This is a genomic window from Caulobacter sp. GW821-FHT10E02, assembly GCF_059415225.1.
Genome location: NZ_JBWKMV010000002.1, coordinates 887,072 through 941,379, shown reverse-complemented (window position 1 = coordinate 941,379; position 54,308 = coordinate 887,072). Strand labels below are relative to the sequence as shown.

The 54,308-nt window shown below is 68.5% G+C and carries 59 protein-coding genes (2 of these 59 running past the window's edge); 31 read left to right on the top strand and 28 right to left on the bottom strand.

Annotated elements, in window-relative coordinates:
* Window positions 1-419 carry the 5' portion of an enoyl-CoA hydratase gene (locus AC07NI_RS14310; RefSeq protein WP_494620130.1) on the bottom strand. 370 nt of this gene lie to the left of the window's left edge, so the window shows 419 of its 789 coding nt (coding positions 1-419); its start codon is at window positions 417-419; its stop codon lies beyond the left edge, outside the window.
* Between the two features lie 136 nt (window positions 420-555).
* On the opposite strand from AC07NI_RS14310, the gene AC07NI_RS14305 reads away from it, so the two are divergent.
* Together AC07NI_RS14305 and AC07NI_RS14300 are read left to right on the top strand one after the other, a co-directional pair.
* Entirely contained in the window at window positions 556-1,725 is a 1,170-nt protein-coding gene (locus tag AC07NI_RS14305; protein WP_494620128.1) for a putative hexosyltransferase, read from the top strand.
* Window positions 1,722-2,261, top strand: coding sequence for a hypothetical protein (locus tag AC07NI_RS14300; RefSeq protein ID WP_494620126.1), 540 nt, complete (start codon window positions 1,722-1,724; stop codon window positions 2,259-2,261). Before AC07NI_RS14305 ends, AC07NI_RS14300 begins: the two co-directional genes overlap by 4 nt.
* Here AC07NI_RS14300 and mutM read toward each other — a convergent pair.
* Complete coding sequence (gene mutM, locus AC07NI_RS14295; protein WP_494620124.1) at window positions 2,258-3,121, bottom strand: bifunctional DNA-formamidopyrimidine glycosylase/DNA-(apurinic or apyrimidinic site) lyase; 864 nt, start codon at window positions 3,119-3,121, stop codon at window positions 2,258-2,260. The genes AC07NI_RS14300 and mutM overlap by 4 nt on opposite strands.
* Before the next feature lie 70 nt (window positions 3,122-3,191).
* Between mutM and AC07NI_RS14290 the strand changes: the two genes are divergently transcribed.
* The 3 genes from AC07NI_RS14290 (at window position 3,192) to AC07NI_RS14280 (ending at window position 6,108) form a co-directional block, all read left to right on the top strand.
* Complete coding sequence (locus tag AC07NI_RS14290; protein ID WP_494620122.1) at window positions 3,192-3,950, top strand: class I SAM-dependent methyltransferase; 759 nt, start codon at window positions 3,192-3,194, stop codon at window positions 3,948-3,950.
* A gap of 4 nt (window positions 3,951-3,954) precedes the next feature.
* Complete coding sequence (gene ubiB, locus AC07NI_RS14285; RefSeq protein WP_494620120.1) at window positions 3,955-5,463, top strand: 2-polyprenylphenol 6-hydroxylase; 1,509 nt, start codon at window positions 3,955-3,957, stop codon at window positions 5,461-5,463.
* A 114-nt stretch (window positions 5,464-5,577) separates the two neighbouring features.
* Window positions 5,578-6,108 carry a hypothetical protein gene (locus AC07NI_RS14280; RefSeq protein ID WP_494620118.1) on the top strand — a complete coding sequence of 177 codons (531 nt, stop codon included), beginning with the start codon at window positions 5,578-5,580 and terminating at the stop codon, window positions 6,106-6,108.
* Window positions 6,109-6,112: 4 nt separating this feature from the next.
* On the opposite strand, the gene AC07NI_RS14275 is transcribed toward AC07NI_RS14280, so the two are convergent.
* Entirely contained in the window at window positions 6,113-6,673 is a 561-nt protein-coding gene (locus AC07NI_RS14275) for a hypothetical protein (protein WP_494620116.1), read from the bottom strand.
* Between the two features lie 142 nt (window positions 6,674-6,815).
* Here AC07NI_RS14275 and coaBC point away from each other — a divergent pair, with 142 nt between their 5' ends.
* Both coaBC and dut read left to right on the top strand, forming a co-directional pair.
* The gene (coaBC, locus tag AC07NI_RS14270) at window positions 6,816-8,012 is read left to right on the top strand and encodes a bifunctional phosphopantothenoylcysteine decarboxylase/phosphopantothenate--cysteine ligase CoaBC (protein WP_494620114.1); all 1,197 of its coding nucleotides are present in this window, start codon (window positions 6,816-6,818) and stop codon (window positions 8,010-8,012) included.
* Window positions 8,013-8,060: 48 nt separating this feature from the next.
* Window positions 8,061-8,528: a dUTP diphosphatase gene (gene dut, locus AC07NI_RS14265; RefSeq protein ID WP_494620112.1), complete on the top strand. Its 468-nt coding sequence runs from the start codon at window positions 8,061-8,063 to the stop codon at window positions 8,526-8,528.
* On the opposite strand, the gene AC07NI_RS14260 is transcribed toward dut, so the two are convergent.
* Window positions 8,525-8,662 (bottom strand): hypothetical protein, encoded by a 138-nt coding sequence (locus tag AC07NI_RS14260; protein WP_143324451.1) that lies wholly within the window; start codon window positions 8,660-8,662, stop codon window positions 8,525-8,527. The two genes, dut and AC07NI_RS14260, sit on opposite strands and share 4 nt — an antisense overlap.
* A gap of 393 nt (window positions 8,663-9,055) precedes the next feature.
* Here AC07NI_RS14260 and AC07NI_RS14255 point away from each other — a divergent pair, with 393 nt between their 5' ends.
* The 4 genes from AC07NI_RS14255 to AC07NI_RS14240 all read left to right on the top strand — a co-directional run bounded on the left by AC07NI_RS14255 (window position 9,056) and on the right by AC07NI_RS14240 (window position 14,279).
* Window positions 9,056-10,846 (top strand): methyl-accepting chemotaxis protein, encoded by a 1,791-nt coding sequence (locus tag AC07NI_RS14255; RefSeq protein ID WP_494620110.1) that lies wholly within the window; start codon window positions 9,056-9,058, stop codon window positions 10,844-10,846.
* 116 nt (window positions 10,847-10,962) lie between these two features.
* Window positions 10,963-12,078 (top strand): HlyD family secretion protein, encoded by a 1,116-nt coding sequence (locus AC07NI_RS14250; protein WP_494620108.1) that lies wholly within the window; start codon window positions 10,963-10,965, stop codon window positions 12,076-12,078.
* A 15-nt stretch (window positions 12,079-12,093) separates the two neighbouring features.
* Window positions 12,094-13,671: a DHA2 family efflux MFS transporter permease subunit gene (locus AC07NI_RS14245; protein WP_494620106.1), complete on the top strand. Its 1,578-nt coding sequence runs from the start codon at window positions 12,094-12,096 to the stop codon at window positions 13,669-13,671.
* On the top strand, window positions 13,671-14,279 hold the full coding sequence (locus AC07NI_RS14240) for a TetR/AcrR family transcriptional regulator (RefSeq protein ID WP_494620104.1): 609 nt from the start codon (window positions 13,671-13,673) through the stop codon (window positions 14,277-14,279). The genes AC07NI_RS14245 and AC07NI_RS14240 overlap by 1 nt, the downstream gene beginning before the upstream one ends.
* A 3-nt stretch (window positions 14,280-14,282) precedes the next feature.
* On the opposite strand, the gene AC07NI_RS14235 is transcribed toward AC07NI_RS14240, so the two are convergent.
* The 5 genes from AC07NI_RS14235 to AC07NI_RS14215 form a co-directional block, all read right to left on the bottom strand.
* Window positions 14,283-15,098 (bottom strand): enoyl-ACP reductase FabI, encoded by an 816-nt coding sequence (locus tag AC07NI_RS14235; protein ID WP_492816078.1) that lies wholly within the window; start codon window positions 15,096-15,098, stop codon window positions 14,283-14,285.
* Between the two features lie 64 nt (window positions 15,099-15,162).
* Window positions 15,163-16,941 (bottom strand): O-linked N-acetylglucosamine transferase, SPINDLY family protein, encoded by a 1,779-nt coding sequence (locus AC07NI_RS14230; RefSeq protein ID WP_494620101.1) that lies wholly within the window; start codon window positions 16,939-16,941, stop codon window positions 15,163-15,165.
* Between the two features lie 9 nt (window positions 16,942-16,950).
* Window positions 16,951-18,165, bottom strand: coding sequence for a beta-ketoacyl-ACP synthase I (gene fabB / locus AC07NI_RS14225; RefSeq protein ID WP_494620099.1), 1,215 nt, complete (start codon window positions 18,163-18,165; stop codon window positions 16,951-16,953).
* 71 nt (window positions 18,166-18,236) lie between these two features.
* Window positions 18,237-18,752 (bottom strand): 3-hydroxyacyl-[acyl-carrier-protein] dehydratase FabA, encoded by a 516-nt coding sequence (fabA, locus tag AC07NI_RS14220; RefSeq protein WP_494620097.1) that lies wholly within the window; start codon window positions 18,750-18,752, stop codon window positions 18,237-18,239.
* 70 nt (window positions 18,753-18,822) lie between these two features.
* Window positions 18,823-19,362 (bottom strand): SH3 domain-containing protein, encoded by a 540-nt coding sequence (locus AC07NI_RS14215; protein WP_494620095.1) that lies wholly within the window; start codon window positions 19,360-19,362, stop codon window positions 18,823-18,825.
* Window positions 19,363-19,434: 72 nt separating this feature from the next.
* On the opposite strand from AC07NI_RS14215, the gene AC07NI_RS14210 reads away from it, so the two are divergent.
* Entirely contained in the window at window positions 19,435-20,421 is a 987-nt protein-coding gene (locus tag AC07NI_RS14210; protein WP_494620093.1) for a 2-hydroxyacid dehydrogenase, read from the top strand.
* Here the strand turns inward: AC07NI_RS14210 and scpC are convergent.
* The 3 genes from scpC to AC07NI_RS14195 form a co-directional block, all read right to left on the bottom strand.
* Window positions 20,418-21,926: a succinyl-CoA:acetate CoA-transferase ScpC gene (gene scpC / locus AC07NI_RS14205; protein WP_494620091.1), complete on the bottom strand. Its 1,509-nt coding sequence runs from the start codon at window positions 21,924-21,926 to the stop codon at window positions 20,418-20,420. The genes AC07NI_RS14210 and scpC overlap by 4 nt on opposite strands.
* Window positions 21,927-21,990: 64 nt before the next feature.
* Window positions 21,991-22,953 carry an alpha/beta fold hydrolase gene (locus tag AC07NI_RS14200; RefSeq protein ID WP_494620089.1) on the bottom strand — a complete coding sequence of 321 codons (963 nt, stop codon included), beginning with the start codon at window positions 22,951-22,953 and terminating at the stop codon, window positions 21,991-21,993.
* A 58-nt stretch (window positions 22,954-23,011) separates the two neighbouring features.
* Window positions 23,012-23,749, bottom strand: a complete 738-nt coding sequence (locus AC07NI_RS14195) for a HesA/MoeB/ThiF family protein (protein ID WP_494620087.1) — start codon at window positions 23,747-23,749, stop codon at window positions 23,012-23,014.
* Between the two features lie 5 nt (window positions 23,750-23,754).
* Here AC07NI_RS14195 and hslV point away from each other — a divergent pair, with 5 nt between their 5' ends.
* The 3 genes from hslV (at window position 23,755) to hslU (ending at window position 26,514) form a co-directional block, all read left to right on the top strand.
* Window positions 23,755-24,354 (top strand): ATP-dependent protease subunit HslV, encoded by a 600-nt coding sequence (gene hslV, locus AC07NI_RS14190; protein ID WP_494620085.1) that lies wholly within the window; start codon window positions 23,755-23,757, stop codon window positions 24,352-24,354.
* 67 nt (window positions 24,355-24,421) lie between these two features.
* The gene (locus tag AC07NI_RS14185) at window positions 24,422-25,222 is read left to right on the top strand and encodes a DUF4440 domain-containing protein (protein WP_494620083.1); all 801 of its coding nucleotides are present in this window, start codon (window positions 24,422-24,424) and stop codon (window positions 25,220-25,222) included.
* Window positions 25,219-26,514, top strand: a complete 1,296-nt coding sequence (hslU, locus tag AC07NI_RS14180; RefSeq protein WP_494620081.1) for an ATP-dependent protease ATPase subunit HslU — start codon at window positions 25,219-25,221, stop codon at window positions 26,512-26,514. Before AC07NI_RS14185 ends, hslU begins: the two co-directional genes overlap by 4 nt.
* A gap of 6 nt (window positions 26,515-26,520) precedes the next feature.
* Here hslU and AC07NI_RS14175 read toward each other — a convergent pair whose 3' ends face one another.
* The gene (locus AC07NI_RS14175) at window positions 26,521-27,426 is read right to left on the bottom strand and encodes a methylated-DNA--[protein]-cysteine S-methyltransferase (RefSeq protein WP_494620079.1); all 906 of its coding nucleotides are present in this window, start codon (window positions 27,424-27,426) and stop codon (window positions 26,521-26,523) included.
* A gap of 98 nt (window positions 27,427-27,524) precedes the next feature.
* Between AC07NI_RS14175 and nth the strand changes: the two genes are divergently transcribed.
* Window positions 27,525-28,232, top strand: coding sequence for an endonuclease III (gene nth / locus AC07NI_RS14170; protein WP_494620544.1), 708 nt, complete (start codon window positions 27,525-27,527; stop codon window positions 28,230-28,232).
* On the opposite strand, the gene AC07NI_RS14165 is transcribed toward nth, so the two are convergent.
* Window positions 28,229-29,089 (bottom strand): ATP-grasp domain-containing protein, encoded by an 861-nt coding sequence (locus AC07NI_RS14165; protein ID WP_494620076.1) that lies wholly within the window; start codon window positions 29,087-29,089, stop codon window positions 28,229-28,231. The genes nth and AC07NI_RS14165 overlap by 4 nt on opposite strands.
* 146 nt (window positions 29,090-29,235) lie before the next feature.
* On the opposite strand from AC07NI_RS14165, the gene AC07NI_RS14160 reads away from it, so the two are divergent.
* From AC07NI_RS14160 to AC07NI_RS14135, 6 genes are read left to right on the top strand one after another with little or no spacing between them, the layout of a single operon-like run.
* On the top strand, window positions 29,236-30,225 hold the full coding sequence (locus AC07NI_RS14160; RefSeq protein WP_494620074.1) for an adenosine kinase: 990 nt from the start codon (window positions 29,236-29,238) through the stop codon (window positions 30,223-30,225).
* A gap of 8 nt (window positions 30,226-30,233) precedes the next feature.
* Window positions 30,234-30,824, top strand: coding sequence for an imidazoleglycerol-phosphate dehydratase HisB (gene hisB, locus AC07NI_RS14155; protein WP_494620072.1), 591 nt, complete (start codon window positions 30,234-30,236; stop codon window positions 30,822-30,824).
* Between the two features lie 9 nt (window positions 30,825-30,833).
* The gene (gene hisH / locus AC07NI_RS14150; protein ID WP_494620069.1) at window positions 30,834-31,475 is read left to right on the top strand and encodes an imidazole glycerol phosphate synthase subunit HisH; all 642 of its coding nucleotides are present in this window, start codon (window positions 30,834-30,836) and stop codon (window positions 31,473-31,475) included.
* The gene (gene hisA / locus AC07NI_RS14145; RefSeq protein ID WP_494620067.1) at window positions 31,463-32,197 is read left to right on the top strand and encodes a 1-(5-phosphoribosyl)-5-[(5-phosphoribosylamino)methylideneamino]imidazole-4-carboxamide isomerase; all 735 of its coding nucleotides are present in this window, start codon (window positions 31,463-31,465) and stop codon (window positions 32,195-32,197) included. Before hisH ends, hisA begins: the two co-directional genes overlap by 13 nt.
* The gene (hisF, locus tag AC07NI_RS14140; RefSeq protein WP_494620065.1) at window positions 32,197-32,973 is read left to right on the top strand and encodes an imidazole glycerol phosphate synthase subunit HisF; all 777 of its coding nucleotides are present in this window, start codon (window positions 32,197-32,199) and stop codon (window positions 32,971-32,973) included. Before hisA ends, hisF begins: the two co-directional genes overlap by 1 nt.
* Entirely contained in the window at window positions 32,970-33,293 is a 324-nt protein-coding gene (locus tag AC07NI_RS14135; protein ID WP_494620063.1) for a phosphoribosyl-ATP diphosphatase, read from the top strand. Before hisF ends, AC07NI_RS14135 begins: the two co-directional genes overlap by 4 nt.
* Before the next feature lie 10 nt (window positions 33,294-33,303).
* On the opposite strand, the gene AC07NI_RS14130 is transcribed toward AC07NI_RS14135, so the two are convergent.
* The 4 genes from AC07NI_RS14130 to timA are packed head-to-tail and all read right to left on the bottom strand — an operon-like array spanning window position 33,304 to window position 36,262.
* Window positions 33,304-33,864, bottom strand: coding sequence for a DUF4337 domain-containing protein (locus AC07NI_RS14130; RefSeq protein ID WP_494620061.1), 561 nt, complete (start codon window positions 33,862-33,864; stop codon window positions 33,304-33,306).
* Window positions 33,865-33,912: 48 nt separating this feature from the next.
* Window positions 33,913-34,479, bottom strand: coding sequence for a Smr/MutS family protein (locus AC07NI_RS14125; protein WP_494620059.1), 567 nt, complete (start codon window positions 34,477-34,479; stop codon window positions 33,913-33,915).
* Window position 34,480: 1 nt separating this feature from the next.
* Window positions 34,481-35,647 (bottom strand): murein transglycosylase A, encoded by a 1,167-nt coding sequence (gene mltA / locus AC07NI_RS14120; protein WP_494620542.1) that lies wholly within the window; start codon window positions 35,645-35,647, stop codon window positions 34,481-34,483.
* Between the two features lie 9 nt (window positions 35,648-35,656).
* A complete protein-coding gene (timA, locus tag AC07NI_RS14115) occupies window positions 35,657-36,262 on the bottom strand; it encodes a TIM44-related membrane protein TimA (RefSeq protein ID WP_494620055.1) in 606 nt (201 codons plus the stop codon).
* Between the two features lie 145 nt (window positions 36,263-36,407).
* On the opposite strand from timA, the gene secB reads away from it, so the two are divergent.
* Complete coding sequence (gene secB / locus AC07NI_RS14110) at window positions 36,408-36,911, top strand: protein-export chaperone SecB (protein ID WP_494620052.1); 504 nt, start codon at window positions 36,408-36,410, stop codon at window positions 36,909-36,911.
* A gap of 60 nt (window positions 36,912-36,971) precedes the next feature.
* Here the strand turns inward: secB and AC07NI_RS14105 are convergent, their stop codons facing one another.
* Entirely contained in the window at window positions 36,972-37,658 is a 687-nt protein-coding gene (locus tag AC07NI_RS14105) for a response regulator transcription factor (RefSeq protein ID WP_494620540.1), read from the bottom strand.
* Between the two features lie 75 nt (window positions 37,659-37,733).
* Between AC07NI_RS14105 and AC07NI_RS14100 the strand changes: the two genes are divergently transcribed.
* The gene (locus AC07NI_RS14100; RefSeq protein WP_494620049.1) at window positions 37,734-38,243 is read left to right on the top strand and encodes a L,D-transpeptidase family protein; all 510 of its coding nucleotides are present in this window, start codon (window positions 37,734-37,736) and stop codon (window positions 38,241-38,243) included.
* Here AC07NI_RS14100 and AC07NI_RS14095 read toward each other — a convergent pair.
* Window positions 38,240-38,893: a YggS family pyridoxal phosphate-dependent enzyme gene (locus AC07NI_RS14095; RefSeq protein ID WP_494620047.1), complete on the bottom strand. Its 654-nt coding sequence runs from the start codon at window positions 38,891-38,893 to the stop codon at window positions 38,240-38,242. The genes AC07NI_RS14100 and AC07NI_RS14095 overlap by 4 nt on opposite strands.
* A 32-nt stretch (window positions 38,894-38,925) precedes the next feature.
* Between AC07NI_RS14095 and AC07NI_RS14090 the strand changes: the two genes are divergently transcribed.
* Entirely contained in the window at window positions 38,926-39,531 is a 606-nt protein-coding gene (locus tag AC07NI_RS14090) for a thiamine phosphate synthase (protein WP_494620538.1), read from the top strand.
* Here AC07NI_RS14090 and AC07NI_RS14085 read toward each other — a convergent pair.
* Window positions 39,528-39,938, bottom strand: coding sequence for an NtrZ family periplasmic regulatory protein (locus AC07NI_RS14085; protein WP_199743570.1), 411 nt, complete (start codon window positions 39,936-39,938; stop codon window positions 39,528-39,530). The two genes, AC07NI_RS14090 and AC07NI_RS14085, sit on opposite strands and share 4 nt — an antisense overlap.
* 253 nt (window positions 39,939-40,191) lie before the next feature.
* Between AC07NI_RS14085 and AC07NI_RS14080 the strand changes: the two genes are divergently transcribed.
* The 4 genes from AC07NI_RS14080 to holA all read left to right on the top strand — a co-directional run bounded on the left by AC07NI_RS14080 (window position 40,192) and on the right by holA (window position 45,009).
* Window positions 40,192-40,719, top strand: a complete 528-nt coding sequence (locus AC07NI_RS14080) for a DUF3576 domain-containing protein (RefSeq protein ID WP_494620044.1) — start codon at window positions 40,192-40,194, stop codon at window positions 40,717-40,719.
* 138 nt (window positions 40,720-40,857) lie between these two features.
* On the top strand, window positions 40,858-43,443 hold the full coding sequence (gene leuS, locus AC07NI_RS14075; protein ID WP_494620042.1) for a leucine--tRNA ligase: 2,586 nt from the start codon (window positions 40,858-40,860) through the stop codon (window positions 43,441-43,443).
* 5 nt (window positions 43,444-43,448) lie between these two features.
* The gene (gene lptE / locus AC07NI_RS14070) at window positions 43,449-43,952 is read left to right on the top strand and encodes an LPS assembly lipoprotein LptE (protein WP_494620040.1); all 504 of its coding nucleotides are present in this window, start codon (window positions 43,449-43,451) and stop codon (window positions 43,950-43,952) included.
* A gap of 4 nt (window positions 43,953-43,956) precedes the next feature.
* Window positions 43,957-45,009, top strand: coding sequence for a DNA polymerase III subunit delta (gene holA / locus AC07NI_RS14065; protein ID WP_494620038.1), 1,053 nt, complete (start codon window positions 43,957-43,959; stop codon window positions 45,007-45,009).
* Window positions 45,010-45,227: 218 nt separating this feature from the next.
* Here the strand turns inward: holA and AC07NI_RS14060 are convergent, their stop codons facing one another.
* The 6 genes from AC07NI_RS14060 to AC07NI_RS14035 form a co-directional block, all read right to left on the bottom strand.
* Window positions 45,228-46,139, bottom strand: a complete 912-nt coding sequence (locus tag AC07NI_RS14060) for a ParB/RepB/Spo0J family partition protein (protein WP_494620036.1) — start codon at window positions 46,137-46,139, stop codon at window positions 45,228-45,230.
* 40 nt (window positions 46,140-46,179) lie between these two features.
* The gene (locus tag AC07NI_RS14055; protein WP_494620034.1) at window positions 46,180-46,983 is read right to left on the bottom strand and encodes a ParA family protein; all 804 of its coding nucleotides are present in this window, start codon (window positions 46,981-46,983) and stop codon (window positions 46,180-46,182) included.
* Window positions 46,973-47,539, bottom strand: coding sequence for a 16S rRNA (guanine(527)-N(7))-methyltransferase RsmG (gene rsmG, locus AC07NI_RS14050; protein WP_494620032.1), 567 nt, complete (start codon window positions 47,537-47,539; stop codon window positions 46,973-46,975). The genes AC07NI_RS14055 and rsmG overlap by 11 nt, the downstream gene beginning before the upstream one ends.
* Window positions 47,540-47,612: 73 nt before the next feature.
* Window positions 47,613-49,469, bottom strand: coding sequence for a tRNA uridine-5-carboxymethylaminomethyl(34) synthesis enzyme MnmG (gene mnmG / locus AC07NI_RS14045; RefSeq protein WP_494620030.1), 1,857 nt, complete (start codon window positions 49,467-49,469; stop codon window positions 47,613-47,615).
* 171 nt (window positions 49,470-49,640) lie between these two features.
* Complete coding sequence (gene mnmE, locus AC07NI_RS14040) at window positions 49,641-50,981, bottom strand: tRNA uridine-5-carboxymethylaminomethyl(34) synthesis GTPase MnmE (RefSeq protein WP_494620028.1); 1,341 nt, start codon at window positions 50,979-50,981, stop codon at window positions 49,641-49,643.
* A gap of 4 nt (window positions 50,982-50,985) precedes the next feature.
* The gene (locus AC07NI_RS14035) at window positions 50,986-51,231 is read right to left on the bottom strand and encodes a DUF6489 family protein (protein ID WP_494620026.1); all 246 of its coding nucleotides are present in this window, start codon (window positions 51,229-51,231) and stop codon (window positions 50,986-50,988) included.
* A 126-nt stretch (window positions 51,232-51,357) separates the two neighbouring features.
* Here AC07NI_RS14035 and AC07NI_RS14030 point away from each other — a divergent pair, with 126 nt between their 5' ends.
* Together AC07NI_RS14030 and AC07NI_RS14025 are read left to right on the top strand one after the other, a co-directional pair.
* On the top strand, window positions 51,358-52,053 hold the full coding sequence (locus AC07NI_RS14030; RefSeq protein WP_494620024.1) for a dienelactone hydrolase family protein: 696 nt from the start codon (window positions 51,358-51,360) through the stop codon (window positions 52,051-52,053).
* The gene (locus AC07NI_RS14025) at window positions 52,053-53,018 is read left to right on the top strand and encodes a quinone oxidoreductase family protein (protein WP_494620022.1); all 966 of its coding nucleotides are present in this window, start codon (window positions 52,053-52,055) and stop codon (window positions 53,016-53,018) included. Before AC07NI_RS14030 ends, AC07NI_RS14025 begins: the two co-directional genes overlap by 1 nt.
* An 87-nt stretch (window positions 53,019-53,105) precedes the next feature.
* Here the strand turns inward: AC07NI_RS14025 and rho are convergent, their stop codons facing one another.
* Window positions 53,106-54,308 carry the 3' portion of a transcription termination factor Rho gene (gene rho / locus AC07NI_RS14020; protein ID WP_494620020.1) on the bottom strand. Its footprint extends 231 nt past the window's final position, so 1,203 of the gene's 1,434 nt are visible here — the last part of the coding sequence; the start codon falls outside the window, past its right edge; it ends in the stop codon at window positions 53,106-53,108.

Below are 54,308 nucleotides of genomic sequence, written 5' to 3'. Positions count from 1 at the left end.
CCGAGGTTGATCTCGGGCTGGCCGAACTTGGCGGTGTCGGCGGCCAGGATGAAGTCGCACATCATGGCCAGCTCGCAGCCGCCGCCCAGGGCGTAGCCGGCGACGGCGGCGATGATCGGCTTGCGGCACTGCTCGACCGCCCGCGCGCCGGCGGTGAAGAAGTCGGCCTTGAACATCTGGGCATAGGTCTTGTCCGACATCTCCTTGATGTCGGCGCCGGCCGCGAAGGCCTTGGCCGAACCGGTCAGCACGATGCAGCCCACGCTGTCGTCGGCTTCAGCCGCCGCCAGCGCCCGGGCCAGGTCCGCCAGCAGGGCGGTGTTCAGCGCGTTCAGCGCCTCGGGCCGGTTCAGGCGGATCAGGGCGACGCCGGGCGCGGCTTCGGGCGTTTCGACGATCAGGGTCTGGTACTCGGCCATCACGGTCTCCTGCTTGAACGCAGCCGTTATAAAGAGGCGCGCGAGGTTGGGGAGTCTCGGAAGGCCGTTTGGCGATATCGTCTTGCGCTGGGGTCGGGGCCAGGCGACACGAGCTCCATCCAAGGTGGAGCCACTGGTGACCGGACTTCAAGCGCGCGCGCTGATCACGACCGCGAGGCGGATGCTGAGCGACCACGCCGTCGTCCTCTACGCCTATGTCGCCAGCCGCCTGGCGCTGCTGGCCGTCGGCCTGCTGACCATGATCCACATCCGGCCGCTCACCACCGTCGGCAACCCGGTTCGCCTCAGCGACCATCAAGTTCTGAACATCTGGGGAGCCTGGGATGTCGGCTGGTACACGGACCTGGCTGTGTACGGCTATCAACGCGCGCCGGGCCTGGACGGCGGAGCCAACTGGGCCTTCTTCCCGGCCTTTCCCGCCCTGGCGGTCGCCCTGTCCCACCTGCCCGGCCTGACCCTGTTCCAGGCCATGCTCGTGGTCAGCAACCTGGCCTTCCTGGCGGCGCTGGTCCTGATCCACCGCTTCGCGCGGGACGAGTTCGACGGCAAGACCGCCGACCTGACCGTGCTGCTGCTGTGCGCCGCGCCGGGCAGCTACATCTTCTCGTCGGCCTATACGGAGTCGCTGTTCCTGGCCGCCATGGTCGGCAGCCTGATCCTCATGCGCGATCGGCGCTGGCTGGCGGCCGGAGCCGTTGCGGCCCTGGCGGTGATGACCCGCAATCTCGGCGTCGGCCTGCTGCTGCCCTATGCCTGGGCCGGGCTGGAACGTCTGCGCTCCGATCCGCGTCCCCGGGTCGCCGAGTTCGCCCGCTTCGTCCTGGGCGGCCTGATCCCGGTCGCCGCCGTGCAGGGCTTCATGGCCTATATGAAAGCCCGCACCGGAGACGCCCTGGCCTTCGTCCACATCCAGAAGGCCTGGAATCGCACCCTGGGCGATCCGTTCACGCCGCTGCTCAACGGGATACTTCATCCTTCGGCGGTCCATGACGCCAACCTGCTGGGCCTGGCCGCGGGCTGGCTGGCGGTGGGCTTGCTGATCGCCCTGGTCGTCATGCGCCGCTGGTCGCTGCTGCCGCTGGCGGCCTTCCTGACGCTGGTCCCGTTGGCGGCCGGCGTGGCGTCCTACGCTCGCTACGCCCTGGTCATCCTGCCGCTGTGGCTCGTGGCGGCCAAGCTGCTGGCCGACCGGCCCAAGGTCGCTGTCGCCGTCGTCACGGCCTTGGCGATCCTGAACGGCTTCATGATGGTGACCTGGACCCTGATGCTGAGGATTTCCGCATGAGGATCCTTCGTCTCGCCGGCCTGGCGGGCCTGGTCGCCCTGGGCGTCTTCCTGTTCGTCCAGCTGGCCAAGCGCGCCGATAGCGCGGCCGACGCCGCGACGCCGATCCGCAACGACATCCGCGCCGTCACGGTGCTGTTCGATCGCGCCGAAGGAAGCGGAGCCGCGCGCGAGGGCTGGGGCAACCAGATCCCCGGCCAGGGCGTCTGGTCGATCACGGCCGCGCCGACCGTCCTGCTGCCGACCTCGACCGCGCGTGGAGACGTCGAATTGACCCTGGTCCTGGCCTCGGGCGCCCCGGGCGTCCGCGCCCGGCCGGTCGTCATCATGGCCGGCGACACGCCGGTGGGCGTCCACCGGATCGGGACCTGGACACCGAAGGGCGACAGCGACGAGACCGTGCGGCTGATCGCGCCGCAGGCGCTGCGCGCCCTGTCCTATCAGCTGCTGGTCACCTTCGACCTGACCCAGCCAGATGGCCAGCCGCAGGCGGTCAGGATCGCCAGCGCCAAGGCCCGGATCCTGCGCGTCCCCTAGACCTGGCAGACCGGGCAGAAGAAGGTCGACCGCCCCGCCTGGACCTCGCGGGCGATGACGCCCTTGCAGCCGGGGGTCGGGCACGGCTCATCCTCGCGGTCATAGACGCGGAAGCGGTGCTGGAAATAGCCCAGCGCCCCGTCGGCGGCGGCGAAGTCCTTCAGGGTCGAGCCCCCGACCTCGACGGCCTCGCCCAGGACCTCCTTGATCGCGGTGGTCAGCGGACCCAGGCGCTTCTTCGCGATCCCGCCCGACGGCTTGAACGGCGAGATGTGCGCGCGGTGCAGGGCCTCGCACACATAGATATTGCCCAGGCCCGCCACGGTCTTCTGGTCCAGCAGCAGGGTCTTGGGGCCCTGCTTGCGGTTGGCGAAGGCCTTTTCCAGGGTCTTGGCGTCGAAGCCGTCGCCCAACGGCTCGGGGCCCATGGTCGCGAACCACGGGTGGCGGCTGACGGCGTCTGTCGGGATCAGGTCCATGAAACCGAACCGGCGCGGGTCGTAGTAGGTGACCACCGCCCCATCCTCGGTCTCGAAGACCACGTGGGCGTGCTTGTCGTCGGGCGTGACCTCGCGGGCGAAGTCGCCAGGGCGCACCGTCCCCTTTGGTGCGGCGATCTCGAAGCGGCCGGTCATGCCGAGGTGCATCACCAGGGTGTCGCCCCGGTCCAGCGGGGCCAGGATGTACTTGGCCCGGCGGTCCAGCCGCAGGATCTTCGCCCCCGTCAGCCGCTGGACGAAGCCGTCCGGCAGCGGGAAGCGCAGGTCGGGCCGGTTGGCGCGGACGCGGGTCAGGCGCGCCCCGGACAGCACGGGCTCCAGGCCCCTGCGGACGGTCTCGACTTCGGGCAATTCGGGCAAGGGTGTTCCTTCGGCGGAAGACGCGGGCTAAGAGCGGTTTGTCATATAGAGAGCGCGGCCCAAAGACGTCATGAGCAACACCTCCGCCAGCTTCGGTTTCAAGGATGTCGACGCCTCGTTGAAGGCCGGGATGGTGCGCGGCGTGTTCGACCGCGTCGCCAAGAACTACGACATCATGAACGACCTGATGAGCGGTGGCGTCCACCGGCTCTGGAAGGACGCCGTGGCCGCGCGCCTCAACCCGCAGCCGGGCGAGGTGATCGTCGACTGCGCCGGCGGCACCGGCGACATGGCCCGCCGCTTCGCCAAGATGGCCCGTAGCGCGCAGGAGCGCCGAGGCGGCCCGGACGCGACGATCAACATCGTCGACTACAATGCCGAAATGATCATGGCCGGCATCGAGCGCGGCGGCGAGCCGGAGATCACCTGGACCGTCGGCGACGCCCAACGCCTGCCGCTGCCGGACAACTACGCCAACGCCTATGTGATCAGCTTCGGCATCCGCAACGTCACCGACATCGACGCGGCCCTGCGCGAGGCGCGCCGCGTGCTGAAGCCCGGCGGCCGCTTCCTGTGCCTGGAGTTCTCACGTCCGGTGACCGAGGCCCTGGCCAAGGCGTACGACGCCTACAGCTTCAAGGTCATCCCGCAGGTCGGCGAGTGGGTCGCCAAGGACCGCGAGGCCTATCAGTACCTGGTCGAGAGCATCCGCCGCTTCCCCGACCAGCGCACCTTCGCCGGGATGATGGAGAACGCCGGCTTCAAGCGGGTGACCTTCACCAACTTCACCGGTGGCGTCGCGGCTCTGCACCAGGGCTGGGCGCTCTAGAGACGTGGCCAACCTGTCCGCCTTCTGGCGCCTGACCGGCGCGGGCTGGGCCCTGGTCCGGGCCGACGCCCTGATCCCGCGCGAGGTCGAGCCGCAGCTGCCGCCGTCCGCCAAGCTGGCCGGCCGGGTGCTGCGCCTGTTCGCCGGCGGCGCGGCCCGGCGTGGCCGGCCAGGCGAACGCCTGGCGCGGGTGCTGGAGAAACAGGGCCCCGCCGCGATCAAGATGGGCCAGTTCCTGTCGACGCGGGCCGACATCTTCGGGACCGCCTTCGCCGAGGACCTGTCGCACCTGAAGGACCGGCTGGCTCCGTTCCCGCTGTCGGTCGCCGAGGCCGAAATCCAGCGCAACCTCGGCAAGCCGCTGGGCGAGATCTATCTGGACATCGGCGAGCCGGTCGCCGCCGCCTCCCTGGCCCAGGCCCATCCGGCCACGCTGGTCGATGGCCGCAAGGTGGCTGTGAAGGTGCTGCGTCCCGGCGTCGAGCGCCAGGTCGCCCAGGACAGCGCCGTGCTGCGCCTGGCCGCGCGTCTGGCCGAGAAACTGGCCCCGGCCGCGCGCCGCCTGCGGCCCACCGAGTTCGTCGAGGTCGTCATCCGGTCGCTGGACCTGGAGATGGACCTGCGCTTCGAGGCCGCCGGCTGCGCCGAGCTGGGCGAGGCCATGGCGGTCGACCCGTACATGCGCGCGCCGCTGGTCTGCTGGGAGGGCGTCGGCAAGCGGGTCCTGACCCTGACCTGGGCCGAGGGCGCGCCGCTGTCCGAAGCCGCCGCGCTGGACCTGCCGGGCCTGGACCGCAAGGCCCTGGCCGAGAACGTCACGCGCGGGTTCCTGGCCCAGGCCCTGGACCACGGCCTGTTCCACGCCGACCTGCACGAGGGCAACCTGTTCGTCGCCGCCCCGGCCGAGGTGGTCGCCGTCGACTACGGCATCATCGGCCGCCTGGGTCCGGGCGAGCGCCGCTACCTGGCCGAGATCCTCTACGGCTTCCTGAACCGCGACTACGCGCGGGTGGCCAAGATCCATTTCGACGCCGGCTATGTGCCCGCCCACCAGGACATGGACGCCTTCGCCCAGGCCCTGCGCGCCGTCGGCGAGCCGGTGTTCGGCCGCGACGCCCGCGAGGTCTCGATGGGCCGCCTCTTGGCGCAGCTGTTCGAGATCACCGCCCTGTTCGACATGGCCCTGCGGCCGGAGCTGGTGCTCCTGCAGAAGACCATGGTCACCGTCGAGGGCGTCGCCCGCCGCATCGATCCCAAGCACGACCTGTGGGCCGCCGCCGACCCGGTGGTCCGCCGCTGGATCGGCCGCGAGCTCTCCCCCGCCGCCAAGGCTCGCGACTTCGCCGAGGAAGCCATTCGCGCCATCCGCGCCTTGGCCCGCCTGGCCGAGACCCCGCCGGCGGCGCCGGCCGTGGTGGTCGAACGCTCCCAGAGCTGGCCGCTGCTGTGGTTCCTGGTCGGCGCGGCGACGGCGGGCGCGGCGTTCGTGACGGGGCTGCTGCTGGCGCGGTAGGATCAGGCCAGGTTAGGCTGGCGGCGACATCAACCGAGCGCTCGCGTCATGCACGGAACGTCGTCACCCACTTCCATCGCCCCGGCCCCGCGCCGCAGGTGGAGCGCCCTGCGCTTGGCCATCATCTTCACGATCGGCGGCCTTATGCTGTGGACCCTGCAGGTCAGCGAATTCGTCTCCAGCCCCTTCGGCCAAGCCGTCGCCCTGGTGGTTGCGGCGGGCGTCGGCCTGCTGACCGCCTTCGGGACCTGGTTCGACCCCGTCGCGGACGACGCGCCATATCAGGCGGGCATGATCGCCCGCTTCCCGGTCATGAAGGATCGACGCGCGCGCACCGCCTCCTTTGCCATCCTCGCGACCCTGCTCACCTTCCTGGCCGTCAACGGGGCCGGCCTGGAGTTCTGGACCCTGGCCATGGGCCATCCCGGCGAGCGATCTCTTCACCTCGGCGCCTACAGGAGCGCCTATCGCAACACCTGCGCCGGCTTCGCGCTGCAGGAAGCGCCCTTCATGACCCACAGCATGATCTGCGCCCGCTATCCGGACGGTGCGACCCCGGCGCCGACGGGGACGCGCATCGCCGTCTGGGGCCCGACCTCGGATGTCGGCATCCGGATCGAGCGCTTCCAGATCGAGCCCTCCTGATGCTCTAGCCCTCCGCCGCCTCCCTCCGCTTGGCGGCAGACGCCCGGCGCGCCTCGCGGGTCTTCTGCTCTTCCCAGTAGTCGGCGCCCTCATCCGGCTTGAACATCGTGCGCGGCGCGCCTTCGCGAGAGACCACCGCGAAGACATTGCCCTTGGGGTCGTAGATCAGCAGGTCGCCGTTCGCGCGCTTCAGCGTCTCGGCGCCCTTGGGCGGGTCGCTGACGAAGGCGTGGACCTTGGCGACATAGTCTTCGGTCGATTTGGCCTCGAAGGTTTGGCCGTTGCTGCGGAACGAGCGCTCGGCGTTCTCCTCGGCGCTGCGGGTGCGGTTGGCGGCCCAGTAGGGCTTGCCGGCCACCAGCTTGACCGGAGCGTCGCGCGGATCGGCGCGGCGACCGCCGTCCTCGGTGGAACCGCCCGTCTCCGCCGCCGGCGAGGTTTCGGTCTGGGCCCGATCGCCGCCCTTGGGCGCCTTCACCGCCGAGGCGCCGCTGTCACAGCCCGCCAAGGCCGCCAGGGCCAGGACCGTCGCCACACCGTACGCAACTTGTCGTGCAAACTTCATGATCGTATCCGCCCTTTCATTCTACTTTTACGATTACTGAACGAAAGCGGAACGCGAGTCGAGTCCCTATCTTTACGGCTGGCGCTTTGCCGTCGGCATGGGCATGTGCAGGAGCGAGATGGACGTGAACGTGGAGCGTAGCGTGAGCGGCAAGCGGGTTCTTCTGATCGTCGGCGGCGGCGTGGCGGCCTACAAGGCGCTGCTGCTGACGCGCCTGCTGCGCAAGGCCGGGATCGGCGTGCGGCCGATCCTGACCAAGTCCGGGGCCGAGTTCGTGACGCCGCTGTCCCTGGCGGCGCTCGCCGAGGACAAGGTCTATCAGGAACTGTTCTCGCTGACCGACGAGCACGAGATGGGTCACATCGAGCTGTCGCGCTCGGCCGACCTGATCGTGGTCGCGCCGGCGACGGCCGACCTAATCGCCAAGGCCGCCAATGGCCTCGCGGGGGACCTGGCCTCCACCACCTTGCTAGCCACCGACAAGCCGGTGCTGATGGCCCCGGCCATGAACGTGCGGATGTGGCTGCACCCGGCCACCCAGCGCAACATCGCCACCCTGAAGGCCGACGGCGTCAGCTTCGTCGGCCCCGACGAGGGGGCCATGGCCTGTGGCGAGTTCGGCCCGGGTCGCCTGGCCGAGCCGGAAGAGATCTTCGCCGCCATCATCGCGCAGCTGGAAGGCCCCGCCGCCCGGCCGCTGCAAGGCAAACGCGCCCTGGTCACCGCCGGCCCGACCTTCGAGCCGATCGATCCGGTGCGCGGCATCACCAACCGCTCCAGCGGCAAGCAGGGCTTCGCGATCGCCGAGGCGCTGGCCAAGCTGGGGGCCGAGGTCACCCTGATCGCCGGCCCGGTCGCCCTGCCCACCCCGGTCGGGGTCAAGCGGGTCGATATCGAGACCGCCCGCCAGATGCTGGCCGCCAGCCAGGCCGCCCTGCCCGCCGACGTCGGCGTGTTCGTCGCCGCCGTCGCCGACTGGCGCGTGGACGAGGCGTTCGGAACCAAGCTGAAGAAGGAGAAGGGCGGCCCGCCGGCCCTGACCTTCGTCGAGAACCCCGACATCCTGGCCACCCTGTCGGCCAGCGGCCCGCAGCGTCCGAAGCTGGTTGTCGGCTTCGCGGCCGAGACGGACCATGTCGAGGAACACGCCCGCGCCAAGCTGGCCCGCAAGGGCTGCGACTGGATCATCGCCAACGACGTCACCGAGCCGGGCGTGATGGGCGGGGGCGAGAACGCCGTGCTGCTGATCACCCAGGGCGGCGTAGAGCGCTGGGACCGGGCGGCCAAGGACCAGGTGGCGGCGCAGATCGCTCAAAGGATCGCCCAGGCGCTGGCCTGAGGCCCGGCAAATCAGCTACAGGCGGGCGGTCTTTCAGGAGCACCGCCCATGTCCGCCATCCCCGCCGGTCTCGCCATCCGCTTCAAGCGCTGGGAAGGCCAAGCCGACCTGCCGGTTCCGGCCTACGCCACGGCGGGCGCGGCAGGCTTCGACCTGCGGGCCCACGTGCCGGAAGACGCGCCGATCGTGCTGAAGCCGGGCTCGCGCTGCATGGCCCCCACGGGGTTCTCCGTGGCGGTGCCGGACGGCTATGAGATGCAGGTGCGCCCGCGCTCTGGCCTGGCCTTCAAGAACGGCGTCACGGTGGTCAACGCGCCGGGCACGGTCGACAGCGACTATCGCGGCCAGGTCTGCGTGCTGCTGATCAATCTGGGCGAAGAGGACTTCACCATCCGCCGGGGCGACCGCATCGCCCAGGGCGTCATCGCGGCCGCGCCGCAATGGCAACTGGTGGAAGTCGAGGACCTGGACGCCACGGATCGCGGCGCCGGCGGTTTCGGCTCTACAGGCGTCTAAGCAGCCGGGTGGATCGCCCGCAGGCCCAGCATCAGGTAGCCGCCGAAGCCGGCCGCGAAAGCGGCCGCGGCCATCCAGAGCACCGGACGGATCATGTCGAGCGGCGTCTGGCCGATCGGGGGATGGGACTTCAAAGGAACCTCCTGGACCTTGAGCGGGGCCCGGCGGGAACTGGCGCCGGAGGAGATACGCACTCCCGAGGCTTTGGTTGCGCTTGGGGAGCGGCTTTTAGTCTGTCGTGATTCCGACGCAAGTGAAATCGCGGCGTGTCGTCGCATGGTCAAGCTTGCGTGGCATCTTGGCCACTCAGGCATTGATCGGCACAGAGACAGTAATCCTGTCCAGTATTGATGCGCGCGACGTGCGTCAAAACGTCGCGAATTTGCGCCACGCAAGGCGTATAAAGGCCGAGAAATCGATTTCTCGACCTCGCATTTGACCTAACATTGATCTTGATCAAGTCCCTTCGGGTTTATTAACCCTATCGCGGCAACTTCCCCTCGACTTCGGGTCCGGGGACGCTGCTCATGTCTAATCTCAAGGTTGCGCACAAGCTCTTGCTTGCCTTTGCCGTGCTGGTGGCCGGCGTCATTGCAGCAGGCGCCCTAGTCGCCGGCAGCCTGTCGTCGATCCAGAAGATCACGGCGCTGAACGAGCACAGCTACGCCTATATCGACGCGATCGCCGACACGACCGGGGCCCTGGTCGAGGAGCAGAACGCCGTGCGCGGCTATGTCGCCAGCCTGGACGGCTCGTTCCTGGCGAAGCGCGACAAGTACCAGGCCGAGTACGCGCAGGCCTACAAGCGCATCGCCGCCGGCGTCGAAGGCCCCGAGGAGCAGGCCCGCGCCGACGCCCTCACCGCTGCCGTCAACGCGTTCCAGGCCGAGGTCGGCAAGCAGATCGCCGAGGCCAAGGATCCGGCCACGCTGGAGATCGCCCGCAGCCAGATCGCCTCCACCGGCCGCCTGACCGACACCCGCAAGGTGCTGGAGACCATGGCCAAGGTCGAGGAGGACCAGCTCACGGAGCGTCGCGCCGACCAGGCCAAGGCCTTCCGCACCGGCCTCTTCACTCTGGCCGCCGGCGGCGCGCTGGCGATCAGCGTCGCGGTGCTGATGGGCTGGCTGCTGTCGAACGCCATCGCCGCCCCGGTCACCGCCATGACCGCCGCCATGCGCCGCCTGGCCGGCGGCGACAACGCCGTCGCGGTGCCGGCCGTGGGCCGCAAGGACGAGATCGGCGGCATGGCCGCCGCGGTTCTGACCTTCAAGGAAGCCGCGCTGGAGAAGATCCGCCTGGAAGGCGTCGCCGCCGACCAGCGCGCCGACGCCGAGCGCGCCCGCGAGGCGGGCGAGGTCGAGCGCCAGGGTAACGCCCGCGAACAGGCCCAGGTGGTCGCCGGCGTCGGCAAGGGGCTGGAAGCCCTGGCCGGCGGCGACCTGACCTTCCGCCTGACCGAGATCTTCCCGCCCGCCTATCGCAAGCTGCAGGCCGACTTCAACGCCGCCATGGACCAGCTGGCCGACACCATGACCGTGATCAACGGCGCGGTCGGCGGCATCCAGGCCGGCTCGGGCGAGATCAGCCACGCCGCCGACGACCTGTCGCGCCGCACCGAACAACAGGCCGCCAGCCTGGAAGAGACGGCTGCCGCGCTGGACGAGATCACCGCCACGGTGCGCCGCACGGCCGAGGGCGCGGGCAGCGCCCGCCGCACCGTCGACAGCGCCCGCAACGACGCGGAGAAGGGCGGCGACGTCGTCGACCGCGCCGTGGCCGCCATGGGCCAGATCGAAAGCAGCTCGCGCGAGATCGGCGCCATCATCGGCGTGATCGACGAGATCGCCTTCCAGACCAATCTGCTGGCCTTGAACGCCGGCGTCGAAGCCGCCCGGGCGGGCGAAGCCGGCCGTGGCTTCGCCGTGGTCGCCCAGGAAGTCCGGGCCCTCGCCCAGCGCTCGGCCGAGGCCGCCAAGGAGATCAAGACCCTGATCAACGCCTCGACCCAGCAGGTCGAGACCGGCGTGGATCTGGTCGGCGAAACCGGCGAGGCCCTGCGCCGGATCATCGCCGGCGTCCAGGACATCAACCGCATCGTCGTCGAGATCGCCGCCTCGGCCACGGAACAGGCCACCGGCCTGCACCAGGTCAATGCGGCCGTGAACCAGATGGACCAGGCCACCCAGCAGAACGCCGCCATGGTCGAGCAGTCGACCGCCGCCAGCCACGCCCTCTCCAACGAGGCGCGCGAACTGGGCCGGCTGGTGCAGCGCTTCCGCCTGGCCGAGGGTGCGACGACCCGTCGCGCCGCCTAAAGGCGGGGAACCTTCCCGTATCATTGATTTTTGGACGGGTGCGTCCATTTATCCCTTGAAGCGCGCGCCGGGTCCCAGTATCCGGCGCGCTCGAACTCATTCGATCGGAACAGGTCATGGCCTCGCCAGAGAAGACTTCGGGTAACAAGAAGCTGGTCCCGATGATCGTCGGCGGGGCGGTCGTCATCGCCGTGGTCGTCGGCGGGACCTTCTGGTTCCTCGACAAGCAGCACTTCGAAAGCACCGACAACGCCTTCGTCCAGGCCGACACCGTGCAGGTCAGCCCGCAGGTCAGCGGCTATGTCGCCGAGGTGCTGGTGGCCGACAACCAGCGGGTAGAGGCCGGCCAGGTGCTGGCCAAGATCGATCCCTCGACCTTCCAGGCCCGCCTGGACCAGGCGATCGCCAACGCCAGCGCCGCCGACGCGGCCATCAAGGCGGTCGACGACAAGAACAGCTTGGAACAGGCGATGATCGCCCAGAAGGCCGCCGGCGTGACCAGCGCTCAGGCCGACGCCGGCCGCGCCAAGGCCGATCTCGAGCGCTATGACGCCCTGGCCAAGCAGGGCTGGGTCAGCCAGCAGAAGGTCCAGACCGAACGCGCCGGCGCCACCCAGACCGCCGCCGGCGTCGCCAGCGCCCAGGCCGCCCTGGAAGCCGAGAAGCGCGCCGCTCAGTCGCTGGGCTCGGCCAAGGCCCAGACCATCGCCCAGGCCGCCGCCGCCCACGCCGCCGTCGAACAGGCCAAGCTGGACCTGGAACGCACCGTGATCCGCGCCCCTGCTGGCGGCGTGGTCGGCGCCCGCTCGGTCCGTCCGGGCCAGCTGGTCCAGCCGGGTGTGGCCCTGATGTCGGTCGTGCCGCTCGGCCAAGCCTACATCGTCGCCAACTTCAAGGAGACCCAGGTCTCGCGCATCCGCGTCGGCCAGCCGGTCGAGATCAAGGCTGACGCCTTCGGCAAGCAGAAGATCGTCGGCAAGGTCGACAGCTTCGCGCCCGCCACCGGCCAGGAGTTCGCCCTGATCCCGGTCGAGAACGCCGTCGGCAACTTCACCAAGATCACCCAGCGCCTGCCGGTCAAGATCGTGGTCGACCGCAGCCAGCTGGGCCAGGCCCTGCGTCCGGGCCTGTCGGTCGAGATCAAGGTCGATGTCCGCGACCGCTCGGGCCCCTCGTTCGCCGAGGCCGGCCAGGCCACGCCGCAGGTCGCCCGCCAGGGCGTGGACCGCTAGTCGAGGCGTCCGGTCATGACCGACGCCGTCGCACCCGCTCCTGCCGCTCCTGCCCAAGTCGACTGGACCAAGCTGTTCCTCGGCTTCGGGGCGATGGTCATCGGCCAGTTCATGGCCATTCTCGACATCCAGATCGTGGCGGCGTCGCTGCCGCAGATCCAGGCCGGGGTCGGGGCCAGCACCGACCAGATCAGCTGGATCCAGACCGCCTACCTGATCCCCGAGGTCGTGATGATCCCGCTCTCGGGATACCTGTCGCGCCTGTGGGGCACCCAGCGTCTCTACCTGATCTCGTGCACCGGCTTCATCGTCATGAGCGTGCTGACGGGCCTGTCCTCGTCCATCGACATGATGATCCTGACGCGGGCCCTGCAGGGCTTCATCGGCGGGGCGATGATCCCGACGGTGTTCGCCGTGGCCTTCACCGCCTTCCCGCCCGAGCGCCGCATCACCGCCAGCGTGATCATGGGCCTGATCGTCACCCTGGCCCCGACGGTCGGTCCCACGCTGGGCGGCCACCTGACCGAAGCGCTGAGCTGGCGCTGGCTGTTCTTCATCAACGTCCCGACGGGCCTGATCGTGCTGTTCGGCGTCTATCGCTGGGCCGATTTCGACAAGGGCGATCCCAGCCTCTCCAAGGGCTTCGACTGGTTTGGGCTGATCGTCATGGCGATCTTCCTGATGAGCATGCAGTTCGTGCTGGAAGAGGGCGCCAAGGACGACTGGTTCGACGACAGCGGCATCCTGTGGCTGACCGTGACCGCCGTGATCGGCGGCGGGCTCTTCATCTGGCGGCAGCTGACCTACAAGAACCCGATCGTCGAGCTGCGGGCCTTCGCCAATCGCAACTTCTCGGTGGGCGTACTGATGACCGCCGTGTCGGGCGCCAGTCTGTTCGGCGGCACCTTCCTGCTGCCGCAGTTCCTGGGCCGGGTGCGCCACTATTCGGCGTCAGAGGTCGGCACGACGATGATCGTCTCGGGCCTGTCGATGTTCCTCACGGGGCCGATCGCCGGCCGCCTGGTGCGCAAGACCGACCCACGCGTGCCGATGTTCATCGGCTTCCTTCTGGCCGGTTGGGGCATGTACATGGCTCACGGCGTGACCAAGGACTGGGGTTTCTGGGAATTCGCCGGCGTTCAGGCTTGCCGAGGCGTCGGGGTCATGATCGCCATGATCGCCACCCAGCAGATCACGATGAGCACCCTGCCCCCGCACATGGTCAAGAACGCCTCCGGCCTCGTGAACCTATCGCGCAACACCGGCGGGGCCATCGGTCTCGCCCTGCTCGCCACCTCGATCACCCAGCAGACGGCGCTCTACTACGACGACCTCTCCTCAAAGGTGACCCAGGGCGGCGCGACGGCCGGGATGATGAACGGGATCATGGCGCTGATGCAGCAGCAGGGCGTCGCCGACCCCGGCGGCGCGGCGCGCAAGGCCATTGGCGGCATGCTGCAGCAGCAGGCCACAGTGCTGGCCTTCGGCGACAGCTTCACCCTGTTGGCCATCGGCTGCTTCGTCGCCGCTGGCGTGTCGCTGCTGGCCGCGCCGGTCAAGAACGCTCCCCCGCCGCCATCGGACGCTCACTGATGCCCAGAGTCGCCGGACAGATCGACGTCGCCAAGACCGAAGCCATCCTCGACGCCGCCGTCGAGGTGATCGGCGAACGCGGCCTCTCGGCACCGATGGAGGAGATCGCCCGCCGCGCGGGGGTCTCCAAGCAGACGGTCTATAACCACTACGGCTCCAAGGCCGAGCTGATGCGGGCCCTGATGAACCGCCGGGTCGAGGCCATCACCGCCTCGCTGCGCGAGCCGGGCGCCATCGAGAACCCGACCGAGGCGCTGGAGGCCTATGCCCGCTCGGTGCTGGAGACGGTGATCACCTCCAAGAGCTACTCGATGATGCGGGTGATCATGCTGGGCTCGGGCGAGATGCCCGACGTGGCCAAGGAGGTCTTCGAGGCCGGCCCCTTGAGCGCCCGCAAGCAGTTGGCGGCCTTCCTGCAGACCGAGACCGAGCTGGGCCGGATGAAGGTCGAGGATTTCGACCAGGCGGCGGAGTTCTTCTCCGGCATGGTCATGGGCCACAGCCAGCTGCGCTCGCTGCTGCGCCTGCCGTCGGACAAGACCCCAGACGAATACGGCCGCCTCGCGAGGGAGGCGGCCGTCCGTTTCATGAGAGCATATGCTCCCTAAGCCTTAGGCTTCTTCTTGGTCCGGCATGCCCATCATGTGGAAGCCGGCGTCGACGTGGACGACTTCGCCCGTGGTCGACAGGCCAAGGTCGGAGACCAGCCACAGGGCCGCGCCCGCGACGCCTTCCATCGAGGTGTCTTCCTTCATCGCCGAGAACGCGCGGCCTTGGGCGATCATGCCGCGGCCGCCGGCGATGCCGGCCAGGGCCAGGGTGCGCATAGCGCCGGCCGAGATGGCGTTGCAGCGGATGCCCTTGGGGCCCAGGTCACGAGCGATGTAGCGGGTCGCCGCTTCCAGGGCGGCCTTGGCCACGCCCATGGTGTTGTAGTTCGGGATGGTCCGCTCCGACCCCAGATAGGTCATGGTGATCAGCGAACCGCCGTTCGGCATCAGCTTGGAGGCGCGCTTGGCGACGTCCACGAAGCTGAAGGCCGAGATGTTCATGGCCGTCAGGAAGCCTTCGCGGGTGGTGTTGTCCACGAACGAGCCCTTCAGCTCGTCCTTGTTGGCGAAGGCCACCGAGTGGACGACGAAGTCGATCGTGCCGAACTTCTCCTCGATGGCGGCGAAGGCCGCGTCCATCGAGGCGTCGTCGGTGACGTCGGCCGGGACCAGGGTGGTGACGCCGATGCTCTCGGCCAGCGGCCGGACGCGGCGCTCCAGGGCTTCACCTTGGTAGGTGAAGATCATCTCGGCGCCCTGGGCGGCCAGCTGCGAGGCGATGCCCCAGGCGATGGAGTTGTGGTTGGCCACGCCCATGACGAGGCCCTTCTTGCCCCGCATCAGCTCGCCCTTGGGGAACGCGTAATCGTCGGCCATGTGTCGGGCCCCTTCTGAAGTCGTTGTTCGCTGGTTAGCAGGGGCGAAGGCCGCGCGGAACCCTTCAGCGACGCAGGAGGTCCGCGTACGCCGCTTCCAGCGACCGCGCGAAGGCCACGGGATCGAACAGGGTCGAGCGCTGAACGGCGTCGGCGACGCGGGTTTTCAGGGTCGGATCAGCTATCAGGGCGGCAGCCTTGGCGACGTAATCGGCCTCGGACGCAGCGATCAGCTCGGGCATGCCGATCGCGGTCAGAAGGCTGGCCCCGACGCGGCTGGCGAAGCTCTTGCCCGGCAGGGTCAGCACCGGAACGCCCATCCGCAGGGCGTCGCTGGCGGTAGTGTGGGCGCCGTAGGGCCAAGTGTCGAGGACGAGGTCGGCCAGGACATGACGCGCCAGATGCTGGTCGTGCTGGACCGGCTCGGCGAAGACCAGACGCTCGGGCGCGACCCCGGCCGCGACGGCGTGGACCCGCAGGTTGTCGGCTGCTCCCGGCGCGCCGGCATAGAGCCACAGCACCGCCTCCGGCGCGGCCTTCAGGATCGCCATCCAGGCCGCGAACACTTCCGGGGTGATCTTGGCCGGGTTGTTGAAGCAGCAAAACACCGGCGCGCCCTCCGGCAGGCCGGCTTCAGCGCGGCTGGGCGGCGGTAGTACCAGTCCGAGGGCGTCATTGGGCTGGTAGTGCGGCAGGCGCACCACCGCCTCGGACCAGTCGGACTCCGCGCCCGGCGGGAGGGTCACGGCGTCGGCCAGGACCACGTCGGCATGGGCTCCAAGCGTGCCCGGGTAACCCAGCCAGCTGACCTGAACCGGGGCGGCGCGATGAGCCAGGACGCCCGGCCGGCCATCCTGGGTGTAGCCCTTCAAGTCCACCGCGATATCAATGCCTTGCTCGCGACACTTCAGAGCGATCGCGGCATCCGACAGGCCTCGCGCCGCGATCCAACGCTCACAGGCGGCCTTCAGTCGAGCCTGCATCGGACCACCGGTCTCGGGGCCATACGACACCGCGAAGACCTCGAACCGCGACCGGTCATGCGCCTCCAGAACCCCGGCCAGAAGCCGCGCCGTGGCGTGCTCATGAAGGTCGGAGGAGAGGTAGGCGATGCGGATCCGCTCGCCCGCCGGTCTGGCCGGCCATACCGGCGTCGGACCGGGTTTTGGCACGGTCAGTTGGGCGCAGCGGCGGTGCAGGACCGGGATGTCGAAGATCGCCAGGGCCGCGAACGGCGCGATGGCGGGGCGGCCCAGCTTCAGGTCGGCCTTGACCAGCATGTCCAGCGCCGCATCCTCGCTCCAGTCGCAGACCTGGCGGCGCGCCCACATCAGGTCGCCGGCGAGGCCTGGATGCAGCGGGTCCAGCTCCAGCAGCGCCTCCAGGTCCCGCGCCGCCTCGCCCGGGCGGTTCAGCAGCGACTTCAGCGCCGCGCGCTGGGCCAGGACACTCGGCTCACGCGGCGCTCGATCCAGCACCGCCAGCGCTTCCTCGAAGCCGCCGAGCCGTTGGAGCGACACCGCCAAGGCCTTGAAAACAGGTGGGTTATCAGGATCGGCTGTGAGCGCCGCCCGCGCAGCGACCACCGCCGCCTCGTCGCGCCTCAGGGCGGTCAGGGCCAGGGCCCGCGCCGACAACAGGCCTGGACGCCGGCCATCCAGCGCCAGGCCGGCGTCAAGCGCCGTCAAGGCGGCCTCGGCCTGGTTCAAACCCAGCCGCGAAACGCCCAGGATGTGCCAAGCCTCGACGCTGGGCGCCTCGACAACCAGCCGCTCGCACAGCGCGACGGCCTCGGCCAGACGGCCGGCCTGATAGAGGGCGAAGGCGTCGCGGGCGGTCGCCACCCGCGCGCCTTAGTCGGCGCGGCTGAAGATCAGCGTGCCGTTGGTGCCGCCGAAGCCGAAGCTGTTGGACATCACCGTTTCCAGCTGTTTGTCGACCCGCTTTTGCAGGATCGGCAGGTCAGCGAACTCGGGGTCCAACTCCTCGATGTGGGCGCTCTCGGCCGCGAAGCCGTTGTTGAGCATCAGGATCGAGTAGATGGCTTCCTGCGCGCCGGCCGCGCCCAGGCTGTGGCCCGTCAGCGACTTGGTCGACGAGATCATCGGGGCCTTGTCGCCGAACACGTCGCGCACCGCGCCCATCTCACGGCTGTCGCCGACCGGGGTCGAGGTGCCGTGCGGGTTCAGATAGTCGATGGCGCGGTTGCCGGCCTCGGCCATGGCCAGGCGCATGCAGCGCGCCGCGCCCTCGCCCGACGGGGCGACCATGTCGTAGCCGTCCGAATTGGCCGCATAGCCCACGACTTCGCCGTAGATCTTGGCCCCGCGCGCCTTGGCGTGCTCGTACTCTTCCAGCACCACGACGCCGGCGCCGCCGGCGATCACGAAGCCGTCGCGGGCCTTGTCATAGGCGCGGCTGGCCACGGCCGGGGTGTCGTTGAAGTTGCTGCTCATGGCGCCCATGGCGTCGAACAGGTTCGACAGGGTCCAGTCCAGCTCCTCGCAGCCGCCGGCGAAGATCACGTCCTGCTTGCCCAGCTGGATCTGCTCGGCGCCCGCGCCGATGCAGTGGGCGCTGGTCGCGCAGGCCGAGCTGATCGAATAGTTGATGCCCTTGATCTTGAACCAGGTCGACAGCACGGCCGACGGGCCCGAGCTCATGGCCTTGGGCACCGCGAACGGACCGATCCGCTTGGGACCCTTCTCGATCGTCGTGGCCGCGGCCTGGACGATGATGCTGGTCGAAGGACCGCCCGAACCGACGATCAGGCCGGTGCGCTCGTTGGAGATCTCGCCCTCTTCCAGCCCGGAGTCGGCGATGGCCTGCTCCATGGCGATGTGGGCATAGGCCAGGCCGGGCGACAGGAAGCGGGCAGCGCGACGGTCGACCAGCGACTCCCAGTCGATCTGGGGCGCGGCATGGACCTGGCAGCGGAAACCGCGCTCGGCATACTCCGGCGCGGCCACGATGCCGGACTTGGCTTCCCGCAGGGACGCCAACACCTCATTGGCGTTGTTGCCGATGGACGAGACGATCCCCAGTCCGGTGACGACGACGCGACGCATATCGTAAATCCTCTTCTCCCCCAGGAGACCCGATAGGGGCCGGCTCTCGAGGGCCAGTCTCGTCTAACGGATCAGGACGCCATCTGTTCGGGCGTGAACAGCCCGACCTTCAGGTCCTTGGTTTCGTAGATGGGCTTGCCGTCGGCTTCCAGGACACCATCGGCGATTCCCATGACCAACTTACGCATGATCACCCGCTTCAGGTCGATCTTGTAGAGGACTTTCTTGACGTCCGGGGTCACCTGGCCGGTGAACTTCACCTCGCCGACGCCCAGGGCGCGGCCACGGCCGGGACCGCCCGACCAGCCCAGGAAGAAGCCGACCAGCTGCCACATGGCGTCCAGGCCCAGGCAGCCTGGCATGACGGGGTCGCCGATGAAGTGGCAGCCGAAGAACCACAGGTCCGGATTGATGTCGAACTCGGCTTCGACATAGCCCTTGCCGTACTTGCCGCCGTCGGATTCGATCCGGACGATGCGGTCGAACATGAGCATCGGCGGGGCCGGCAGCTGGGCGTTGCCGGGGCCGAACAGGTCGCCGCGGCCGCAAGCCAGGAGTTCTTCGAAGGTATAGGCGTTCTTCTGCATGGAGACGCCCCTAGCACGGCGTTGGGTCAGGTCTCAACGTTTCCCTGTCGCGGGGTGTTCCAGGGTCGCGCTAACCCTTGCGGCACTGAACGGCCGGGTCGGCGCCCCAGATGTCGCTTTCCTTGGCCCATCCCGAGGATCCGTCGGCGCGCAGCTTGCACCAGCCCTTCTCGCACTTGTCGAGCTGGGCGACCGAGCGGCCCTTCAGATAGGCGCTGACCTTGGCCCCGTCCTTGGGGGCGTTCAGCAGGGCCAGGTTGCTGGGCTGCACCCGCATGGCCGAGCGGCGGCCGTCGGTGGTGCGCTTGTGCACCCAGGCCAGCCCGCCTTCGGGATCGCAGATCCGCCGCCACTCGCGCGTCTCGGCCACCACCTGCACCGGCAGGCCCTTGGCGTGGTAGATCCACAGCAGCTGGTGGGCCTCGTCCGGGCCGTTGCGCGCGTTCACCTCGGCATATTTCAGCGAGACGTAGCGCGGCACCTCCAGCCCCGACGGCGTGATCTTCGGACCTTCGGCCAAGGCCGGTCCGGCCGTCAGCACGCTGATCGCCCCAAGGAGGCTTGCTCCAGGAACGGCAAGAAGCGAACGATGTTCTGTTTTCGACGGCATGTTGCTTGGCCCCCTCGGGCCCCTTTGCTACAGCTTTCAAACGCCCGTCAGTGAGAGCTTTTCAAACCGCCCATGGCCGCCCGCAAGCTCAAAGTCATCGTCACCCGCAAACTCCCCGATCCGGTGGAGACGCGGATGTGCGAACTGTTCGATACCGAACTGAACGTCTCCGACAAACCGTTGACGGCGGATGAACTCGTCGACGCCATGGGCCGCGCCGACGTGCTGGTGCCGACGATCACCGATCGTATCGACTCCCGCCTTCTGTCGCGATCCGGCGATCGGCTCAAGCTGATCGCCAATTTCGGGGCCGGTGTCGACAATATCGACGTCGCCACGGCCAATGCGCGCGGCATCATCGTCACCAATACCCCGGGTGTCCTCACCGAAGACACCGCCGATCTGACCATGACCCTGATCATGGCCGCCTCGCGCCGGATCGTCGAAGGCGCCGAAGTGGTCAAGTCCGGCGGCTTCCACGGCTGGTCACCGACCTGGATGCTGGGCCGCCGCCTGTGGGGCAAGCGCCTGGGGATCATCGGCATGGGCCGCATCGGCCAGGCCGTGGCCCGGCGCGCCAAGGCCTTCGGCATGCAGGTGCACTATCACAACAGGAAGCCCGTCAGCCCGCGCATCGCCGAGGAGGTCGGGGCCACCTACTGGGAGAGCCTGGACCAGATGCTGGCCCGGATGGACTTCGTCTCGGTCAACTGCCCGCACACCCCGGCCACCTATCACCTCCTTTCGGCCCGCCGGCTGAAGCTGCTGCGGCCGCATTCGGTGATCGTCAACACCGCCCGGGGCGAGGTGATCGACGAAGGCGCCCTGGCCAACATGCTGGCCAAGGGCGAGATCGCCGGCGCGGGCCTCGACGTCTACGAGCACGAGCCCGCGATCAATCCCAAGCTCCTGAAGCTGCCCAATGTCGTGCTGCTGCCCCACATGGGCTCGGCCACGGTCGAGGGCCGCATCGACATGGGTGAGAAGGTCATCGTCAACGTGAAGACCTTCATGGACGGCCACCGGCCACCGGACCGTGTCATTCCGTCGATGCTCTAGGGCTTCATCGAGCCGGTCTCGATGAACCGCTGGTGCCAGGCGAAGGCCTCGGCCAGCAGCGTCGGCGACTGCTGGCCGTACGAGTCTCGTCGCGCTCTGGCCAAGTAGTCCTTCAGCGCCGGGCGGTAGTCCGGGTGCGAGCAGTTCTCGATGATGACCTCGGCCCGCTGGCGGGGCGAGAGGCCGCGCAGGTCTGCCAGGCCCTGTTCGGTGACCAGGATCTGGACGTCCTGGTTGATGTGGTCGACGTGCGGGGCCTTGGGGACGATGGTCGAGATCTTGCCGCCCTTGGCCGTCGAGGGAGCCATGAAGATCGAGACATAGGCGTTGCGGGCGAAGTCGCCGCTGCCGCCGATGCCGTTCTGGATACGCGAGCCCATCAGATGGGTCGAGTTCACCGCCCCGTGGATATCGGCCTCGATCATGCCGTTCATGGCGATACAGCCCAAGCGCCGGATCAATTCGGGGTGGTTGCTGATCTCCTGCGGCCGCAGCACCAGCCGGTCGCGGAAGCGGGCCATGTCGGCGTTCAGGGTCGCAGCAGCTTCCGGGCTCAGCGAGAAGGCGGTGGCCGAGGCGGTCAAGAGCTTGCCGGACTCCATCAGCTCCAGCATCCCGTCCTGCAGCACCTCGGTATAGGCGGTCAGGTTGTCGAACGGCCCGTCGACCAGGCCCGACATCACCGCATTGGCGATATTGCCCACGCCCGACTGCAGCGGCAGCAGCGACGCCGGCAGCCGGCCGCGCGCGACCTCGTGACGGAAGAATTCCAGCAGATGGCCGGCGATGGCCCGGTGATCCTCGGCCGGCGCGTCGAACGGCAGGTTGCGGTCGGGGGCGTCGGTCTCGACCACCGCGACGATCTTCGCCGGATCGCAGCGGAAATAGGCCTCGCCGATGCGGTCGTCGGGGCGGACCAGCGGGATCGGCACGCGGTTCGGCGGCAGGGCCGTGCCATAGTAGATGTCGTGCATCCCCTCCAGCGCCAGGTTCTGCCAGCGATTGACCTCCAGGATCACCTTCGAGGCCCGCTCGATCCAGGTCTTGTTGTTGCCCACCGACGAGGACGGGATCAGCGAGCCGTCGGGCCGGACGCCGCTGACCTCGATGATCGCCGTGTCGAGCGGGCCCAGGAACCCCTGCCAAGCCATCGGCGCGACCTGGGACAGGTGCATGTCGAAATAGTCCATCTCGCCGCGATTGATCTTGTCGCGGGCGATGGGGTCGGAGTTGTAGGGCAAGCGGAACTCGATGCCGTCGGCCTTGGCCAGGGCGCCGTCCAGCTCCGGGCCGGTCGAGGCCCCGGTCCAGACCCGCAGGCGGAAGGGGTCGCCGGCCGCATGGGCCGCTTCGATCTGGGAAGCCAGCGCCATCGGTACAGCCTTGGGATAGCCCGAGCCGGTGAAGCCGCTCATGCCCACCGTCTCGCCGGGCGCGATCAGCCGCGCCGCCGCCTCGGCCGGCATGATCCGGGCCTTCAGGCTGTCCAGTCCGATCCGGCTCATGTCGTCGCCTCCGTCCAAGCGAAGGAGGTCTAACCCGGGCGTCGGGGCGGAATCTTGATCGAGATCAACGTGGATTTGACGCCGGATGCGCCGATAGCCAGGCCTCGAGGTCGGCGACCGAGCGCTCCGGGATCTGCTCCATCGGCACGTGGCCGACGGCCGGATAGAGGATCAGGGTCGCGCCCGGTATGGCCTTGTGGAACTTCTCGCCGTCGGCGGCCGGGATCAGCCGATCGTCCTGGCCCACCATCACCAGGGTCGGGACGTGGATAGCCGACAGGTCGGCGGCCGTCGCCACGCGCCGAGGCCTCTGGCCCAGCAGGATGTCGCGATGGCCCGGGGCCCGCGCCAGGTCGACATAGCGGTTGGTCAGGGCCGGCGTGACCAGCTGGGGATCGATATAGGCCGCCCGCAGGCCCTGGGTCATCAGCGGGCGGATCTCGATATCTTTCAATACCTTCCGACCGATCGGATGGTTGATGAACTTGAAGATCGTGGCCCCGCCCCGCTCGCGCTGCGGCCAGCCGGCGGCGTCGACCAGGACGAGACGCTCGACGCGATCGGGGTGGTCCAGCGCATAGGTCCAGGCCACCTGCCCGCCCATCGAATTGCCGCCTAGGGTGAAGCGCGGGATCGCCAGGCGCTGGGTGACCTGGTCGACCACCGCCTCGAAACTATCCGATCGGACGACATAGCCCGCCGGCGTCCGCGTCAGGCCGTGGCCCGGCAGGTCGAGCACCACGACGCGATAGGTCCGCGATAGCGTCTTGGTCCAGCCGTCCCAGGCGTGGGTCGAGGCCGCGAAGCCGTGGACCAGCACGATCACTGGCGCGTCACGCGGCCCGAGGTCGCGATAGTGCACGCGCACCCCGCCTGGCAGGTCCATGTACTGGCTGTCGGCATAGCCATACCGCTGCTCCAGCGTGGCGTAGGGTATGTCCGGCCGCTGCAGCAGGAACCACCCGGCCGTGGCCAGGACGACGATCAGGACCAGGGCCACGCCCAGGCCGCGCAGAAGCGTCTTCATCCCGCCCTCCCCGACGATATGAAATCGATGGCAAGCCTTGAGCGAACGGCGTTCGCCGTCAAGCGCCGCACGACGGACAATGGGGATCGGCCCCGATCCGCACGGTGCGGGTCTCGGCCGAAAGGGCGTCATAGATCAACAGCTTGCCGGACAAAGGCTCGCCCGCGCCGACGATCAGCTTGATCGTTTCCAGCGCCATCATTGATCCGATCACCCCCGCAAGCGCGCCGACCACGCCGACCAGCGAGCAGGTCTCGGCGTCCGGTGGGACCTCCGGCACCAGGCAGCGATAGCAGGGCTTGCCGTGGAACACCCCGACCTGACCCGTCCAGCGGCCCAGGGCTCCACTGACCAGCGGCTTGCCGTGGGCGAGGCAAGCGTCGCTGACGGCGAAGCGGGTGGCGAAATCGTCGGTGCCGTCCAGGACGAGGTCATACCGGCCGACGATGTCGCCGGCATTGTCCGCATCCAGCCATACCGGATGGGTTTCGACCGTGGTGTGCGGATTCAGGGCGGCCAGGTGCTCGACCGCCGCCTCGACCTTGGGCCGGCCGAAATCGGCGGTAGCGTACAGCACCTGGCGCTGCAGGTTCGACAGCGAGACGGTGTCCTGATCGACGAGGCCGATCGTCCCGACCCCGGCGGCGGCCAGATAGAGCGCGGCTGGCGCGCCCAGGCCGCCAGCGCCGATCATCAGCACCCGCGCGGCCTTCAGCTTCTGCTGGCCCGGACCGCCCACTTCGCGCAGCACCAAGTGGCGGGCGTAGCGCTCCACCTCGCTTGCCGAAAAACTCATGGCGCTTGACCCTCCGGCCCGGCCTCGCCACATGCGAAGCCATGCAAAGCTCGACTTCCTTCCCCGACTGGCACGGCACGACCATTCTGGCGGTGCGCAAGAACGGTCAGACCGTGATCGCCGGCGACGGACAGGTCTCCATGGGGCCAACCGTCGTCAAGGGCAACGCCCGTAAGGTGCGCCGACTGGCCGGCGGCAAGGTGGTGGCGGGCTTCGCCGGCGCCACGGCCGACGCCTTCACGCTCATCGAGCGCCTGGAAGCCAAGCTGGAACAGTATCCCGACCAGCTGGCCCGCGCCTGCGTGGACCTGGCCAAGGACTGGCGCACCGACCGCTACCTGCGCAAGCTCGAAGCCATGCTGCTGGTGGCCGACAAGACCGCCATCTACACCGTCACCGGCGTCGGCGACGTGCTGGAGCCGGGCGAGAGCGCCGACGGCAACGCCGTGGCCGCGATCGGCTCGGGCGGCAACTACGCCCTGGCGGCCGGCAAGGCGCTGATCGACCAGGACCTTTCGGCGGAAGCGATCGCCCGCAAGGCGATGGCGATCGCCGCCGAGATCTGCGTCTACACCAACGGCAACCTGACGGTCGAAGCCCTGTAGGCTTTCGTCGCAAGACAGGTGCGAGGGCTCTCCCGGCGACGCTTGATCGCGGTCGGGAGGACCAACCATGCTCATTGCCGCTCTGCTTGCCCTATCCGTCGCCACGACCCCCGCCGCCCAGATCGAGGCGGCCGAACGCGCCTTCGCCGCCGATGGCGGGGTGATGGGGATCAAAGGCTCGTTCCTGAAGCACATGGCCGACGACGCCATCGTCTTCAGCCCCACCGCCACCAACGCCAAGGCGCTGTACGAGGCCAAGTCGGCCGAGGGCGAGCCGAAGCTGCAATGGTGGCCGGTCTGGGTGGTGGCGGCCAAGTCCGGCGACATGGGCCTCTCCACCGGCCCCTGGGCGATCGACGGCAAGCGCGGCGGCTGGTTCGCTACGATCTGGCGCAAGGACACCGACGGGACGTGGCGCTGGGTCTATGACGGCGGCGCGGTCGCCGAAGCCGCCTCGGTTCCCGGGCCGGAGACGCCGGCGAGCGTCGGCCCGGTGGCCAAGCTGTCGTCCACGGACGCCTTCAACGCTGCACGAAACGCGGAAACGGCCCTGGCCAAGTCCGCGCTCCAGAACCCTGCCGAGGCCTACAAGGCGGTGTTGTCCGACGACGCCCGCCTTCTGGGCCCACGCGGAATGCGCACTCAACCGGCGACCGCTCTGGCCCCGCGTCTGGCGGCTCGTCCGGCCAGCATGAACCTCACCTTGCGGGGCGGTGGAGCGTCCAAAGCGGGCGATTTCGTCTGGACCCATGGCGAAGCGTCGTGGACGGAGGGTCAAAAACCCGTCGCCGCGCACTATATGCATGTCTGGCAAAGGCGGCCGGAAGGCTGGCGCCTGATCTTCGAGACCTTGAACAACGACCGATGACCGAGTTTTCCCCCCGCGAGATCGTTTCCGAACTGGACCGCTACATCGTCGGTCACGCCGAGGCCAAGAAGGCCGTCGCCGTCGCCCTGCGCAACCGCTGGCGCCGCCGGCGCGTGCCGGCCGACCTGCGTGACGAGGTAACGCCCAAGAACATCCTGCTGATCGGCCCCACCGGCGTCGGCAAGACCGAGATCGCCCGCCGCCTGGCCAAACTGGCCCAGGCTCCGTTCCTCAAGGTCGAGGCCACCAAGTTCACCGAGGTCGGCTATGTCGGCCGCGACGTCGACCAGATCGTCCGTGACCTGGTCGAGAGCGCCCTGGCCATGGTCCGCGACAAGCGCCGCGCCGCCGTGAAGGCCAAGGCCGAAGCCGCCGCCGAGGAGCGCATCCTCGACGCCATGACCGGTCCCGGCTCGACCGCCGCCCGCGACAGCTTCCGCAAGAAGCTGCGCGCCGGCGAGCTGGACGACAAGGAGATCGAACTGACCCTCGCCGACACCGGCGGCGGCGCCAGCTTCGAGATCCCCGGCCAGCCGGGCGCCCAGGTGCTGAACCTGTCGGAGATGATGAAGTCGTTCGGCGGCGGTCGCACCAAGACCCACAAGACCACCGTCGCCGCCGCCTGGACCCCGCTGATCGCCGAGGAAAGCGACAAGCTGCTGGACCAGGAAGCGCTGACCCAGGAAGCCCTGGAGCTGGCCGAGAACCACGGCATCGTCTTCCTGGACGAGATCGACAAGGTCGCCAGCAGCTCGCAGCGCTCGGGCGCGGACGTCAGCCGCGAAGGCGTGCAGCGCGACCTGCTGCCGCTGATCGAGGGCACCACGGTCTCGACCAAGTACGGGCCGGTGAAGACCGACCATATCCTGTTCATCGCCTCGGGCGCCTTCCACGTCGCCAAGCCGTCGGACCTGCTGCCCGAGCTGCAAGGCCGCCTGCCGATCCGCGTCGAGCTGAAAGGCCTGTCGCGCGACGACATGCGCCGCATCCTCACCGAGCCGGAGGCCAACCTGATCCGCCAGCATCAGGCCCTGATGCTGACCGAGGGCGTGACCCTGACCTTCACCGACGAGGCCATCGACGCCCTGGCCGACGCGGCCGTGGCCGTGAACAACTCGGTCGAGAACATCGGCGCCCGCCGCCTGCAGACCATTCTGGAAAAGGTGGTCGAGGAGATCAGCTTCTCAGCGGCCGACCGCAGCGGCGAGACCGTGGCGATCGACGCGGCCTATGTGCAGGAGCGCATCGGCGCCCTGGCGGCCAACGCCGACCTCAGCCGGTTCATCCTCTAGGGACGACTAGGAGGCGGCGGCGACCGCCTCCATTCCCAGGATCGCCGCCTTTCGCGCCAGGCCCCAGTGGTAGCCGGTCAGTTTGCCGCTCTTGCCGATCGCCCTGTGGCAGGGGATCAACAGCGAGATCGGGTTGGCCCCGATGGCGCCGCCGGTGGCCTGGAAGGCCTTGGGCTTGCCGGCCCAGCAGGCGACCTGGCCGTAGGTGGCCGTCTCGCCGGCCGGGATCTGCAGCAGCGCCTTCCAGACCTGCACGTGATAGGGCGAGCCGATCAGCACCACCGGCAACGGCCCCTCCCCACCCGTGAAGGCGTGCAGGGCCGTTGCCTGGGCGGCCATGTCGTCGCGGGTCCAGGCGGCGGCCGGGAAGCGGCGGTGCATGTCGGCGAAGGTCATCTCGTCGTCGCCGTCCGAGAAGGCCAGGCCCGCCAGGCCGCGATCAGCCATCACGAACAGGCCCTTGCCGAACGGCGTCGGGGCCCAGCCCCAGCGCAGCTTCATGCCCTCGCCGCGCCGGCGCACCTCGCCGGGGGTCGCGGCCTCCTGGGCGATGAACAGGTCGTGCAGCCGCGAGGGGCCTGACAGGCCGGCGTCGAAGGCCGCGTCCAGCACCGTGCCGCCGGCCTCCAGCGAGCGCCGGGCCTCGGCATGGGCGATGGCCGAGACGAAGCTTTTGGGGCTGACCCCGGCCCAGCGGGTGAAGATGCGCTGGAAGTGGAACGGCGACAGGCCCACGGCCTGGGCGGCCTCGTCCAGCGAGGGATGGTCGGACCAGCGCTCGGCCAGCCAGTCCAACGCCTTGGCCATGCGGTGGTAGTCGAGCGAGCGCTCGGCCAGACGGACCAGCTCTTCGCTGGCGGTCTCTGGGCTCGCGGTCTCCGGGTTGGGGGATGCGTCGTATGCCATGCTCATGAATTACGGCCCTCGCATAACGGCGTCCGCCCGGTTCTTGCGGTCGGTCCTGAATCTAGGAGCCCTCCCCCGGCTTGGCGAGCGGTCCGCATCACGGCATGGTCCGGCGCATGGCCAAGCCCGTTGTCGCGAAGAAGAAAAAGCCGCCCGCAAAGCGTATCAGCCCCGCCGAGCGCGAACGGGTCGAGGTGCTGTTCGAACGCTTCGAGAGCCTGGAGCTGCATCCCAAGACCGAGCTGAACTATAAGAACGCCTACGAGCTGGTCACCGCCGTGGCGCTCTCGGCCCAGGCGACCGACGTCCAGGTCAACAAGGCCACCGGCCCGCTGTTCCAGGTCGCCGACAGCGCCGAGGCGATGCTGGAGCTCGGCGAGGAAGGGCTGATCAAGTACATCGCCTCGATCGGCCTCTTCCGCACCAAGGCCAAGAACGTCATCGCCGCCGCACACATCCTGATGGACAAGCACGGCGGCCAGGTGCCGCTGAACCGTGAGGATCTGGAGGCCTTGCCGGGCGTGGGCCGCAAGACCGCGTCCGTGGTGCTGAACGAGCTGGACATCGAGCCCGCCATCGCCGTCGACACCCACGTGTTCCGAGTCTCGCACCGCCTGAAGCTGTCGGCCGGCAAGACCCCCGACGCGGTCGAGCAGGACCTGATGCGGATCGTGCCGCCGCCCTACCAGACGCGAGCGCACCACTGGCTGATCCTGCACGGGCGATATGTCTGCGTGGCGCGCAAGCCCAAGTGCGAAATCTGCAAGATCAGCGACCTGTGCCCGTCGCGGGAATTGTTCCTCGGCGCCTAGCCGATCGCCCGCACCACCGCCCGGGCGAACGCCGCGCCGCCGTCGTGCGCGTGCTCCAAGAACAGGTCCGGCTCGATCGCCTCCAGCTCCATCAGCTGCGGCGTGTGCTCCAGGCCGCGGATCAGGTCCACGCGGGCGTAGGTCAACGGCGCGCCGGCCGCTTCCAGCACCATTTCGGCCGCGCGCAGGGCCTCGGGCTCCGGGGCGATCTCGGTGGCCTTGCCGCCGAACTGCGGCTGGACGCGGAAGTCGCCCGGGGTCGCGACCTTGGCCACGGCGTGGCTGAAGACCCCGTCGAAATAGAACAGCGACAGCTCGCCCTCCTCGCCCACCGCCGGCAGGAACGGCTGGATCAGGGCCGGGCCGGTCGGGCCGCCGTCCAGCGAGAAGCCGTGGCGCTTCACGCGGATCGTCTCGTGCGAACCGGCCGAGATCTGCGGCTTGACCACCACCTCATCGACCCCGAAGGCGTCGAAGGCGGCGTGGACGTGATCCGCCGTCAGGGCATCATGAGCGTGGGTCGGCACCACCGGCGCGCCCTTGCCGGCCAGTTCGACCAGATAGGTCTTGGTCGAGTTCCAGCGCAGCACCGAGGGTCGGTTGACCATGTTGACGCCGGCCGCCTCCACGGCGTCGAGCATTGCGAACCAGTCGGCCTGCCGCCCGTGATAGCCCCAGGCCAGGGACGGCATGACCAGCCGCGCCTGGCCGGGTTCGATGGCGTCGGTCCAGGGCTGGGCGGCGAGCGTCAGGCCCTGGGCGCGCAGGGGTCCGGCCAGGCGCTCGAACAGACCGGCCCAGCTGTCGCCATAGCGGTGCTCGTCGCGAGCGGGGACCAGGATCAGGACGTCGGCCATCGGCGTACTCACGTTCTACGGAGCCCCGCAGCTAAGATGTTGGGCGGCGCGGAGCAAGGCTCGCGTTGCCTTGCGCGCCCACTTCCTTTAATCGCCAAGTGTTTGTGGCTTCCGCGCCCTGTTCTTTCAAAGGTTTGTCCCGCTCCATGACCGCGCTCTACGACGTCGCCGGCATCGGCAACGCCATCGTCGACGTCATCGCCCAGTGCGACGACGCCTTCCTCGCCAAGGAAGGCATGACCAAAGGCTCGATGGCCCTGATCGACCCGGCGCGCGCGGCGAGCCTGTATGACGCCATGGCCGCGGGTATCGAGGCCTCGGGCGGCAGCGTCGCCAACAGCATGGCCGGCATCGCCAGCTTCGGCGGCCGCGCCGCCTATATCGGCAAGGTCGCCGACGACCAGCTGGGCCGCGTGTTCCGCCACGACATGAACGCCATCGGCTGCACCTTCACGACCCCGGCCCTGGCCGAGGGTCCGGCCACCGCCCAGAGCCTGATCAACGTCACGCCCGACGCCCAGCGCACCATGTCGACCTATCTGGGCGCCTGCGTCGAGCTGACCAGCGCCGACGTCGATCCCGAGATCATCGAAGCGGCCAAGTACTCTTATCTCGAAGGCTATCTGTTCGATCCGCCGGAAGCCCGCCGCGCCTTCGCCAAGGCCGCCGCCCTGGCCCACGGCGCCGGTCGCAAGATCTCCATGACCCTGAGCGACAGCTTCATGGTCGATCGCCACCGCTCGGCCCTGCTGGGCTTCATCGAGACCCAGTGCGACATCGTCTTCGCCAATGCCGACGAGGTCTGTTCGCTGTTCGAGACCGACGACTTCGCCGCCGCCGTCCAGGCCCTGGCCGCGCGCTGTGAGATCGCCGCGGTCACCCGCAGCGAAAAGGGCTCGGTGATCGCCGCCGGCGAAAGCCTTTATGAAATCTCGGCCTACCCCGTGGAAAAAGTCGTGGACACGACCGGCGCGGGCGACCAATACGCCGCAGGTTTCCTCTTTGGCCTGTCGCAGGGCCGCCCGCTGCCGATCTGCGGCCAGCTGGGCAGTCTCGCCGCCGCCGAGGTCATCGACCACTACGGTCCGCGCCCGCAGGTCAATCTGCGTGAGCTGGCCGCGAAGAACGGACTCTAAGGACAGCCATGGCCCGCACCGCTGAAGTGGTCCGCGAGACGAAGGAGACCCAGATCCGGGTCTGGATCGATCTCGACGGGACCGGCGTCTCGACGATCTCCACCGGCATCGGTTTCTACGACCATATGCTGGAGAGCTTCGCGCGCCACGGCGGCTTCGACCTCAAGGTCGAGACCAAGGGCGACCTGCATATCGACATGCACCACACGGTCGAGGACACCGGCATCGTGTTGGGCCAGGCGATCAACAAGGCGCTGGATGGCTTCAAGGGCATCCGGCGCTTTGGCGCGGCCTATATCCCGATGGACGAGACCCTGACGCGCTGCGCCATCGATCTGTCCAACCGGCCGTACCTGATCTGGAAGGTCGAGTTCAAGCGGCCCAAGGTCGGCGAGATGGACACCGAGCTCTTCAAGGAGTTCCACCACGCGTTCGCCATGAACTGCGGGGCGTGCGTGCATCTGGAGACCCTGTACGGCGACAACACCCACCATGTGGCCGAAAGCGGCTTCAAGGCCCTGGCCCGGGCGCTGCGTCAGGCGGTCGAGATCGACCCGAAGACCGGCGGCCAGGCTCCGTCCACCAAGGGCGTGCTGTAAGGATACCCTATGCAGACCGTCGCCCTGATCGACTACGGGTCGGGCAACCTGCGTTCGGCCGAAAAGGCCCTGCGTGAGGCGGCCCGCCGCTCCGCGCTCGACGCCGACATCGTCGTCACCGCCGATCCCGACCTTGTCGCCAAGGCCGATCGCGTCTTCCTGCCCGGCGTCGGGGCCTTCGCCTCGTGCCGCGCCGGACTGGACGCCACCGGCGTCTACGAGGCGATGAACGAAGCCGTCCACGGTCGCGGCGTGCCCTTCATGGGCATCTGCGTCGGCCACCAGCTCCTGGCCACCGAAGGCCTGGAGTTCGGCGTCACGCCGGGCCTGGACTGGATCGCCGGCCAGGTGAAGAAGCTCGAGCCGACCGACCCTTCGCTGACCATCCCGCACATGGGCTGGAACGCCATCGCCTTCGCCCGCGCTCATGCCCTGTTCCAGGGCATCGAGGACGGCGCCCACATGTACTACGCCAACTCCTTCGCCCTGAACGCGGCTGATCCGGCCGACGTCGTGGCCACGACCGACCATGGCGGCCCGTTCGTCGCGGCGGTGGCCAAGGGCAATGTCGCGGGCGTACAGTTTCACCCCGAAAAGTCACAAGCTTCAGGGCTCGCCCTGCTCGCCAACTTCCTGGAATGGCGCCCATGATCCTCTATCCCGCCATCGACCTGAAGGACGGCCAGTGCGTGCGCCTGCTGCACGGCGACATGGAGAAGGCCACGGTCTTCAACAACAGCCCCGCCGACCAGGCCCAGCGCTTCGTCAAGGACGGCTTCTCGTGGCTGCACGTCGTTGATCTGAACGGCGCCATCGAGGGCAAGTCGATCAACACCGCCGCCGTCGAGCAGATCCTGGAGTCGATCTCCATCCCCGTGCAGCTGGGCGGCGGCATCCGCACCCTGGAAGGCGTCGAGGCCTGGATCGAGGCGGGCGTGTCCCGCGTGATCCTCGGCACCGTGGCCGTGCACGACCCCGAACTGGTCAAGAAGGCCGCGCGCCTATGGCCCGAGCAGATCGCCGTGGCCGTCGACGTCCGTGATGGCAAGGTCGCCATCGATGGCTGGACCGGCCTGTCGGACCTGTCGGCCATCGATCTGTCGCGTCGCTTCGAGGACGCCGGCGTCGCGGCCCTGATCATCACCGACATCAGCCGCGACGGCGCCCTGACCGGCGTCAATGTCGAAGGCGTGGGCGAGCTGGCCGACGCCGTCTCGATCCCGGTCATCGCCTCGGGCGGTGTCGCCGCCGTGGCCGACATCGAGCGCCTCAAGGCCCGCAAGGGTGTCGAGATCGCCGGGGCCATCCTGGGCCGCTCGCTCTATGCCGGCACGATCAAGCCGTCCGAAGCCCTGATCGCGGCAGCCGTCTGATGCTGAAGACCCGGATCATTCCCTGCCTCGACGTGAAGGACGGGCGGGTGGTCAAGGGGGTCAACTTCGTGGCCCTGCGCGACGCCGGCGACCCGGTGGAGCAGGCCCGCGCCTATGACGCCGCCGGGGCCGACGAGCTGATGTTCCTGGACATCACCGCCTCCAGCGAAGGCCGCGGCCTGATCCTGGACGTCATTTCGCGCACGGCCGAGGTCTGCTTCATGCCCGTCTCGGTGGGCGGGGGCGTGCGCCAGGTCTCGGACATGCGCCGCCTGCTGCTGGCGGGGGCCGACAAGGTCTCGACCAACACCGCCGCCGTCGAGAACCCCGACCTGATCGCCGCCGGCGCCGACGCGTTCGGGGCCCAGTGCGTCGTGGTGGCCATCGACGCCAAGCTGCGCGAGGACGGTTCGGGCTGGAACGTCTGGACCTATGGCGGCCGCAAGGACACCGGCCTGGACGTCGTCGACTGGGCCGCCAAGGTGGTCGAGCGCGGCGCGGGCGAGATCCTGCTGACCTCGATGGACCGCGACGGGGCCAAGATCGGCTACGACATCCCGCTGCTCAAGGCCGTGACGGGCGCCGTGAACGTGCCGGTGATCGCCTCGGGCGGCGCTGGCAAGACCGAACACCTGGTCGAAGCCGCGCGCGAAGGCCATGCCGCCGCCGTGCTGGCCGCCTCGATCTTCCACTTTGGCGAGATCAGCATCGGCGAGGCCAAGCAAGCCATGGCCGACGCCGGCATCCCCGTGCGCCTTGACCGGAGCGCCGCATGAGTCGCTTGACCGACGTCCTCGACCGCCTGGCCGCCACGATCGAGAGCCGCAAGGGCGGCGATCCGACCGCGTCCTACACCGCCAAGCTGCTGAACGACCCGGCCCTGGCCGCCAAGAAGCTGGGTGAGGAAGCCGTCGAGACGGTGATCGCCGCCGTGGCCCAGGGCCCCGACGCCCTGGCGGCTGAAAGCGCCGACCTGCTCTATCACTGGCTGGCCCTGATGGCCGCCTCGGGCGTCTCGCTGGACGCCGTGGCCGAGAAGCTGGAAGCCCGCGAAGGCACGTCCGGCATCGCCGAAAAGGCCGCCCGCCCCAAGTGAGCTCAGAGAGCTAGCCCAGCAGCTTGCTGAGGAAGGCCGAGTGCAGGCTCCAGCCCAGGAAGCCGGCTAGGCCCATCACCACGCCCAGCGCCCCAAAGCCCCACGACGCCCACAGCGCCGCCGGGATCTCGACCAGCGCCGCCACCGCCGCGATCGACACGGCGATCGAGATCAGGGCGTCCGAGGCGTCGAACTGGTCGTCATGGACGTTCAGCGCGTCGTACTGCGCCGAGAAGTCCTCGGCCTTGGCCTTCAAGGTCGGCGCTTCGGCCTTGTACTTGGCGATCTCGGTCTGCAGCCGCAGGGTCTCGGCCTGGACCGCCGCGCGCTTGTCGCCCGCCATCAGCCGGACCTGGTTCAGCGCTGTCTCGTCGATGTGCAGCTTGGTCTTGGTGGCCTGGTACTCGTTCCAGGCGTCGACGCTGTCGGACTGGGCCTGCTGCATGGCCTGGGTGATGTTGCCGTCCTTGATGCCGGACACGCCCATGAAGATCGACAGCGCCACGACGGTGATCGCGACCTTGCGATTCAGGCTCTTGTCCTTGGCCTCGGCCCCGATCTCGATGTCCATGCTCGCCTCCAAGCTTCAGTGAAGCTTTGCGAGCCGATCGTGGCGGTTTCAGGCCTTGCGCTTCAGCGCCACATAGAGCGCGCCGTCGCCGCCGTGCCGCTGATCGGCGGTCGAGACCCCCGCGATCATCTCACGCACAGCCGGGCCGGCCAGCCATTCCGGCGTCCGCTGCTTCAGCACGCCATGGCCGATACGGCCCTTGCCGGTGATCACCAGCACCGCCCGGTGGCCGTCCTCGTAGGCGCGGCGGATGAAGCCCTCCAGGGTCGCGCGGGCCTGGTCCTGGTCGAGGCCGTGCATGTCCAGGCGCGCGCCGATCGGGTCGTGCTCCTTGACGATGCGGCGCTTGCGGTTGGGCTCGATACGCTGGGCGGGACCCTTCATGGCCCTGGCCGGCGCCGGCTTGAGTTCCTCGGGGCTGACTCGCAGCGGCGCGATCGAGGCCAGGTGTGTGGGCTGCTCCACCGGTATGGCCGTATCGCTCTTCACGGGCCGTATCCGAGCCTTGGAGCGCATCTTCTCGGGCTTTTCCGGCGCGCGCGGGGTCACCGTCGAGGCGACGAGTTTCCAGAGGCGGCGATCGTCCTCAGGTGCGGGCGGCGGCTTCTTGGCCATCCTACTGCGGAACGAGCCGGTAGAGGCGCAGGGCGTGGCGCACGCGGCCGGCCTCGGCCCCGGCGGCGGTCCCGGTGCCCATGTAGAGATCGGCGCGGACGTCGCCCTTGATCGCCCCGCCGGTGTCCAGCGTCACGGCCAGGCGGCGATAGGCCGGGAAGGCCCCGGCTAGCTTCGGCGCCGCGGCGTCCAGCCAGTAGAGCTCGCCCATGGAATGGCGGCTGGGGTCGATGGCGATGGCCCGGCCGGGCGGCAGCGGCACGCCGGCCGAACCGACGGGCTCCTTGCCGTCGTCGGGCAGCGTCTTGAAGAACACGTAGCGCGGGTTCAGCTGCATGATCGCGTCGGCCTCGGGCCCGCGATGGTCGGCCAGCCACGTGCGGATGGCGTCGCCGGAGGTGTTGTTGTCGGGTAGCAGGCCCTTGTCGCGCATGGCGTTGGCGATGCCCACGAACGGCTTGCCATTGGTGCCGGCGAACACAGCGCGGACGCGGCGGCCGTCGGGCAGGACGAGCACGCCCGAGCCCTGGATCTGCAGGAAGAACAGCTCTTCGGGCCGCATCCAGGCCAGGGGCTTGTCGGTCGGGACCGCCTCGATCTCGGCGCGGGCCGGATAGGGCGTGAAGGTCGGACCCTCGACGTGGCCGATGATCTTCTTGCCGACGAAGCTGGGCTCGAACGCGCCCAGGTCCAGCACCACCAGGTCGGCCGGCAGGGCGCGCAGCGGGACGCTGAACTCGGCGTTGCGCGACATCCGCGCCTCGTACTGCGGAGCGAAATAGGCGGTCAGCAGGCCTTCGTCACCGACCGGCTCGACGCGGAAATTGGCTTCCAGGAAGGCGCGAGCGCCCTCCCGGTCCTGGATTACCGTCGACTCGGCCAGGCCGCAGACGCGGGCCATGGCCGCGTCCTTGGCGACGCCGCAGCCGGCGCGGAAGGCGCTGAGGGCCGCCAGGTGATCCTCGTCCGCCCAGCCGTTCAGGCTGGAGAACGACACCGCCGTCGCCGGTCGGGCCGAAGGCGGCGGCGGGGTGTTGGTCACCGGCGGCGGGACCGTCGGACCGGTCGCGATCGGCGGCGGCGCGGGCGCCGTCGTCGTGCTGGCGCAGGCGCTCAGCAGCAGGGCCGCCAGGGCCACGGGGGCCAAGGCGGTCGGGATGCCGCGCATTTGGGACATCTACGCCTCGGCGGCGGCGACGAACGCCAGGCGCCAGTTTGGGTTGGCGCTCTTGACCTCGCGCTCGAAGGTCCACAGCTCGGCCGTGCGACGATCGTCGACGCCTTCACCGCGCTCGTCCTTGGTGCGGGTGCGCACCTCGGCCAGGATCCGCACCACGGCCTTGGCCAGGTCGCCGACCACGTCGATGTTTTCCAGATCCAGGCGCGGCGGCGCCATGAACTCGACCTTCTCGGTGCGACCGGCGGCTTCGCGCGCGGCCATGGCCTGCTCGAAATTGTCCATGACGTCCTGGGCCAGCAGAGGCTTCAGCGTCTCGCGGTCGCCTTCGGCATAGGCCTTGACGATCTGCTCGTAGGCCGAGCGGGCGCCGGCCAGGAACTTGGTCGGGTCGAAGTCAGGCTGCTTGGACTTGAGGGCCGCCAGGCCTTCGGTGCGCAGGATCGGATGCGCCTCGGCCGGGACCGGCGCGGCGCCGGGCTGGGCCGTCACCACGTCCTCGGGCTGACGACCCGTGCGACGCCCAAGGGTGGCGTACAGCTGGTACAGGACAACAGCGGCGACGGCGGCGAGGAACAGGATCTGGAGCACTTCAAGGTCCGGCAACGGGCTTGGGGCCCAGGATATCGTGTCTATATAGGCGAGACGGGCTCTCCCGTCAGGCGCCCAGCGTTGCGCCGGACGGACCCTCATGGTAGCAGCGCCCCACCTTTCTTAGGCGTTTTAGACGCCGATTACGGATTTTATCCTAATGACCGACACCACCGCCTCCAATGGCGCCCCCGAGGCGGCTTCGGACGACAACGCCGCCGCGCAATCGGGCATCCGTATCCTGGCGCAATTCGTGCGCGACTTCTCGTTCGAGAACCCGCTGGCCCCCGACAGCCTGCGCGCCGGCGCGCCGCAGCCGCAGATCGACATGGGCGTCGAGATGAACGCTCGCGGCCGTCCGGACGGCCTGTTCGAAGTGGACCTGAAGCTGTCGGCCCGCGCCCTGCGCGACGAGCAAGCCGTGTTCCACGTCGAGGTCGTGTACGGCGGTCTGTTCCACATCGAGGGCGTGCCGGAAGCCGATCTGGAGCCGGTGCTGCTGATCGAGTGCCCGCGCTTCCTGTTCCCGTACGCCCGTCGCCTGATCTCGGACGTCACGGCCGAAGGCGGTTTCCCGCCCTTCCTGATCGACCCGATCGACTTCGCCGGCGTCTACGCCGCGCGCAAGGCTCAGGCCGAAGCCGCCGTGGCCGGTAACGCCTAACTCAAGGCAGCCACCGCTGAATACAAGAAGGCCCGGTCATCGCTGACCGGGCCTTTTTCGTTACGGCTGGAGGCGGTAGCCGCCCATCTCGGTGATCAGGATCCGCGCCACGGCCGGATCGGGCTCGATCTTCTGGCGCAGGCGGTAGACGTGGGTTTCCAGCGTGTGGGTGGTGACCCCGGCGTTGTAGCCCCAGACCTCGGTCAGCAGCTCCTCGCGCGACACGGGTTTGGAGCCGGCGCGGTAGAGGTACTTGAGGATGTTGGTTTCCTTCTCGGTCAGCCGCACCTTCTTCTGCTTCTCGTCGACCAGCAGTTTGGCGGACGGGCGGAATTCGTACGGACCGATGCGGAACAGCGCGTCTTCCGAGGCCTCGTAGACGCGCAGTTGGGCGCGGATGCGGGCCAGCAGCACGCCGAAGCGGAAAGGCTTGGTGACATAGTCGTTGGCCCCGGACTCCAGGCCCAGGATGGTGTCGCTGTCGCTGGCCGCGGCCGTCAGCATGATGACCGGGGCCGTGACCCCGTTCTTGCGCATCAGGCGACAGGCCTCGCGGCCGTCCATGTCGGGCAGGTCGACGTCCAGCAGGATCAGGTCCGGCTTGACCTCGCGCGACATCTTCACGCCCTCGCCGGCGGTCGAGGCCTCGGCCACGGCGAATTCCTCGTGCAAGGCCAGCTGCTCGGCCAAAGCGCCGCGCAGGTCCTCGTCGTCATCGATCAGCAGAAGCGTCTTGCGTTGCGCCATAAGGCGGAACATGCACCGCTGCGGCCCCCGGGGACAACCCCGAGCGCGACCTTAAGTCCGGAGGACGACCGTACGATGCTGTTTCGAGCCCATGCCGATGGCCGCTTCGAGCTGGATGGACGGACCCTGCGCTGCGCGATCGGCAAGGCCGGCGCCATCGCCGCCGCCGACAAGCGCGAGGGCGACAACAAGAGCCCGACCGGAACCTGGGTCCTGCGCGAGGTCTGGTATCGGCCCGACGTCTACAAGGGTGGCCCGAAGACCGCCCTGCCCCTCCACGCCACCCGGCCCGACGACGGCTGGTGCGACGCCCCGGGCGATCCGAACTACAACCGCCCGGTCCTGCTACCCTATCCGGCCAGCGCCGAGCGGATGTGGCGCGACGACAATGTCTATGACCTGGTGGTGATCCTGGGCCACAACGACCGCCCGCCCGTGCCGGGCATGGGCTCGGCGATCTTCATGCACCTTGCCCGCGACGGCTATCCGGGCACCGAGGGCTGCGTGGCTCTGGCGCGCCCGGACCTGGAGGCATTGCTGGCGATCGCCAAGCCGGGGGATGCGGTCGAGATCGTCGCCGACTAGGCGTAGTTTCGGCTGCCGAACAGCGCCGAACCGACCCGCACCGAGGTCGCGCCCTCGGCGATCGCTGTTTCGAAGTCGTCGCTCATACCCATCGACAGCTTCGCCACGCCATTGCGTTCGGCGATGGCCCGCAAGGCGGCGAAGTGCGGGGCGGGATCGGCATCGACCGGCGGAATGCACATCAGGCCTTCCACCGTTAGGCCATAAGTCCCCCGGCAGGCGGTGATGAAGGCGTCGGCCTCGGCCGGCGCGATCCCGGCCTTCTGGTCTTCCTCGCCGATATTGACCTGGACATAGAAGCGCGGGGCCTTGCCGGCCCGCTGGACCTCCTCGGCCAGCACGCGGGCCAGCTTTTCGCGGTCGAGCGTCTCGATGACATCGAAGAATGCGACCGCTTCTCGGGTCTTGTTGGTCTGCAGCGGCCCGATCAGCCGCAGTTCCAGACCCTCGCGGCGCGGGCCCCAACGCTCCATCGCTTCCTGGACGCGGTTCTCGCCGAACACTTTCTGTCCCGCGTCCAGCACGGGCGCGATATGCTCCCAGGGCTGGGTCTTGGACACCGCCACCAGGGTGACCGCGCCCGCCGGACGTCCGGCGCGCAGCTCGGCGGCGGCGATGCGGGCTTGGATCTCGGCGAGGGCTTGCGACATTGGGGGACGCCTTGGACGGGGACGTGAGCGAACTGGAAGTCCTGTCTAAAGCGGCTGGCGTCTTTCCGCCAAGGACCGCGCGCGGCCGCACCCTGCCCGGCCTGTTGTTCTTCACCGATCCCGCACGCGTTCCGAACCCGGAAGCCGTCGCCGAACGTCTGCCGGCCGGCGCGGGCATCGTTTACCGCGCCTTCGACGCCGAGGACGCGGTCGAGCGCGGTCGCCGCCTGCGGACAATCGCCACCGAACGCGGCCTCCTGCTGCTGGTCGGCGCTCATCCGGGTCTGGCCGAAGGCATCAATGCGGATGGTCTGCACATGCCCCAGCGGCTGGCGGCCGAGATCCCCCGCCTTCGCGCCGAGCACGGCCGCTGGCTGATCACCGTCGCGGCCCACGATCTGACCGCCCTCAAGGCCGCCGAGCGCGCGCAGGCCGACGCGGTCGTGATCTCGCCGGTCTTCCCCAGCAACAGCCCGTCGGCGGGCGAGCCGCTGGGCGTGGACGGCTTGAAGGACTTGGTCGCGGCGACGGCGCTGCCGGTCTACGCGCTGGGCGGCATACGCGCGCGCACGATCTCGCGGCTCATCGGCAGCGGAATCGTCGGGATAGCGGCCGTCGAGGCCCTAGCCGAATCTTAGAACTTGAAAGCGGTCTCGAGGCGGACGCGCGGGGCCGGGTCGGGCTGCTGAGCCTTGCGGGCAGCCAGGGCCGGGTTGGATTCACCCAGGCTGACGGCGCCGCCGACGCGGATCGAGGGGGTCACCTTGAAATAGGCGCCGGCCTGGACGTCCTGCATTTCCATTTCGCGGCTGGAAGGCTGGTCGAGGTCCAGCTTCAGGCCCCAGCGGCCCTTCTTGGCGTCCCAACGCAGGGTGCGCTTGTCATCCTGCGGGTATTGGACACCGGCGGCGGCGCTGGTGAAGTCGTTCTTGACCGAGAAATCGGGGGTAACCGCATGCGGCTTGGCCTGGGCGAACGCCATCGACGCCGATCCCGTCAGGATCAGCGCGGCAGTCCCCGCCAGAAAGAAACGCGTCGCGGTCATCGCCACTCGCCGCCTGTACTCAGTTGTCCCCACCCATCCCATATAGGAACGAGCCCCTTACATTGCGATTAAAGGCTTGACCGGAACGCGGTCAACCTCGCTTCGGTCGCACCGAGCGCCAAATTGGGCGATTCAATCGACTCCTGTGGCGACGAGGTCACGCGATTCCTGTTTTGAGGCAGCGCAGCCATGCTATAGACCGGCTCCCGGCCGCGGGGGCGCGCCAGGGTGCGCGCTAGCGCCCGAAAGATATTTGGAGCGAGGTACTATGGCGTTTGAACGTGGGTCCGTGATGCGCGGCGTCGCCGCAGGCGTCCTGGCTCTGTCGATGCTGGGCATGACCGCATGCGCCAGCAACAAGCCCCCGAAGACGTTCACCACCCAAAGCGACGAGCCGGGCCTGAACCCGTTCAAGCGCTTTGGCGGCGGCAAGAAGGCTCCGACCTCGGAAGGTTCGATCGGCGTCAACGGCTATCTGTGGCGTGCGAGCCTGGACACCCTGGCCTTCATGCCGCTGGCCTCGGCCGATCCTTACGGCGGCGTGATCATCACCGACTGGTACGTGAACCCGGAAACCCCGGCCGAGCGCTTCAAGGCCACGGTCTACATCCTAGACACCCGCCTGCGCGCCGACGGCCTGAACGTCACGGTGTTCAAGCAGTCCAAGGATGTCAACGGCGCCTGGGTCGATGCTCCGGTCGCCGACCAGACCGCCACCGACCTGGAAAACGCGATCCTGACCCGCGCGCGTCAGCTTCGACTTTCGAACATCAAGGGCTAAGGCCCTTCTGGGGGTTCCCGCTGAACCGGCGGGAACCCACCAGGCTTCCTAATTTCTGCGCGCTCCGGCCGCGAAACCGCATAGTCTTGCGCGGGTCGCCTTCGGGGCGCTTTTCCGCATCTAGACACCTGGTTTCCGATGGCCCGCTACAATCCCAAAGACACCGAACCCAAGTGGCGTGAAGCCTGGGCGAAGGCCGACGTCTTCAAGACCGGCGAGATCAACGACGGCCGTCCGAAATACTACGTGCTCGAGATGTTCCCGTATCCGTCGGGCCGCATCCACATGGGCCACGTCCGCAACTACGCCATGGGCGACGTGGTGGCCCGCTACAAGCGCGCGCAAGGCTTCAACGTCCTGCACCCGATGGGCTGGGACGCCTTCGGCATGCCCGCCGAGAACGCGGCCATGGAGCGCGGCGTCCACCCCAAGGGCTGGACCTACGACAACATCGCCGCCATGCGCGAGCAGCTGAAATCGCTGGGCATCTCGGTCGACTGGTCGCGCGAGTTCGCCACCTGCGACCCGGAATATTACGGCAAGCAGCAGGCCTGGTTCCTGCGCCTGCTGAAGCGCGGCCTGGTCTATCGCAAGGAAGCCTCGGTCAACTGGGATCCGGTCGACATGACCGTCCTGGCCAACGAGCAGGTCATCGACGGCAAGGGCTGGCGCTCGGGCGCGACCGTGGAGAAGCGCAAGCTGACCCAGTGGTTCCTGCGCATCACCGACTACGCCGACGACCTGATCGAGGGCCTGAAGACCCTGGACCGCTGGCCCGACAAGGTTCGCCTGATGCAGGAGAACTGGATCGGCCGCTCCAAGGGCCTGCGCTTCAAGTTCCAATTCGAGGGTGAGGCCCCCGACGGCATGGCCGACGGGCTGGAGGTCTACACCACCCGTCCCGACACCCTGTTCGGCGCCAGCTTCGTCGGCATCGCGCCCGAGCATCCGCTGGCCGAACGCCTGGGCATCGAGAACCCCGAGGTCCAGCAGTTCATCGCCGACTGCCGCAAGGGCGGCACCTCGGAAGCCGAGATCGAGAGCGCCGAAAAGCTGGGCTACGACACCGGTCTGCGCGTGCAGCACCCGCTGGACCCGTCGATCACCCTGCCCGTCTGGATCGCCAACTTCATCCTGATGGACTACGGCACCGGCGCGATCTTCGCCTGCCCGGCCCACGATCAGCGCGACCTGGACTTCGCCCGCAAGTACGACCTGCCGGTCCTGCCGGTGGTGCTGCCCAACGGCGAGGACGCCGCGACCTTCAAGGTCGGCAAGGAGGCCTATGTCGGCCCCGGCAAGATCTACAATTCCGAATTCCTGGACGGTCTGGACATCGAGGCCGCCAAGGCTGAAGCGGTCAGCCGCATCGAAGCGGCCGGCCAGGGCCAGGGCGCGACCGTCTACCGCCTGCGCGACTGGGGCGTCTCGCGCCAGCGCTACTGGGGCTGCCCGATCCCGGTGATCCACTGCGAGAAGTGCGGCGTCGTGCCCGTGCCGGAAGACCAGCTGCCGGTCGCCCTGCCCGACGACGTCACCTTCGACAAGCCGGGCAACCCGCTGCTGCGCCACCCGACCTGGCGCCACACCAGCTGCCCGTCGTGCGGCGGCCGCGCCGAGCGCGAGACCGACACGCTGGATACGTTCATCGACTCCAGCTGGTACTTCGCCCGCTTCGCCGACCCGACGGCCGAGGAGCCGGTGGGCAAGGAAGCGGCCGACTACTGGATGGCCGTCGACCAGTATATCGGCGGTGTCGAGCACGCGATCCTGCACCTGCTGTACGCGCGCTTCATCACCCGCGCCCTGAAGGACGAGAACCTGCTGTCGGTCGAAGAGCCGTTCGCGGGCCTGTTCACGCAAGGCATGGTCACCCACGAGGCCTACAAGAACGAGGCCGGCGAGTGGGTCGAGCCGTCGGACATCCGCATCACCGTCGAGGGCAACACCCGCTCGGCGGTCCACGCCACGACCGGGGCGCCGATCATCATCGGCGACATCGAGAAGATGTCGAAGTCCAAGAAGAACGTCGTCGCCCCCGAGGACATCTTCGAGGCCTACGGCGTCGACAGCGCCCGCCTGTTCGTGATGAGCGACAGTCCGCCCGAGCGCGACGTCCAGTGGACCAATTCGGGCGTCGAAGGCTCGTGGCGCTTCACGCATCGCCTGTGGAACGAGTTCGACAGCCAGCCGACCGGCGACTTCGCCCACGACGACGCGGACGAAGCGGCCCTGGCCCTGCGCAAGTCGGCCCACAAGCTGATCGGCTTCGTTACCGACAGCATCGAGGGCTTCCGCTTCAACAGCGGCGTGGCGCGCCTGTACGAGTTCCTGAACGCCCTGAAGGCCGCTCCGGCTGAAGGCGCGACCCAGGGCGTGCTGGCGGCCCGCAAGGAAGCCCTGAACATCCTGGCGCGCCTGGTCGCGCCGTTCACGCCCCACCTGGCCGAAGAGGCCTGGGCGTCGATCGGTGGCGATGGCATGGTTGTCAACGCGCCCTGGCCCAAGGCCGACCCGGCCCTGGCCGCGGATGACGAGCGCGTCCTGCCGATCCAGATCAACGGCAAGCGTCGCGGCGAGATCAAGGTCAAGGCCGGCGCGGCCGAAGACGAGGTCCAGAAAATCGCTCTGGCGGATCCGAACGTCCTGGCCCACCTTGAGGGCGTCACGGTCCGCAAGGTGATCGTGGTCAAGGACCGCATCGTCAACATCGTGGCCAATTGAGACCGATGAAACGCATCCTGCTGATCGGCGCCCTGGCGCTCTCGACGACGCTCTCGGCCTGCGCCGGCTTCACGCCGCTGTACGGCCGCCCGGGCGTCGAGGGCGGTCTCTCCAGCATCGAGACCATCGCCGACGAGGGCCGGGGCGGTTACCTGCTGCGCGAGCAGCTGGACGACTATCTGGGCCACAAGCAGGGCGATCCGGCGGCCTACAAGCTGTACTTCTCGGTCAAGGAAATCCGCTTCGCCCGTGGCGTGCGCCTCGACAACGTCGCCAACCGCTACGAGCTGCGGATGACCGTCGGCTGGCGCCTGATGGACGCCAAGACCGGCAAGGAAGCCACGACCGGCAACACCGAGGTGTCGGTGACCTACGACTCCGCCGACCAGCCTTACGCGGCCATCGCGGCTCAGAACGACGGCCAGGAGCGGGCCGCGGCGGAAGCCGCGCGCAAGATCCAGCTCGAGCTGGCCACCTGGCTGGCGGCCGGCAAGAAGAAGCCGGCCTGATCTAATGATCCTCTCCAAGCGTCCGGACGTCGAACGCTTCCTGCGGGAGCCGACCCCGGACATCCGGGCCGTGGTCCTCTACGGCAAGGACCGGGGCGTGGTGCGCGATCGCGCCAACGCCCTGGCCAAGCGCGTGGTCGAGCGCCCGGACGATCCCTTCGACACCGCCATGCTGACCGACGGCGACCTGGACGCCGATCCGGCCAAGCTGGAGGACGAGCTGTCGGCCATGTCGCTGATGGGCGGCCGCCGCCTGGTGCGGCTCCGGCTGAACGGCGAGAAGACCGGTCCCGACAAGCAGGCCGCCGAGGCCCTGACCCGCCATGTCGAGGGCCAGCTGAACCCCGACGCCTTCTTCCTGGTCGAGGCAGGGGCCCTGGGCCGCGAGTCGCAGCTACGCAAGGTCGGTGAGAAGGCCAATGGCTGCGCCGTCATCCCCTGCTACGAGGATGAAGCCGGCGACCTGGCGCGCCTGGCCCGCGACACCCTGGCCAACGACAAGGTCAGCCTGAACGGCGAGGCCCTCGATCTCTTCGTCTCGCGCCTGCCCAAGGAGCGCGGCGTGGCCCGCGCCGAGATCGAACGCCTGGCCCTCTATCTCGGCCCAGGCAGCGGCATCACCGCCACCGCCGCCGACCTGACGGACTTTCTCGGTGTCGAACCCGAGGCCTCGCTCAGCGACGCCGCCGCCGACGCGTTCGGCGGCAAGGCCGGTCTTGCCCAGCAGGCCCTGCGCCGCGCGGCCGCCGAGGGCGAAGGTGGTCCGGCCGCCGTCCGGGCCATCGGCTACTATCTGGGACGCCTGCGCCGGGTGCTGACCCTGCACAAGAACGGCGTCGATCTGCAGGCGGCCGCCAAGGCCTCGGGCGTGTTCTGGAAACAGGAGCGCGAGTTCCTGCGCCAGGCCCGCGCCTGGAACCTGGAAGCCATCCTCGAGATCCAGGGCGAGGTCCTCAACGCCGACCGCGCCTGCAAGACCTCCGGCTCCCCCGACCAGCTGATCGCCGAGCGCCTGGCGCTGATGATCGCGGGTCGCGCGCGGCGGTTGGGGCTTTAGGGCCAGAAACCCCCGAAAACAGGCCCTTTGCGCGCCTGTGGATGACTTTCAAGAAAGCCTTATGCGAGAAGGGTTTGCGGCGGAAATCGCTGTGGAGCGCCCTCCTCTCACGAAAACGGCGCCTCCCGGAGTACGGAAAGGCGCCGTTCGGTGCGCGACAGAGGCGATTTTCAGAGGCCCGAAATTCCGCTCATTCGCACGGTTTTGGGTGCAGACGATCAGACCCCGCGCGTCAGTCGGTTGCACAGGTCGTCGAGCTGCTCGAGCGTCGCATAGGTGATGGTCAGGGTGCCGGTCGAGCCGCGATGGTCAATCGAGACGTCGAGGCCGAGCACCGACGACAGGTCGGCTTCGAGGGCCTGGGTGTCGGTGTCCTTCACGCGCGGCGGACGGCCGCCCTTGTTCTTGCTCGGCGTCGAGGACGGCGCCTTGCGGGCCAGGGCTTCGGTCTCGCGGACCGACAGGCCGCCGTCGATGATCTGCTTGGCCAGGGCCACCGGGTCGGCGGCCGCGGCGATGGCGCGGGCATGACCGGCCGACAGCTCACCGCTGACCAGGTAGGACTGCACTTCGTCCGGTAGGGCCAGCAGGCGCATCGTGTTGGCGACGTGGCTGCGGCTCTTGCCGATGGTCTGGGCGATCGCTTCCTGGGTGCGCTCGAACTTCTCCATCAGCACCTTGTACGAGAGCGCCTCTTCCAGGACGTTCAGATCGGCGCGCTGGACGTTCTCGATGATGCCGATTTCCAGCACCGCCAGGTCGTCCAGCTCGCGGACCATGATCGGCACGCTGCGCAGGCCCGCGCGCTGGGCGGCTCGCCAGCGGCGTTCGCCGGCGACGATCTGGTATTCGCCCGGCGAGCCGGGCGCGGGACGCACCAAGATCGGCTGCAGGACGCCCTTCTCGCGGATCGAATTGGACAGGTCTTCCAGGTCTTCCTCGCGGAAGGTGCGGCGCGGCTGGTCGGGATTGCGCTTCAGGATCTCGATCGGCGCTTCGCGCGAACCGGGGGCGTTGTCGCCCGGCGCCTGGGCCGGCGCGTTCTCGACCTCGCCCAGCAGCGCGGACAGACCCCGGCCCAGACCACGACGCCCCTCGGAACCACTCGGCTCAGCCACTACGGACTCCATCTTCTTCTCGTTCTAGTTCGGATCGTTGTTCGAAAGTTGCCTAGGCAGCCTGGGCCTGGCGATCACGCTCGCGGCTGATCACCTCGCGGGCCAGCTTCAGGTAGGCCTGGCTGCCGGCGCACTTCAGGTCATACAGCAGCACCGGCTTGCCGAACGACGGCGCCTCCGAGACGCGGACGTTACGCGGGATGACCGCGTCATAGACCTTGTCGCCGAAGTATTCCCGCACGTCGCGGGCGACCTGCTCGGACAGGCTGTTGCGGCGGTCGTACATGGTCAGCACCACGCCCTGGATCTCCAGGCGCGGATTGAGGCTCCCGCGGATGCGCTCGATGGTCCGCATCAGCTGAGTCAGACCCTCCAGGGCGAAGAACTCGCACTGCAGCGGCACGAACACCGCGTCGGCGGCGGTCATGGCGTTGACGGTCAGCACGTTCAGCGACGGCGGGCAGTCGATCAGCACATAGGTGTAGGGCCCGTTGACGCGGATGCTCTCCAGGGCGTCGCGCAGACGGTAGGACCGGCGGGCGGTCTGACCCAGTTCGATCTCGACGCCCGACAGGTCGGCGTCGGCCGGTATGACGTCGAGGCCCGGCAGCTCGGTCCTCACGGCCGCGTCCACCACCGGCGACTCGCCCATCAGCACGTCATAGAGCGTGGTGCGGCGCTGAATGCGGGTGATGCCCAGACCCGTCGAGCAGTTGCCCTGCGGGTCGGCGTCGATCAGCAGCACGCGCTCGCCGCAGGCGGCCAGGGCGGTGCCCAGGTTGATGGCGGTCGTGGTCTTGCCGACGCCGCCCTTCTGATTGGCGATGGCCAGGACGCGGAGAGGATTAGCGGACACGGGAAAGCCTCTTCACTTGCACGATGCGGCCACGAGGGTCGCTTTGACTGGGGAGCAGCTCGGCGGCGAACGACCAGGCCTTGCGGGCCTCGGTCAGCTCGGTCGCGACGTCCTGGCCCTTGAGGAACAGGCCGGTCGCGCCGCGATGCAGATAGGGTTCGGCGAAGCCCAGCAGCTTGGTCATCGGCGCGCAGGCGCGGGCGGTGACCAGGTCGACCTTCAGCTTCAGCTCTTCGGCCCGGACATTGTGGATCTCGGCGGGCAGGTCCAACGCCTTGACCGCCACTTCCAGGAAGCGGCAGCGCTTGGCCATGCTCTCGACGAGATGGACCTTGGCGCCGTCCTGCCCCTTCAGGAGTATGGCCAGCACCACCCCGGGCAGACCTGCGCCGGCGCCGAGGTCGGCCCAGGTCTTCGCCTCGGGAGCCAAGGCCAGCAGCTGGCTGCTGTCCAGCGCGTGGCGGGTCCAGTAGGTGGCGATGGTCAGCGGGCCGACGAGGTTCATCACCTCGTTCCATTCGGCCAGCAGCTCCTGGAAGCGCGTCAGGTCGGCCATCTGGGCGTCGGAGACGCCGGTAAGGGCTTGGTAACCAGATGCGTCAAGCGCAGGGGGTTCAGTGGTCACGGCGTCAGGCAGCACGGCTGCGCCTCACATGGGCCAGCAGCGCGGTCAGCGCGCCGGGTGTCACACCCTCGATCCGAGCCGCCTGGCCCAGGGTCATCGGGCGCACGCGGGCCAGCTTCTCGCGGACTTCGTTGGAGAGGCTGCCGATGTCGGCATAGTCGAGATCGGCCGGCAGGCGCAGGTCCTCGTCCTTGCGCAGTGACTCGGCGTCGGCGCGCTGGCGGTCGAGATAGCCGGCATAGGCCGCCTCGATCTCGATCTGCTCGCGGACGTCGGTGTTCCACGTGAAAACCTCGGGCCACACGGCGCCGAGATCGTCGAGGGTCACATTGGGATAGGCCAGCATGGCGAACAGGTCGCGGCGGACGCCGTCGCTATTGACCTTGAAGCCGGCCTTCACCGCTTCGTTCGGGGTCAGGGTGACCGAACGGGCGAAGGCGCGGGCCGCTTCCAAACGGGTCTTCTTCTCGGTCCAGGCCGCAGCGCGACGCTCGCCCACCACGCCCAGTTCGATCCCACGATCGGTCAGGCGCTGGTCGGCATTATCGGCGCGCAGGGTCAGGCGGAACTCGGCCCGGCTGGTGAACATCCGATACGGCTCGGTGACGCCCCGGGTGACCAGGTCGTCGATCATCACGCCGATATAGGCCTCGTCACGGGCGAAGACCGCAGGCTCCCTGCCCTGCTGCGCCAGCGCCGCGTTCAGGCCGGCGACCAGGCCTTGCGCCCCGGCCTCTTCATAGCCGGTGGTGCCGTTGATCTGGCCGGCCAGGTACAGACCCGGCAGGCGCTTGGTCTCCAGCGTGGCGTACAGCTCGCGCGGATCGACATAGTCGTACTCGATCGCATAGCCGTAGCGCTTGACCTCCACGGCCTCCAGGCCGGGGATCGTGCGGAGAAATAGCAGCTGGGTCTCTTCCGACACCGAGGTCGAGATGCCGTTCGGATAGACCGTCGTGTCGTCCAGGCCTTCCGGCTCCAGGAACACCTGGTGGCTGGTCTTGTCGGCGAAGCGTACGACCTTGTCCTCGATCGACGGGCAATAGCGCGGACCGATCCCCGTGGCGCGACCGCCATAGACCAGCGACTCGGTCAGCCGGTCGGCGATGATCTGGTGGGTCTCGGCGGTCGTGAAGGTGATGCCGCAGGCGATCTGCGGGGTGTCGATCCTGTCATTCAGGAACGAGAACGGCACCGGCTCGTCGTCGCCGGGCTGCATCTCCAGCCGATCCCAGGCGATGGTCGAGCCGTCCAGGCGCGCGGGCGTGCCAGTCTTCAGGCGGCCCATTTGGAAGTCGAGGCCATACAGGCGGTCGGCCAGACCGATCGACGGTTGGTCGCCGACGCGGCCGGCCGGAATCCGGGTCTCGCCCAGATGGATGACGCCCTTCAGGAAGGTGCCAGTGGTGAGGATCACTCGGGGCGCGCGGTACGACCGCCCTTCCCCATCGATCGCGCCGGCCACCTTGCCGTCCTCGACCATCAGGTCTTCGGCGGCGGCGGCGATGATGTCGAGGTTTGCCGTGGCGGCCAGCTCGGCCTGCATCGCCTCGCGATAGAGCTTGCGGTCGATCTGGGCGCGCGGGCCGCGAACGGCCGGACCCTTGGAGCGGTTCAGCATCCGGAACTGGATGCCGCCCTTGTCGGCCATGCGGCCCATGACGCCGTCCAGGGCGTCGATCTCGCGGACCAGATGGCCCTTGCCCAGGCCGCCGATGGCCGGGTTGCAGGACATCTCGCCGATGGTCTCAAGCTTGTGGGTCAGCAGCAGGGTGCGCGCGCCGGTGCGCGCGGAGGCGGCCGCCGCCTCGCAGCCGGCGTGACCGCCGCCGATGACAATGACATCCCAGGTATCGGACAAAAGACTCGCCTCAATGCGAACGCCCCCGGGATAACTGCGGGGGCGTTGGACTCGACCTATACGCCAATCAGGCGAGCGGGTCGATGTGACTCCATGGCGTTTCACGTGAAACACCCCCGCCGCAGCTGTGAGCGCGCTGTGGATAATATAGGGGACGTTCCACGTGGAACATCACTTGCCGATGCAGAAGGTCGAAAAGACGCGGCCCAGTACATCCTCCGGATCGACCCGACCGGTGATCTTCTCCAGCGCGCGGGCGGCAAGGCGAACGTCCTCGGCGGCCAGTTCGACCTCCAGACCGACCTCCGACAGGGCCCGAGCAAGGTACCCTTGGGCTTCCTTCAGACGCTCGGCGTGACGCAGCCGGGTGGCGGCTGGGAACTCCGCGCCAGACAACGCGTCGGCGACATGGTCCGAAAGCGCCTGCCTCAGATCGTTGACACCAGCCTCGGACTTCGCGGAGAGACGCAGAATCCATAGCCCCTCCCCCGCCCACATAGCCTCGGCCCTACCGAGCGCATCGGCGTCGGCGATGTCGGCCTTGTTCAGCACTAGCCAGTCGCCGGGCCGAACAGCCTCCTCAAGCTTCACCGTATGTTTCACGTGAAACCCATCGACCACCCAAAGCCTTAGGTCAGCTTCCTCAGCCCAGGCCCGCGCCCGGCGGACACCCTCGGCTTCGATGGCGTCGCTCGTTTCGCGGATCCCGGCCGTGTCCGCGACCAGAACCTTGTACCCGCCGAGCACCAGCGGCACCTCGATGACATCCCGGGTAGTGCCAGGTGTGTCCGTGACGATCGCCGCCTCGCGCTCGACAAGGCCATTGAGAAGCGTGCTCTTCCCCGCGTTCGGCGCGCCAACGAGGGCGATGCGGAAGCCGTCACGCACCCGCCGTCCACGGGAAACATCAGCCAAGGCCGCATCCAGTTCGGCGCTCAGAGTCCGCAGCGCCGGACGCGCCCGCTCGGCCACCTCCTCCGGCAGATCCTCATCCGGAAAGTCGACCGCCGCTTCCAGCATGGCCAGCGAGTGGAGCAGCAGATCGCGCCAACGGTCATAGCGTTGGCTCAGCGCGCCACCGACCTGGCCGAGCGCCTGCTTGCGCTGAGCCTCGGTCTCGGCGTCGATCAGGTCGGCGACGCCTTCCGCCTGGGCCAGGTCCAGCTTGCCGTTCTCGAAGGCGCGGCGGGTGAACTCGCCCGGCTCGGCCAGGCGCAAGCCCAGGTCCGACAGCGCCGCCAGTAGCGCCTCGACCACGGCCCGGCCGCCGTGCACGTGAAACTCGGCGCTGTCCTCCCCGGTATAGCTGGCCGGTCCCTCGAACCGCAGGACCAGGGCCTCGTCCAGATCGACGCCGTCGTGGCGCAGGGTGCGCAGGGCGGCCATCCGGGCCTTGGGCGGTTTCTGCGTGAGGGCCTCGACCACCCGCAAGGTCGCCGGGCCCGAGACGCGCACCACGGCCACCGCCGCGCGCCCGGCCGCCGTGGCCGGGGCGAAGATCGTATCGCTCATCAGATCAGTCGCGCTTGCCGGCCGCCGCGCCCGCCGCCGCCGTCATCAGCTTGCGGAACTGCTCCTGGGCGCCGGTGCCGAACGCCATCCAGTTCTTCATCAGCTCCTCGGGCGCCAGCATGGCCATGTTGGCGTCCATGCGGTTCTGCATCTCTTTGACCAGATGGTCGTTCAGAGCGCTCACGTCCGGCAGACCCAGAAAGGCGCGCGCCTCCACCGGGGTGCAGTCGATCTCGATGGTCATTTTCATGTGGGAGGTTCCCTTCGGTCAGGGCACGATATTGTTATGGGCCAAGCCCCGTCGGCACAGGTTAGAGCGCTTTGGTCGAAAGTCACATTGGTCCTCGCTGAGGACCCTTACGGACGGAGTATCCCGATGAGTGAGACCCTTACGATCACCACGCCCGATGGTGACTTCTCGGCCTATGTCGCGCGACCACAGGCGGACAACGCCCCGGCCATCGTGGTGATCCAGGAGATCTTCGGCGTCAACAAGGTGATGCGCGACATCGCCGACGGCCTGGCCTCGCAAGGCTATGTGGCGATCGTGCCCGACCTGTTCTGGCGGATCGAGCCCGGCATCGACATCACCGATCAGTCCGAAGCCGAGTGGAAGCGCGCCTTCGAACTCTTCAACGCGTTCGACGTGGACGCCGGCGTCGGCGACATCGCCGCGACGATCACTGCGGCGCGCGAACTCGTCGGCGTCAATGGCAAGGTCGGGGCGGTCGGCTACTGCCTGGGCGGCCTGCTGGCCTTCCTGACCGCGACCCGCACCGACGTCGACGCCAGTGTCTCCTACTACGGCGTCGGCCTTGAGAAGCACGTGAACGAGGCCGAGAAGCTGACCCATCCGCTGCTGATGCACATCGCCGAGAAGGACCAGTTCGTCCCGCCGGAAGCGCGTCAGCTGATCCTTTCGGCCTTGAAGGATCACCCGCAGATCGAACTGCACACCTACGCCGATCGCGACCACGCCTTCGCGCGCGAGGGCGGCGCGCACTATGACGCCGCCGACGCCGCCAAGGCCAACGGCCGCAGCCTGACCTTCTTCCAGAAGGCGCTTGCGTGATGTTGGCGATCCAGTTCTCGCGGACCGGCGGCCCTGAAGTCCTCGAGGCCGTTCAGGTCGAGGCCCCCTCCCCGGCCGCCGGCCAGATCCTGGTCCGGCACCAAGCGGTCGGGCTGAACTATATCGACACCTATCACCGCTCCGGCCTCTACCCCCTGAAGCTGCCTTCGGGGATCGGGCTGGAGGCCGCCGGGATCGTCGAGGCGCTCGGCGAGGGCGTCACCCGGTTCCAGGTCGGCGATCGCGTCGCCTACAACGGCACCATGGGAGCCTATAGCGAGGCGGCGGTCGTCCCGGCCGAACGCGCGGTGAAGGTTCCCGAGGGCGTCAGCCTGGAGACCGCGGCTGCCGTCCTGCTCAAGGGCATGACCGCCGAGTTCCTGGTCCGTCGGTGTTTCCACGTGAAACAGGGCGACCTCGTCCTGGTCCACGCGGCCGCCGGCGGCGTCGGCCAGATCCTAGTGCAGTGGTGCAAGGCCCTGGGCGCAACGGTGATCGCCACCGCCGGCGGCGAGGCCAAGCTGACCCTCGCCCGTGAGCTGGGCGCGGATCACGCCATCGACTACGGACACGAAGACGTCGCCGCCCGGGTCGCCGAGATCACCGGCGGCAAGGGCGTGGCGGTCGTCTATGACGGAGTCGGCAAGGACACCTGGGACGCCAGCTTCAAGAGCCTGGCCAAGCGCGGCGTGCTGGTCACCTTCGGCAACGCCTCGGGTCCGGTCCCTCCGTTCGCGCCGCTGGAGCTGTCGGGCAAGTCGCTGTTCGTCACCCGCCCGCGCCTGTTCGACTACATCGCCACGACCGAGGAACTGGACGAGAGCGCCGAGGCTCTGTTCGCCGTCCTCGGCTCGGGCTCGGTGAAGATCGACATCGGCCAGACCTTCCCGTTGGCGAAGGCGCGCGCGGCGCATGAGGCGCTGGAGGGTCGAAAGACGACCGGCGCCACCCTGCTGATCCCGTAGGGCTGGCCCGACCGGTCAGACCGACAACAAAAAAGGCCCCGGGTAGAACCGGGGCCTTTCTCGTATCAGCAGTGAGTCCGCTTGGACTCAGGTGTTCATCGACTGGAAGAAGTCGCCGTTGGTCTTCGACTGGCGCAGCTTGTCGAGCAGGAACTCGATCGCGTCGGACGCGCCCATCGGGTTGAGGATGCGGCGCAGGACGTAGGTCTTCTGCAGCTGGTCGCGCGGCGTGATGAGCTCTTCCTTGCGGGTGCCCGACTTGAGCACGTCGATGGCGGGGAAGATGCGCTTGTCAGCCACCTTACGATCAAGAACGATTTCCGAGTTACCGGTGCCCTTGAACTCTTCGAAGATCACTTCGTCCATGCGGCTGCCGGTGTCGATCAGGGCCGTGGCGATGATCGAGAGCGAACCGCCCTCTTCCACGTTGCGCGCCGCGCCGAAGAAGCGCTTGGGGCGCTGCAGGGCGTTGGCGTCGACACCGCCGGTCAGCACCTTGCCCGACGACGGGACGGTGGTGTTGTAGGCGCGGCCCAGACGGGTAACCGAGTCCAGCAGGATGACGACGTCGCGCTTGTGCTCGACCAGGCGCTTGGCCTTCTCGATGACCATCTCGGCCACCTGGACGTGGCGGGTCGCCGGCTCGTCGAAGGTCGAGGCGATGACCTCGCCCTTCACCGTGCGCTGCATGTCGGTGACTTCTTCCGGGCGCTCGTCGATCAGCAGGACGATCAGGTAGCACTCGGGGTGGTTGGTCTCGATCGACTTGGCGATGTTCTGCAGCATGACCGTCTTACCCACGCGTGGCGGGGCGACGATCAGGCAGCGCTGGCCCTTGCCGAGCGGGGCGACGATGTCGATGACGCGGCCCGAGCGATCCTTGATGGTCGGATCGGGCAGTTCCATGTTCAGGCGCTCGTCCGGATAGAGCGGCGTCAGGTTGTCGAAGTGGATCTTGTGCTTGACGTTGTCAGGCGCTTCGAAATTGATCTTGGCCACGCTGGTCAGGGCGAAGTAGCGCTCGCCTTCCCGCGGCGAGCGGATGGCGCCGTCGACGCTGTCGCCGGTGCGCAGGCCATACTTCCGGATCTGCGAGGGCGAGACGTAGATGTCGTCCGGGCCCGGCAGATAGTTGGCTTCCGGCGAGCGCAGGAAGCCGAAGCCGTCCTGCACCACTTCCATGGTGCCCGAGCCCGAGATCTCCACGCCTTCTTCGGCGAGGGTCTTCAGGATCGCGAACATCATGTCCTGTTTGCGCATGGAGTTGGCGTTCTCGACCTCGAAGGTCTC

Coding starts and splice junctions, on each gene's coding strand:
- AC07NI_RS14300 (WP_494620126.1), top strand. CDS start 1,722: ATGAGGATCCTTCGTCTCGCCGGCCTGGCGGGCCTGGTCGCCCTGGGC.
- AC07NI_RS14290 (WP_494620122.1), top strand. CDS start 3,192: ATGAGCAACACCTCCGCCAGCTTCGGTTTCAAGGATGTCGACGCCTCG.
- AC07NI_RS14275 (WP_494620116.1), bottom strand. CDS start 6,673: ATGAAGTTTGCACGACAAGTTGCGTACGGTGTGGCGACGGTCCTGGCC.
- dut (WP_494620112.1), top strand. CDS start 8,061: ATGTCCGCCATCCCCGCCGGTCTCGCCATCCGCTTCAAGCGCTGGGAA.
- AC07NI_RS14255 (WP_494620110.1), top strand. CDS start 9,056: ATGTCTAATCTCAAGGTTGCGCACAAGCTCTTGCTTGCCTTTGCCGTG.
- AC07NI_RS14250 (WP_494620108.1), top strand. CDS start 10,963: ATGGCCTCGCCAGAGAAGACTTCGGGTAACAAGAAGCTGGTCCCGATG.
- AC07NI_RS14245 (WP_494620106.1), top strand. CDS start 12,094: ATGACCGACGCCGTCGCACCCGCTCCTGCCGCTCCTGCCCAAGTCGAC.
- AC07NI_RS14240 (WP_494620104.1), top strand. CDS start 13,671: ATGCCCAGAGTCGCCGGACAGATCGACGTCGCCAAGACCGAAGCCATC.
- AC07NI_RS14235 (WP_492816078.1), bottom strand. CDS start 15,098: ATGGCCGACGATTACGCGTTCCCCAAGGGCGAGCTGATGCGGGGCAAG.
- fabB (WP_494620099.1), bottom strand. CDS start 18,165: ATGCGTCGCGTCGTCGTCACCGGACTGGGGATCGTCTCGTCCATCGGC.
- fabA (WP_494620097.1), bottom strand. CDS start 18,752: ATGCAGAAGAACGCCTATACCTTCGAAGAACTCCTGGCTTGCGGCCGC.
- AC07NI_RS14215 (WP_494620095.1), bottom strand. CDS start 19,362: ATGCCGTCGAAAACAGAACATCGTTCGCTTCTTGCCGTTCCTGGAGCA.
- AC07NI_RS14210 (WP_494620093.1), top strand. CDS start 19,435: ATGGCCGCCCGCAAGCTCAAAGTCATCGTCACCCGCAAACTCCCCGAT.
- scpC (WP_494620091.1), bottom strand. CDS start 21,926: ATGAGCCGGATCGGACTGGACAGCCTGAAGGCCCGGATCATGCCGGCC.
- AC07NI_RS14200 (WP_494620089.1), bottom strand. CDS start 22,953: ATGAAGACGCTTCTGCGCGGCCTGGGCGTGGCCCTGGTCCTGATCGTC.
- AC07NI_RS14195 (WP_494620087.1), bottom strand. CDS start 23,749: ATGAGTTTTTCGGCAAGCGAGGTGGAGCGCTACGCCCGCCACTTGGTG.
- AC07NI_RS14185 (WP_494620083.1), top strand. CDS start 24,422: ATGCTCATTGCCGCTCTGCTTGCCCTATCCGTCGCCACGACCCCCGCC.
- hslU (WP_494620081.1), top strand. CDS start 25,219: ATGACCGAGTTTTCCCCCCGCGAGATCGTTTCCGAACTGGACCGCTAC.
- AC07NI_RS14175 (WP_494620079.1), bottom strand. CDS start 27,426: ATGAGCATGGCATACGACGCATCCCCCAACCCGGAGACCGCGAGCCCA.
- nth (WP_494620544.1), top strand. CDS start 27,525: ATGGTCCGGCGCATGGCCAAGCCCGTTGTCGCGAAGAAGAAAAAGCCG.
- AC07NI_RS14165 (WP_494620076.1), bottom strand. CDS start 29,089: ATGGCCGACGTCCTGATCCTGGTCCCCGCTCGCGACGAGCACCGCTAT.
- AC07NI_RS14160 (WP_494620074.1), top strand. CDS start 29,236: ATGACCGCGCTCTACGACGTCGCCGGCATCGGCAACGCCATCGTCGAC.
- hisB (WP_494620072.1), top strand. CDS start 30,234: ATGGCCCGCACCGCTGAAGTGGTCCGCGAGACGAAGGAGACCCAGATC.
- hisH (WP_494620069.1), top strand. CDS start 30,834: ATGCAGACCGTCGCCCTGATCGACTACGGGTCGGGCAACCTGCGTTCG.
- hisA (WP_494620067.1), top strand. CDS start 31,463: ATGGCGCCCATGATCCTCTATCCCGCCATCGACCTGAAGGACGGCCAG.
- hisF (WP_494620065.1), top strand. CDS start 32,197: ATGCTGAAGACCCGGATCATTCCCTGCCTCGACGTGAAGGACGGGCGG.
- AC07NI_RS14135 (WP_494620063.1), top strand. CDS start 32,970: ATGAGTCGCTTGACCGACGTCCTCGACCGCCTGGCCGCCACGATCGAG.
- AC07NI_RS14130 (WP_494620061.1), bottom strand. CDS start 33,864: ATGGACATCGAGATCGGGGCCGAGGCCAAGGACAAGAGCCTGAATCGC.
- AC07NI_RS14125 (WP_494620059.1), bottom strand. CDS start 34,479: ATGGCCAAGAAGCCGCCGCCCGCACCTGAGGACGATCGCCGCCTCTGG.
- mltA (WP_494620542.1), bottom strand. CDS start 35,647: ATGCGCGGCATCCCGACCGCCTTGGCCCCCGTGGCCCTGGCGGCCCTG.
- secB (WP_494620052.1), top strand. CDS start 36,408: ATGACCGACACCACCGCCTCCAATGGCGCCCCCGAGGCGGCTTCGGAC.
- AC07NI_RS14105 (WP_494620540.1), bottom strand. CDS start 37,658: ATGGCGCAACGCAAGACGCTTCTGCTGATCGATGACGACGAGGACCTG.
- AC07NI_RS14100 (WP_494620049.1), top strand. CDS start 37,734: ATGCTGTTTCGAGCCCATGCCGATGGCCGCTTCGAGCTGGATGGACGG.
- AC07NI_RS14095 (WP_494620047.1), bottom strand. CDS start 38,893: ATGTCGCAAGCCCTCGCCGAGATCCAAGCCCGCATCGCCGCCGCCGAG.
- AC07NI_RS14085 (WP_199743570.1), bottom strand. CDS start 39,938: ATGACCGCGACGCGTTTCTTTCTGGCGGGGACTGCCGCGCTGATCCTG.
- leuS (WP_494620042.1), top strand. CDS start 40,858: ATGGCCCGCTACAATCCCAAAGACACCGAACCCAAGTGGCGTGAAGCC.
- lptE (WP_494620040.1), top strand. CDS start 43,449: ATGAAACGCATCCTGCTGATCGGCGCCCTGGCGCTCTCGACGACGCTC.
- holA (WP_494620038.1), top strand. CDS start 43,957: ATGATCCTCTCCAAGCGTCCGGACGTCGAACGCTTCCTGCGGGAGCCG.
- AC07NI_RS14060 (WP_494620036.1), bottom strand. CDS start 46,139: ATGGAGTCCGTAGTGGCTGAGCCGAGTGGTTCCGAGGGGCGTCGTGGT.
- rsmG (WP_494620032.1), bottom strand. CDS start 47,539: ATGGCCGACCTGACGCGCTTCCAGGAGCTGCTGGCCGAATGGAACGAG.
- mnmE (WP_494620028.1), bottom strand. CDS start 50,981: ATGAGCGATACGATCTTCGCCCCGGCCACGGCGGCCGGGCGCGCGGCG.
- AC07NI_RS14035 (WP_494620026.1), bottom strand. CDS start 51,231: ATGAAAATGACCATCGAGATCGACTGCACCCCGGTGGAGGCGCGCGCC.
- AC07NI_RS14030 (WP_494620024.1), top strand. CDS start 51,358: ATGAGTGAGACCCTTACGATCACCACGCCCGATGGTGACTTCTCGGCC.
- AC07NI_RS14025 (WP_494620022.1), top strand. CDS start 52,053: ATGTTGGCGATCCAGTTCTCGCGGACCGGCGGCCCTGAAGTCCTCGAG.